Here is a 57,671-nt window from a genome sequence, read left to right on the forward strand (position 1 = left end):
CTAAGTTGTGCCAAGTGTTGTCGGCAATCATCTATCCGGTTGGTCAGACGCGGGCCATGTACGCTGCGCTGATAACGTTGCTGCAAAAGTGCCGAAGCCTGAATCTGCGCTTGCTGCCAGCGCGCTGGATCTTCGTACAGTTGCACGGCCTGTTCGGCGAAGGTATTTGCGTCCAGGGCAATGGCGCCCGGCCAAGGAGCATCGCCGTGCATGGCTTCGGCGCCGATCGGTGTCGTCACGCTTGGCGTGCCACAGAGCATGGCATCGACCAGTTTGCCCTTGATTCCCGCGCCAAAGCGCAATGGCGCAAGGCAGACCCGCGCTGCCGACATCACTTCAAGCGCATCTTCGGCCCAGTCCATGATGTGAAAGCCTTGGGCCGGGTTGTGCAGTGCGGTGGCTTTGGGCGGCGTATAGGCGCCATAGATATGCAGTTGCGCGCGAGGCAAGCGCGCGCGGATCAGCGGCCAGAGCGTGGTCTTCATCCAGAGCACGGCATCCCAGTTTGGCGCGTGACGGAAGTTGCCAATACTGAGGAAATGCGCGCGCTCTTCGAAACCTGGCGCGGCGGTGTCCGGAAGATCAATCATCAACGGACACCAATGCAGGATTTGCCGAGGCAGGCCGAATTCCTCCACCAGCAGGTCGATCTCGACTTCGGAAATCATCAGGTTCAAATCACACCGGTACAGCGCAGCGATTTCCCGTTTGGCCAGATCGGTGCTCGCCATCAGCTGGAATTCTTCGTGCAATGCCGGTGCGAACAGTTCGGTGAAATCAGTCTGCTCGTCGTCGCTTTTCAGCCGGTCTTTCAGACGCTGATGACGCGCATGCCGCAGGCTTTGCAGGTCGGAGGTTTCCAGGATGCGCAGGGCGCCCGGGCAGTGTTTCTCCACCCGCCAGCCAAACTGTTCTTCCATCATGAACTGATCGAACAGCACGATATCCGGCGCCAACTCGCTGATGAACGTGTCGAAACTGCTGTTGTTGAGCTCGATCGATACTTCGCGAACGCCCAGCGCCGTCAGATCAGCCTTGTGTTCACCCGGGCCGGCCGGGCTGCTGAACGTGATGTCCCATCCCTGATCGAGAAATGTCTCGAGGATCTGCATGACATGTCCGCTGGCCGCCGAAGAGCGGGGCTCGGGCCAGACGTAGCCGATGACCAGGACTTTGGTGGGAACTGAGTGGGACATCGCTGGATTCTCGGCGCTTAAAAAAGGCGCAATTAAACCACAGTGATGCGTGCTCATCGCCAGTTCAGGTTGATCACGATTGCTCGGGTTCCAGCCAATGCAGGTAGATGCGCAGGACTATTCCAGTATGGATTTGACCTTGTCGCGTAGCTGGTCAATCGAAAACGGTTTGCCGATGACATGCATGTCGCCGGGTACTTCGATAGTCTCGGCATAACCGCTGGCAAACAGGATGGGCAGAGCAGGGCGCAGCTGACGGGCCTTTTGAGAAAGTTCGCGGCCATCCATGCCAGGCAGGCCGTGGTCGGTCATCATCAAATCGATGGCTTTGCCAGTATTCGCAAGAATCTCGAGTGCCGCGTTCCCGTCATCAGCCTCCAATACCGTGTATTCCAGCTCTTCCAACACATCCACGATGAGCATGCGCACGATGTCGTCATCTTCTACGACAAGGATAGTGGAGGCATTGGCAGACATGGCAGGACTCTCAAAAATTGAAATCGGGGGATACCGGGCAAGCGAATTTTGCCGGACTCTTGCATGAGTAAGTGGCGCATAGCCACAAGTTCCCGAGCTGATACAAAAAAGAACAGGTCAGTGCGGTGCGGCAAGGATAACCGTTGGCGTCGTCCAATGCGCAGGCGTGTGTAGGAAAATGCCATCATTTGTGTGAGAAAAATGGATCCATGGCGGGGTTTTGGGGCAAACTCTCGGGTTTTCAACAGTTCGACAAGGCTGCCCCATGTCCTCTCCGTCCTCGGTTGATGAACAACGGTTCCGCAAACTTCTGAGTCGCAACGTCAGCCTGCCGCTGGGCGTTGGCGTGCTCAGCGCCGTGTTCTTCGTCTCGCTGATCACTTATTTGCTGTCGGTCATCCAATGGGTCGAGCACACCGACCGGGTGATCAATAACGCCAATGAAGCGGTGAAGCTCACCGTTGATCTGGAAACCGGCATGCGCGGCTATCTGCTCAGCGGTGACGAGCACTTTCTCGACCCGTACGAAGTTGCCAAGCCGCGTATCGAGGTCGCTCTCAATACGTTGCTGGAGCTGACCGCCGATAATCCGGTGCAGACCGATCGCCTGCGCCGTTTGCAAGCCTTGCAGGTGGAGTGGGCCAACTACGCGCAGTCGATGATCGATCTGCAGCGCAGCAGTGGCGACTATCGCGGTGCGGTCAAGGCCGGGCGGGGCAAGCGCCTGACCGATGAAATCCGCAAGCAATTCGAGGACGTCATCGAGACCGAGCAGGTGCTGCGCGCCACCCGCAATGAGGATGTGCGCCGCACGACGATCTGGAGCATCACCCTTTATCTGATTTTCATCGTCGGTATCAGTGGGTTGCTGGCCTACATCGGCCGCCGTGATCTGCTCAACCTGTCGACCAACTACAGCGCCAACCTCGCCGCCCAACTGGCCAGCGCCGAACGCCTCGAGAAACAGGCGTGGCTGCGCAACGGCCAGACGCAACTGGCCGAGCAGGTGTTGGGTCAACTGACGCTGAACCTGCTGGGGCGCAATATTCTGCAATTCTGCGCGCAATACCTCGGCACTGCCGTCGCCGCGCTTTATGTGCGTGAAGAACATGGCGGCCTCAAGCGCGTGGCGACTTATGGTTTCTCCCGCGAGCAGGAAGAGCTCAATCAAACGATCTACAGCGGCGAAGGCATCGTCGGCCAAGTGGCAGAACAGGCACGCCTGATCCGTCTCGACGCGGTCCCGGGCGACTATTTCAAAGTCAGCTCCGGTCTCGGCGCAGGTCTGCCGCACAGTGTGCTGGTGGTGCCGACCAGCGATGATGATCGGGTCAACGGTGTGATCGAACTGGGCTTCCTGCGTCCGCTGTCCGAGCGCGACATCGAACTGCTGGAACTGATTGCCGGCAACATCGGCACCTCGATCGAAGCGGCGCGTTACCGTCAGCGCTTGCAGGAAGTGCTCGCCGAAACCCAGCAGCTCAATGAAGAGCTGCAAGTGCAGCAGGAAGAGCTGAAGACTGCCAACGAAGAGCTGGAAGAACAGTCGCGGATTCTCAAGGAATCCCAGGCGCATCTGGAAACCCAGCAAGTCGAGCTGGAGCAGACCAACGAGCAGCTCGCCGAACAGCGCGATGCGATGGACAAGAAAAACACCGAGCTGAATCAGGCGCAGATCCAGCTTGAAGAGCGTGCCGAAGAGCTGCAACGCTCGAGCAAGTACAAATCCGAATTCCTCGCCAACATGTCCCACGAACTGCGCACGCCGCTCAACAGTTCGCTGATTCTGGCCAAGCTGCTGGCGGAGAACCCGCAGCAGAATCTGTCGGCGGAACAGGTCAAGTTTGCCGAATCGATCTATTCGGCCGGCAACGATCTGCTCAACCTGATCAACGACATCCTCGACATTTCCAAGGTCGAGGCCGGCAAGCTTGAAGTGATTGCCGAAAACACCCGCGTCGATCGTCTGGTCGACGGCTTGCGCTCGATGTTCGAACCCTTGGCGGCGGACAAGAAACTGGCCTTCAGCGTCGAGGTTCAGCCGGACGCACCGGGCTTGCTGTTCACTGACCGTCAGCGTCTGGAGCAGGTGATCAAGAATCTGCTGTCCAACGCGATCAAGTTCACTGAGCACGGCGCCGTCAGCCTGAGCATCACCGCGCAGCCGAACGATCACATCGCCTTCAGCGTCAAGGATTCCGGGATCGGTATCGCCGCGGATCAGCAGGAAAGTATCTTCGAGGCGTTCCGTCAGGCGGATGGCACCACCAATCGCAAGTACGGCGGCACCGGCCTTGGCCTGTCGATCTCGCGGGATCTGGCGACGTTGCTGGGCGGTTCGATCAGCGTCGACAGCGTGCCGGGGCAGGGCAGCACGTTTACGCTGGTGTTGCCGCGTCAGTATCACGAATTCGGTGAAACGCCGGCCGCGCCGCTGACCTTCCACCCGGCACCTGTGACGCCTGCGCCAGTTGCTGTTGCGGCTCCGCTCGCATCGGCGATTCCGGCAGTTATCCCGCGCTTTGCCGACGATCGCGACAAGGCACCGTTCGCCACCCGCTGCATTCTGGTGGTGGAGGACGAACCGAACTTCGCCCGTATCCTCTATGACCTGGCCCATGAGTTGGGCTACATGTGTCTGGTCGCCCACGGCGCTGACGAAGGTTACGACCTGGCGCGCGAATTCGTTCCGGATGCGATCCTGCTCGACATGCGCCTGCCGGATCATTCCGGTCTGACCGTGCTGCAACGCCTGAAAGAACGCGCCGAAACCCGGCACATTCCAGTGCACGTGATTTCCGTGGAAGACCGCGTCGAAGCGGCCATGCACATGGGCGCGATCGGCTACGCAGTGAAGCCGACCACCCGCGAAGAGCTCAAGGATGTGTTCGCCCGTCTCGAGGCCAAGCTGACGCAGAAGGTCAAACGCGTGTTGCTGGTCGAAGATGACGATCTGCAACGCGAAAGCATCGCGCGGCTGATTGGCGACGAAGACATCGAAATCACTGCCGTCGGCCTGGCCCAGGACGCCCTGGAATTGCTGCGCACGACCATCTACGACTGCATGGTCATCGACCTCAAGCTGCCGGACATGCTCGGCAACGATCTGCTCAAGCGCATGTCCACCGAGGACATCTGCTCGTTCCCGCCGGTCATCGTTTATACCGGACGCAACCTGACCCGCGACGAAGAGGCCGAACTGCGCAAGTATTCGCGCTCGATCATCATCAAGGGCGCACGCTCCCCGGAGCGATTGCTCGACGAGGTCACACTCTTTCTGCACAAAGTCGAATCGCAGCTGTCCCATGAACGGCAGAAGATGCTCAAGACCGCGCGCAGCCGCGACAAGGTCTTTGAAGGTCGCAAAGTGCTGCTGGTGGACGACGATGTGCGCAACATCTTCGCCCTGACCAGCGCACTGGAACACAAAGGCGCAGTCGTGGTGATCGGCCGTAATGGCCGCGAAGCGATTGAGAAACTTCATGAAGTCGAGGACATCGACTTGGTGCTGATGGACGTGATGATGCCGGAAATGGATGGCTTCGAAGCCACCATGGAAATCCGCAAGGATCCGCGCTGGCGCAAGCTGCCGATCATCGCGGTGACGGCCAAGGCCATGAAGGACGATCAGGAGCGCTGCCTGCAAGCGGGCGCCAACGACTACCTGGCCAAGCCCATCGACCTTGATCGTCTGTTCTCGCTGATACGTGTGTGGTTACCGAAAATGGAACGCATCTAGTGGAACGCAGCAGTTCAGCCGAGCGCAACAGCGAAATCGAATTACGCTTGTTGATCGAGGCGATTTACCTGAAATACAGCTACGACTTTCGCGACTACTCCGGCGCTTCGATCAAGCGCCGGGTGCAGCACGCGCTGAGTCAGTTCGAGTGCGCGACCATCTCGGCCCTGCAGGAAAAAGTCCTGCACGACCCGACCGCGTTCATGCAACTGCTGCAACTGCTGACGATCCCGGTCAGCGAGATGTTCCGCGATCCGTCGCACTTCCTGGCGATCCGCAACGAAGTGGTGCCGCTGCTGCGTACCTATCCGTCGCTGAAAATCTGGATTGCCGGCTGCAGCACGGGCGAGGAGGTCTATTCGATGGCGATTCTGCTGCGCGAGGAAGGCCTGCTCGACCGCACGATCATCTACGCCACCGACATCAACCCGCGCTCGCTGGAGAAGGCCAAGCAAGGGATTTTCTCCATGGAAAACGTCCGCGCCTACACTGCCAACTATCAGCAGGCCGGCGGTCAGCGTTCGTTTGCCGATTACTACACGGCAGCCTACGGCTACGCGATTTTCGACAAGAGCCTGTGCGAGAACGTGACATTCGCGGACCACAGCCTGGCCACCGACAGCGTGTTCTCCGAAACCCAGTTGATTTCCTGCCGCAACGTGCTGATCTATTTCAACAAGAAGTTGCAGGACCGGGCGTTCGGGCTGTTCCATGAATCGTTGTCGCATCGCGGCTTTCTGGTGCTGGGCAGCAAGGAAACCCTGGATTTTTCCAACTATTCGAACCAGTTCGAGGCGTTGGTCAAACAAGAACGGATCTACCGCAAATCATGAACGACACCCCGAGCCTGCCTCGCATCGAGGCCGTCGTGATCGGCGCCTCCGCAGGCGGTGTCGAGGCGTTGCTGACCCTGCTCGGGCCATTGCGCAAAGGCTATGTGCTGCCGATCATCATCGTTCTGCATCTGCCGGAAGAGCGCCGCAGTCATCTGGCCGAAGTGTTCTCCCGCCGTGTGGCGATGCCGGTCAAGGAAGCTGAAGACAAGCAGGACATTGAAGCCGGCACGGTGTATTTCGCCACGCCCGGTTATCACTTGTCGGTCGAAGCGGATCGCAGCCTGTCGCTGAGCCTGGAGGATCGCGTGCATCATTCGCGGCCGTCTATTGATTACCTGTTTGAATCCGCCGCTGACGTTTACGGCCCGACACTCGCCGCCTTACTGCTGACCGGCGCCAATCAGGATGGCGCTTACGGGCTGGCCTGCGTCAAGCAGTGCGGCGGTCTGACCATTGTTCAAGACCCCGATGATGCACAAGTCGCCACCATGCCCCAGGCTGCACTGAACGTTCTGCAGCCGGATCATGTCCTACCCATTCACGGCATCGGCCGTCTGCTAGTCGAGCTGGAACGAATCGCATGCTGAGTAATATCCAAGCCAAACTGTTGATCGTTGACGATCTGCCAGAAAACCTGCTGGCGCTGGAAGCGCTGATCAAGCGCGAGGATCGCACGGTCTACAAGGCTCTGTCGGCGGACGAGGCACTGTCGCTATTGCTGCAACACGAATTCGCCATGGCCATTCTCGACGTGCAGATGCCGGGCATGAACGGCTTCGAACTGGCCGAGTTGATGCGCGGCACCGAGAAGACCAAGAACATTCCGATCATTTTCGTCAGCGCCGCTGGCCGTGAACTCAACTACGCGTTCAAGGGCTATGAAAGCGGTGCGGTGGACTTCCTGCACAAGCCGCTGGACATTCATGCGGTGAAGAGCAAGGTCAACGTTTTCGTTGATCTGTATCGCCAGAGCAAGGCCATGAAACAGCAGGTCGAGGCGCTGGAGCAGGCCCGACGCGAGCAGGAAGCGCTGCTGCAACAGCTGCAAAGCACGCAGCTTGAGCTGGAACAAGCGGTGCGCATGCGCGATGACTTCATGTCCATCGTTGCCCACGAGGTGCGTACACCGCTCAATGGCCTGATCCTTGAAACCCAGCTGCGCAAGATGCACCTGGCCCGGGACAACGCCGCGGCGTTCACCCTCGACAAGATGCAGGCGATGGTCGACCGCGATGAGCGGCAGATCAAAAGTCTGATTCGCCTGATCGAAGACATGCTCGATGTCTCGCGAATCCGCACCGGCAAACTGTCGATCCGCCCGAGTCGTTTCGATCTGGTGCAACTGGTCAGCAATCTGCTGCAAAATTTTGCACCGCAAATGGAAGCGGCGGAAACCAGCGTTTCCTTTGAGGCGTCCGAGCCGGTCGAAGGTTGCTGGGACGAGTTCCGCATCGAGCAAGTGGTGTCCAATCTGCTGACCAACGCCTTGCGTTACGGCGGTCGCAGCCCGATTCAGGTGCGCGTCTATCGCGAAGCTGACGAGGCTCGGGTCGAGGTCCAGGATCACGGCATCGGCATCAGCGCCGAGAACCAGAAGCGAATTTTTCAGCAGTTCGAACGGGTGTCCGCCAAGACGGTGGTGGCCGGGCTCGGGCTGGGTCTGTTCATTTCCGAGCAGATCGTCGCCGCCCATGGCGGCTCCATCGTCGTCGAGAGTGAAATCAACGAAGGCGCCCTGTTTCGCGTTTGTCTGCCGATCCAGGAAAACGGCATATCCGACGCAACCTCTGAGTGACCACACGGTCGTATCAGCAGCTATTGACCGAACAAAGGCTTCCCATGAGCGTAGATGCGCAAGATGTAGTACTCGTCGTCGAAGACGAACCGGTTATCTTGATGGTCCTGACGGATTACCTGTCAGGGCAGGGCTATCGCGTGTTGCAAGCGGAAAATGGCGAGCAGGCTTTCGAGATCCTCGCCAGCAAACCTCACCTGGACATGCTGATTACCGATTTCCGCCTGCCGGGCGGGATCTCCGGCGTGCAGATTGCCGAGCCAGCGGTGAAATTGCGACCGGACCTCAAAGTGATTTTCATCAGCGGCTATCCGCAGGAAATCCGTGAAACCGGCAGCCCGATCACCAGCAAGGCACCGATCCTGGAAAAACCGTTCGATCTGGATGTGTTGCAGGAAAAGATTCAGGAATTGCTGGCCTGATATGTTGGAGCTGCCGAAGGCTGCGATCTTTTGATTTTGCTTTTTATAGATCAAGGTCAAAAGATCGCAGCCTTCGGCGGCTCCTGTAGATTCAGCTATTGATCATCTCGCGCACCTTGGCGGTGAGCAGATCAAAGGTGAAGGGCTTGGTGATCATCTGCATTCCCGAGTCGAGGAAGCCACCGCGCACCGCCGCGTGCTCGGCATAACCGGTGATGAACAACACTTTCAGACCTGGCCGGTATTGCCGACCAACCTCCGCCAGTTGACGACCGTTCATCCCCGGCAGGCCAACGTCGCTGATGAGCAAATCAATACGCTGCGTCGAATTTAGAATCGGCATGGCGCCGTCGGCATCACCGGCCTCCACGAACGCATAACCCAACTCACTGAGCACGGCGCTGACCAACACGCGCACAGCCGGATCGTCTTCGACGATGAGTACGGTTTCGCCATCCATCGCATACGGAGCCTGCTGCGAATCCGAGACGGGAATTTCCACTTCTTCACCACGGAAACGCGGCAGGTAGAGTTTTACCGTGGTGCCTTGATCGACTTCACTGTCGATCGACACATGCCCGCGCGACTGCTTGCTGAAGCCATAGATCATCGACAGTCCGAGGCCGGTGCCCTGGCCGATCGGCTTGGTCGTAAAGAACGGATCGAACGCGCGGCTGACCACACTCTGCGGCATGCCGCTACCGTTGTCAGTGACGCTGAGCATCACGTAATCGCCCGGCTCCAGATTGCTGTAAGCGGCGGTGAAGTCGCTATGCAGGACCTGATTGCTGGTTTCCACCACCAGTTTGCCACCCTCGGGCATCGCATCACGGGCATTGATGACCAGGTTGAGCAGGGCGCTCTCGAGTTGATTGGGATCGGCCTCGGCAACCCAGAGGTTGTCGTCCAGGCGCATTTCCAGATGAATGCTCTCATTGAGGCTGCGTTGCAGCAGCTCGCCCATCGACAGCACCAGCGTGTTCATCTGCACGGCTTTCGGGTCGAGCGATTGCCGGCGGGAGAACGCCAACAAGCGGTGAGTCAGGCCGGCGGCGCGGTTGGCGGAGGTCACGCCTAGATCGATCAGGCTGTCGAGGTCTTCGGTCCGGCCCCGGGCCAGACGTCGGCGCAGCAGTTCCAGGCTACCGATGATGCCGGTGAGCATATTGTTGAAGTCGTGAGCGATGCCGCCAGTAAGTTGGCCGACCGCTTCCATTTTCTGCGATTGGCGCAGCGCTTCTTCGTTGTGGCGAAGTTGTGCGGTGCGCTCTTCAACCTGTTGCTCGAGGGTTTCCAGAGTCGATTGCAGGCGTCGTTCGCTTTCACTCAGGTCGATCAGCCGATCGCGCGCTTCATATTGTCGTCGCCGCCCGCGCAGGGCGGCGGAGACCAGACTGACCAGCGTCGCGGGATGGAAGGGGCGCTCGAGAAAAGTCACGTTGCCGAGCAGGGTGCTGAGGCGCGACGGCGGCCCTTGTTCATCGCCGCCATGATGAGTCAGCAGTACGATGGGCATGTCCGACCACGCGGGCTGCTGGTCAAGGTAGGCGATAAGCCCTTCGAGTTCCGGTCCGCGCAACGCTTCAGCAGCAATCAGCAGCAACCCGGCACCGACCTCCAGTTCGGTGCACAGAGCGCCGAGATTCGGCGCCACCATGCCGCCGTAACCGGCTTCGTTGAGAATCATCAACGCGATCTGGCTGTCACGACCCATGGGCGCCAGAACCAGCACCCGCTCGGCCAACGGCGTGTTGACCGTCACAAGCTTTCATCCTCAAGCAATGGATTGCTCGCTCCCATGTAGGTCGGCACGCCACGCAGCACGCCCTGGAACGATTCCAGCGGTTGGCCGATGGTCATGCCACGCGAGGAGATCCGGTATTCACGGATGGTCGACTCGTGGTTGCCGGTACGTTTCTTGATAATCGAGATCGCCCGGCGGACTTTGCCGAGGGCTTCGAAGTAGCGCAACAGAATCACCGTGTCGGCCAGGTAAGTGATATCGACCGGCGCCTGCATATCGCCCACCAGACCGTGCTGGGCGACCGTCATGAAGGTGGCCGCGCCTTTGCGGTTAAGGTACAGCAGCAGCTCGTGCATGTGCAGCACCAGCGCGTTTTCTTCCGGCATCGCCGCTTGATAGCCGTTGATGCTGTCGATCACCACGGTTTTGATACCCAGCTCATCGACGCAACGGCGCACGCGATGGGACAACTCACCGGGAGACAATTCGGCGGCGTCTACTTGTTCGATCAGCAGATTACCGGTGGCCTGCAAGGCTTTGAGGTCGATGCCCAGATGACGCATGCGTTCGAACAGCAGGCCCAGCTCTTCATCGAAAATGAACAGCGCGGCTTTTTCGCCTCGGGCCACCGCTGCGGCGGCGAAGATCATCGAAATCATCGATTTGCCGGTACCGGCCGGGCCGAGAATCAGCGTGCTTGAGCCGGTCTCGATGCCGCCGCCGAGCAGGGCGTCCATTTGCGGGATGCCGCTGGACAGCTGCAGACGTGGGTAGTCACCGCGATGTTCCGCCGCTACCAGGCGTGGGAAAACATGGACGCCGTCGCCCATGATGGTGAAGTCATGGAAACCGCCACGGTATTTCTGCCCGCGATATTTGACCACTCGTACGCGACGACGCTCGGCGCCGTAGCTTGGCGTCAGCTCTTCAAGGCGAATCACGCCGTGGGCGACACTGTGCACGGTCTTGTCGAGGGATTCTGTAGTCAGGTCATCGAGCAGCAGGACGGTGGCGTCGTAGCGCACGAAGTAATGCTTGATCGCCAGAATCTGGCGACGATAGCGCAACGAGCTCTGCGCCAGCAGACGGATCTCCGAAAGGCTGTCGAGCACTACACGGGTCGGTTTGAAGCGTTCGACCACTTCGAAAATCTGCCTGGTCGCCTCGCCCAGTTCAAGGTCCGAGGAATACAGCAGGCTTTGCTGATGTTCGGCATTGAGCAGGCTTTCCGGCGGTGTCAGCTCGAAGATCTTGATGTTTTCGTTCAGCTCCCAGCCGTGGGAGAGCGCACCTTGACGCAGTTCTTTCTCGGTTTCCGAGAGAGTGATGTACAAGCAACGTTCCCCGGCCAGCGCACCGGCGCGGAGGAAATGCAAAGCCACGGTGGTTTTGCCGGTTCCGGGTTCCCCCTCGAGCAAAAACACATGGCCGCGGGACAGGCCACCGGCAAGGATGTCATCCAGACCAACAATGCCGACGGCGGCCTTTGCACTGATCAACTCGTTTGATGTAGTCAAAAAACGCCCTCTTATGACTAGGGTAATCCGGCGGCTGGCTAAGTGAGCCGCCTGAATAACTTGACCTCAGGGCATGTTCACGGTTCCGCTTTTTCTTTCGACAGGTGGTTGATTGCACCCGCTTGACCTTGATTAAAGACCCTGTTGCAGGGCCGGGTCGTCCGGATTGAGCTGCTCCAGTTGCGCCAGCAGAATCTGCACATTCTGCAACTGGCCGCTTTCCTTCCAATAGTTGATTAGCAGCACCCGCGCCTTGCGGTCGGCGGGGTGGCGCTGGACGATTTCCTGCAATTGTTTCTGCGCCGCTTCCAGTTCTTCCGCGCTGTGCAGAGTGGTGGCGAGGTCGTAGCGATAATCCTTGTTGTCCGGTTCCAGCTCGACCGCTTTGGACAGGCCGAGCAGGGCATATTCGCGCTGGCCGTGGTGCAGCAGCCACAGGCCGAGGGCATGTTGCAGATAGGCCGAATCGGGCTGCGCCTTGAGTTGGCGGGCGAGCAACTGGCGAGCGGCATCGCTCTGGCCCTGGCGGTCGAGCACATCGATCTGCATGACCAGCGCCGGCAGGTTGCCCGGTTCCAGACGCAAGGTATTGTCCAAAGCCTGTTGGGCCTGTTTGTATTCGGCGTTGTGAATATAGAGACGGGCCAGTTGCGCATAGTTGGCGGCGCTTTCCGGCTGCCTTTCCAGGGTCTGTTGCCAGCCGTCGATGGCCTGCTGTAGCGGTGCGAAATACAGGCCGAGCTCGTCCGGGGCCAGGCCGAGCAGGGCATTGATCGCGGCGAAACGGACAGCTTGTTCTTCATCATCGAGCAACGGTCCTAGCAGCAGACTGCGCTGCCCGCCGGGCACCAGACCGACGATGCTTTTGATCGCTGCGACGCGCACTTGCGGCGCTTCGTGATGCAAGTCGATGTCCGCCAGCTTCAACGCCTGCGGACTGGGGTAATTGGGCAGTTCGCCATGCAGCCAGACCCGGCGCTTGACCGAGATGTCCGGGCGGCCCAATTGCTGGTACAACTGGCGCGCCGCTCCGGGTTCACCGGTGCGCGCGGCGTTCAGCGCTTCGCTGTAGCCATGTTTGATAGCATCGGGGATGGTCGGAGTGCTGCTGCGCCAGGACAGCCAGACGACGCCGAGGATCAGTACGAGGCCTAAGCCGATCAGCAGGTTGCGGCGGGACTGAGTCATGCGGGTTTCCGAAAGCTTCGAACTTGAGCAGAGCGGCAAGCTTCGTTCAGCTTGGCGCGTGAGTCAAACCGTTGCCAGCGAATCGTCCTACAACACGTGTCGACTGTGAAATCCGTCAGGCTTTTGCTGCAATGTCTACGCTTGCAGAAGTCGTTTTAAAGAGAGTGCCCATGTCTGCGCTGTACACCTATTTCAAGGCTTTGATCCATCCCGGTCAGGCTGTTCTGCTGTTTGCCCTGCGGACCATCGCCGCCGGGCTGTTGACCCTTTATCTGGCGTTCATCTTCGATCTCGAACAGCCGAAGTGGTCAATCATGGCCGTGGTGATCGTCAGCCAGCCACTGGCAGGGATGGCACTGGCGCGCAGTTTCGGCCAGGTGATCGGCACCACCGTGGGTGCGGCGGTGGCGGTGCTGATCATGGCGATTTTCCCTCAGGCGCCGCTGCCGTTCATCACGACATTGGCGTTGTGGCTGGCGCTGTGCACGGCGGGCGGCACCTTGTTGCGCTACACCAGTTCCCAAGCGTTCGTGCTCAGTGGTTACACCGCTGTGGTCGTGGCCTTGCTGGCGATTCCGGATCAGGACGGCACCTTTCTGCTAGCGGTTACCCGTGTCACCGAAACCTTGTTGGCGGTGGCTTGTGTCTGCGTGGTCAGTTTGCTCACGGCACGGCCTGAAGCTGTCGCCAAGGGCTATTTCGCCAAAATCGATCAGGTCATCAAACTGGCCGCCAGCCACGCCGCCGAGGTGCTTCGCACGGAAGAAAGCGAAGCCGATTTCCAGCGCCGGCAGATGCAACTGCTCGGTGAGATCAGCGCGCTGGAAGGTTTGCGCCGTCATTTGTATTTCGATGCCCCACGTTTGCGCAGTGCCGACAACCTGGTATTGCTGCTCGGCAATCAACTGATGCTGCTGACCTCGCGACTGACCGCGCTGCGTCATCAGCGTGAATTGCTCATCGAACGCTGGGAGGGCGATCTGCCGCTGGAGGTCCAGCAGCTGCGTGCCGAGGAGTTGGCGTTGCTTGAGCAGCTGGCGCAACAGGGTCGCGCGCTGTCTGGCGCCGATCGGCAGCGTTTCGTTACCTTGCAGCAACAGTTCGAAGCATTGGCGTACAAGGCCGAGCAGCAGACCGACAACATGAGCGCGACCCTGCGTTCATTGGCTTGGGCGCTGCGTTGGGAGCAGGCGCGCCTGTTGCAGCAACTTGAGCAGATCCTCGAACTGAGCGACGCGATTCAGGAAGGGCGCCCGGCCAGTTGTCTCTATCGCGGCCAGAGCAGTCCGTTGCATCTGGATTTCACCCTGGCCTCGATGAATGCGATCCGCGCCTTTACCGCGCTGTTGGTCAGCGGGTTGATCTGGATCGAAACGGCCTGGGATGGCGCGCGCGGCGGGATGATTCTGGTGGGGATTCTCTGCTCGCTGATGGCGACTTTTCCGCGTCCGCTGATGGCTGCGCAAAGCTATGCGCGAGGCTTGGGTCTGGCGCTGGTGGTGTCGGCGTTCTACCAGTTCATGCTGGTGCCGGCGATCAGTGATTTCGAGCTGCTGGCCTTGCTGCTGGCGCCGCTGCTGTATGCCATTGCTGTGGGCATTTCCAGTCCGGCCACCGCCGGTATCGGCATGGGCCTTGGCCTGTCCAGTTTTCTCATGCTCGGACCGCAAAATACCGGCACTGGGCAGAACACGGCGATTCAATGGTTCGAATTCGCCGGCGCCTACGTCAGCGCAGCGATGCTGGCCCTGATCGTTTATGCGCTGATCTTCCCGTTCCGCCCGGGCTTGCGCATCCGCCGCCTGTACGGCGAAGCGCGGGAGCAGGTGTACCAGCTGAGCAAATTGCCTGCGACCGATGAACAACAATTCGCTTTCGAGAGTCGGATGACCGATCGCCTGACCAGCATGCTTGGTCTGCTGCCAGCGGCGAACGATCGTGCCATGCAGCGCTTGTATGAAATCAGCCTGGCATGCGTGGCCTTGGGCGTGGCCATGCATCAGCTGCGACAGCAGGCGCAGAACAACGCGCTACTTACCGATGCGTTTGGCCAACGCCTGGCGTCGGCGTTGCGCAAGACTGGTCGTTTGGTTGCCGGTCGCGACGATGTCCAGCTTGCGGCGCTGCTGGCCACGTTGCACCAGCTCGGAGACGAGCTGGACGAGCTGCACGCCGTCAGTCATGAACATCTATGGTCGGTGTTTCGCATGCGTGTGGCGCTGCTGATTGTGGTGTCGTTCCTCGAGCGGCACGGCGATTATTTGCAACCTCAAGGCCTGGAAGGAGAACCGCAACTTGCCCATTGATTTCGAAATTGGCGGGGTTTATCTGCCGCCGATTGCCCAGGCACTGTTACTGGCGATTCCGATCTTCATGTTGCTGGACTGGTGTCTGCGGCGCCTCGGCGTGCTGCGCCTGGTGTGGCATGAAGCACTGTTCGAAGGCGCACTGTATGCCTGTGTCTGCGCCACGCTGATTCTGTTGATGGGAGCCTGATGTCTTGAAAGCACTAGTTGCACGAATGATAACCGTGGCAGTGGTGATCCTGGCGATCGTCCTCGGCTGGTTCGCCTGGGAGTATTACACTCGCGCGCCGTGGACACGGGATGCTCGGGTGAGGGCGGATGTGGTGACGCTGTCGGCGGATGTTTCGGGGCGAATCGTCAAACTGGCAGTGCAGGACAACCAGCATGTCGACAAGGGCCAATTGTTGCTGGAGATCGATCCGGCGCGTTATCAACTGGCGGTCGAGCATGCCCGGCGTTCGGTGGAAGTGTCCAAGGCGTCGCTGGGGCAATCGCAAGCGGCAATCGTCGCCAGTGAGGCGTTGCTCAAACAACGTCAGAGCGAGGAGCGCCGCCGCCGTACGCTGAAGCAGGGCTTCGCCATTTCCGGTGAAGAATGGGAGAAGGCCAGTACCGACGTGGCGGTTGCCCAGGCGGATCTGTTGCGCAATCAGGCCAACCTCGGGCTGGCCGAAGCCAATGTGCAACTGGCAATTGCCGCGCTGACCCAAGCCGAACTGGACTTGCAGCGCACCCGCGTTGAATCGCCAGTGAGCGGTTACGTGACCAACTTGCTGACCCGCCAGGGTGACTATGCACAAGCCGGCGGGGCACTCCTGGCGCTGGTCGACAGCGATTCGTTCTATGTCAGTGGTTACTTCGAGGAAACCAAGCTGCCGCGAATCGAGGAGGGTGATCGGGTACGCATTCAATTGATGAGCGGTGAGCGTTTCGGCGGTACGGTAGAAAGCATCGCCTTCGCCATCGCCGACCGCGAAAACGCGCCGGGCAGTCGTCTGCTGGCGAACATCAACCCGAGTTACACCTGGGTGAAACTGGCGCAACGGGTGCCGGTGCGCATTGGCATTGATGGTGACTTTGCCGGCAAGCATCGCCTGCGCGCCGGTACAACCGCCACCGTCACCGTCCTGGAGGATCACCGCTGATCCCCTGTGGGAGCGAGCCTGCTCGCGAAGGCGGATTATCAGCCACCGCTGATATGTCTGACCTGACGCTTTCGCGAGCAGGCTCGCTCCCACAAGAAACCCAGTACTGCACAAAGGCATAAAAAAACCCCGCGACCGAATGATACGCGGGGCAAAAAATTTGGTTGGTTGCGGCCAACCAAAGGAGCTCTTTAACAACCTTTACTTGCTGGCGACTGTCTCCGGTTGCCAGCCACCGCCGAGGGCCTTGTAGATCGCGACGATGCCGCGATACAGCTCGACTTCGGCCTGGGCCTGAGTGTCTTCGGCGTTCAGGCGCTCACGCTGGGCGTCGAGCAGGACGAGGAAATCGGTGGTGCCTTCGCGATAACGGATTTCTGCCAGGTCAGCAGCCTTGCGACTCGATTCGCTCTGACGGATCAGTGAGATCAGGCGTTGCTGACGCTTGCCGTAATCGCTGAAGGCGTTTTCCGATTCTTCCAGCGCCAGCAGTACTTGTTGCTCGTAGTTGGCCAGCGCGCCTTCGGCGTCAGCATCGGCGCCGCGCAAACGGGCACGGACGCTGCCGAGGTCAAACGCCGCCCAGGTGATGCTCGGGCCGAGCGCCCAGGCGTTGGCCGCCGAAGAACCGATCTGCGAACCACGCCCGGCGGTCCAGCCGAGGAAGCCGCTGAGGCTGACCCGGGGGAACAGATCGGCCTTGGCCACGCCGATGCGCGCAGTGGCCGAAGCCAATTGCCGCTCGGCGCTAAGGATGTCCGGACGACGTTGCAGCAGTTCACCCGGATCACCGATCGGCAGCGCCTTGGCGATGGCCGGCAGATCTTTCGGGCTGAGGTCGACGGTCAGTTTGTCCGGGCGTTCGCCGAGCAGGGTAGCGATACGGTTTTTCTGCCGAACCTGCTCCGCCTGCAACTGCGGCACGGTGGCTTCGACGTTGGCCAGACGCGCATCGGCGCGCTCGACATCAAGCTGATCACCGACACCGGCGTCACGCAGGCTGATGGTGATCTTGCGCGACTCCTGCTGGTTGTTCAGGTTGGCCACGGCGATTTTTTCCCGCAGTTGGGCGCCGCGCAGTTGACCGTAGGCGTCGACCAGTTCGGCAATCATGGTGACTTGCAGCTGATACAGATCGGCTTCGGCGGCCTGCTGGTCGGCATCGCTGGCTTCCAGATTGCGCTGGATGCGGCCGAACAGGTCGAGCTCCCAGGCCATGTCCAGACCGAGGTCATAGCGCTCGCTATTGACCCGGTCGGTGGTCTGGCCGGGAATCTGGCCCTTGCCCAAGTCACTGCTGGCGCGGCTGGTGATGGTAGGCATCGCGTCGTTGCTGGCGTCGTCGCGGATCGCCCGGGCGGCTTTCCAGCGGGCGAACGCCACGCGCAGTTCACGGTTGCCTTGCAGCGACTGGCTCACCAACTGGTTCAGGGTCGGATCATCGAATTGCTGCCACCAGATGCCTTCGAATTTCGAACGGTCGAAGTTCTTTTGCCCGGCGGCGCCGTCGGTGGCGGTCGTGATGTTGGCCGCCTCCGTGGCTGGGGTCTTGTAGTCGGGGCCGACGGCGCAGGCGCTGAGGGCCAGCACCAGCAGACTCGGCAGGAAGACTTTCAGACTCATTGTTGCGCCTCCAGTGGCTTTTGAAGAGTGTGCGCCTTGGCTGCTTTGCGCTGCTCGCCGCGTTCGACAAAGTTACGGATCAGTACGTAGAACACTGGCGTCAGCAGCAGACCGAAGAAGGTCACCCCGAGCATCCCGGAGAACACCGCCACACCCATGGCGTGACGCATCTCGGCACCGGCACCGCTGGAGAACACCAGTGGCACCACGCCCATGATGAACGCGAACGAGGTCATCAGGATCGGCCGCAGACGCAGGCGGCAGGCTTCCAGCACCGCTGCGAGCGGGTCGAGGCCTTCTTCCTGTTTATCCTTGGCGAACTCGACGATCAGAATCGCGTTTTTACAGGCAAGTCCCACCAGTACGATCAATCCGATCTGGGTGAAGATGTTGTTGTCACCGCCGGAGATGATCACACCGGTAATGGCCGACAGCAGGGTCATCGGTACGATCAGGATCACCGCCAGTGGCAGGCTCCAGCTTTCGTATTGTGCGGCGAGCACCAGGAACGCCAGCAGCACGCAGAGCGGGAACACGAACAGCGCGGTGTTGCCGGACAGAATCTGCTGGTAGGTCAGGTCGGTCCATTCGTAGGTCATGCCGTTCGGAAGTTCTTCCTTGAGCAGTTTCTCGATGGCTTTTTCTGCCTGGCCAGAGCTATAGCCCGGGGCTGCGGCACCGTTGATTTCAGCGGTGATGAAGCCGTTGTAGTGCATCACGCGATCCGGTCCCGAGGTGTCGCTGACCTTGATGAAGGTCGCCAGCGGAATCATTTCGCCTTTGTTGTTGCGTACTTTCAGCTGACCAATCTGATCGGATTCAAGGCGGAACTGCTGTTCGGCCTGAACGTTGACCTGATAGGTGCGCCCGAAGCGGTTGAAGTCGTTGGCATACAGCGAACCCAGGTAGATCTGCAGGGTGTCGAAGATGTCGCTGACGGCCACGCCGTGGGTCTTGGCTTTTTCACGGTCGATGGCGGCATCGACCTGCGGCACGTTCACCGTGTAGCTGGTGAACAGGCCGGCCAGTTCCGGGACGTTGTGGCTCTTGTTGATGATGTTCATGGTTTCTTTGTACAGCTCGTCGTAGCCGAGGTTGCCCCGGTCTTCGATCTGCAGGCGGAAACCGCCAATGGTGCCCAGGCCTTGTACCGGCGGTGGCGGGAAGATCGCCATGTACGCTTCCTGAATGTTCGCGTACTGGCCGTTCAAGGCGCCGGCAATCGCACCGGCGGACATGCTCGGGTCTTTACGCTCGTCGAACGGTTTCAGCGTCACGAAGACGATGCCGGCGTTCGGGCTGTTGGTGAAACCGTTGATCGACAGGCCCGGGAACGCTACGGCGCTTTCCACGCCCGGCTGTTTCAGCGCGAGGTCGGACATGCGCTTGATCACGTCTTCGGTGCGATCCAGGCTCGCGGCATCCGGCAATTGCGCGAAGGCCACCAGGTATTGCTTGTCCTGGCCGGGTACGAAACCGGTCGGCGTGCTGGAGAAACCGAAGAAGGTCAGCACCATCAGGCCTGCATACACGAGCAGGGCAATGCCGCTGCTGCGGATAACCCGGCGCACGGTGCCGACGTAGCCATGACTGGCACGGTCGAAGAAACGGTTGAAGGGACGGAACAGCCAGCCACCGAAGATTCTGTCGAGCACTTTCGAGAAGCGGTCTTTCGGCGCGTCGTGACTCTTCAGCAACACAGCAGCCAGCGCTGGCGACAAGGTCAGCGAGTTGAACGCCGAGATCACTGTAGAGATCGCGATGGTCAGTGCGAACTGTTTGTAGAACTGCCCGGTGAGGCCGGAAATGAATGCCGCCGGAATGAACACGGCACACAGCACCAGTGCCGTGGCCACGATCGGCCCGGTCACTTCACGCATGGCGCGCTTGGTCGCTTCGACCGGCGTCAGTCCGAGTTCGATGTTCCGTTCGACGTTCTCCACCACGACGATGGCGTCGTCCACCACGATACCGATGGCCAGCACCAGGCCGAACAGCGACAGGGCGTTGAGCGAGAAGCCGAACAGGTGCATGACCGCAAACGTACCGATCAACGATACCGGCACCGCCACCAACGGGATGATCGAGGCGCGCCAGGTCTGCAGGAACAGAATCACCACCAGCACCACAAGGATCAGCGCTTCGAACAGGGTGTGAACCACCGCTTCGATCGAGCCACGGACGAAGATCGTCGGGTCATACACGATGCTGTAATCCATGCCCTGCGGGAAGCCTTTCTTCAGCTCTTCCATCTTGCCGCGCACTTCGTTGGAAATGTCGATGGCGTTGGAACCGGGACGCTGGAAGATCGGGATTGCCACCGCCGGCTGATTGTTCAGCAGCGAGCGCAAGGCGTATTGGCTGGAACCCAGTTCAATGCGCGCAATGTCCTTCAGGCGAGTGATCTCACCGTCGTCGCCTGCACGAATGACGATGTTCTCGAACTCTTCCTCGGAAACCAGACGGCCTTGAGTGTTGACCGACAGCTGGAAGCTTTGCGCGGTCGGGGCAGGGGGCGCGCCCAGTTGACCGGCGGCGACCTGACGGTTCTGCTCGCGAATCGCGGTCACCACATCGGTCGCGGTCAGATTGCGCGAAGCGGTCTTGTTCGGATCAAGCCAGACGCGCAGCGAGTAGTCGCCCATACCAAACAACTGCACGTCACCGACACCACCCAGGCGAGCCAGCTCATCCTTGATGTTGAGGATTGCGTAGTTGGACAGGTAGAGCATGTCGTAGCGCTTGTCCGGTGAGGTCAAGTGCACAACCATGGTCAGGTCTGGCGAAGCCTTGTCGACGGTGATACCGATACGCGTCACTTCCTCGGGAAGCTTCGGCTCGGTCCGGGTCACCCGGTTCTGCACCTGCACCTGCGCGTTGTCCAGGTCAGTGCCCAGGGCGAAGGTAATGGTCAGGGTGATCTTGCCGTCAGCGGTCGATTGCGAGGACATGTACAGCATGTTCTCGACGCCGGTGATGGCTTGCTCCAGCGGAGCGGCCACGGTTTCACCGATGACTTTGGGGTTAGCGCCCGGGAAGTTGGCGCGCACGACCACGGTCGGCGGCACGACTTCCGGGTATTCGCTGATCGGCAACTGGAACAGCGAGATCGCACCGGCGATCAGGATCAACAGCGACAGCACCGCTGCGAAGATCGGCCGGGAAATGAAGAATTGGGAAAAATTCATCGGAGTTGTCGTCCCTTAACCGCGTGGGGTCGTAGCGGCCAGCTTCGCAGCCGGACCCGATGCGCCCTTGGCAGGGGCAACTTTGGGCAGGTTGCTGGCTTCCAGCGCTTGACGTTGTTGAGCGAGGGCGGCGAGGGTCTGCTCGCTGGCCATCGGAATCACTTCAGGGGTGACCGGTGAGCCAGGACGAACCCGTTGCAGACCCTTGACGATGATCGTGTCGTCCTTGTTCAGACCGTTGCGGACGATGCGCAGGCCTTCAATCTTCGGACCGAGTTCGACGGCGCGGTAGGCGGTCTTGTTGTCGCCATCCATCACCAGCACGAACTTCTTGCCCAGGTCAGTGCCCACGGCTTCGTCATTGATCAGCATGGCGTTGTAGGTGCCGCTGCCGACCAGCTTCAAGCGAGCGTAGAGGCCAGGGGTGTAGGTGCCGTCAGCGTTGTCGAAGACTGCGCGACCACGGATGGTGCCGGTTTTCGGATTGACCTGGTTGTCGACGAAGTTCATCTGGCCGAGGTGCGGGTTGCCGTCTTCGTTGGACAGGCCCATGTACACCGGTGTGGTGGCGCCGCGCTGACCGTTGCGGGCCAGTTGGGTGTATTTGAGGAACACGCGTTCGTCGGCGTCGAAGTAGGCGTAGACCTTGTCGGTGGAGACGACGCTGGTCAGCGCGGTGGTGTCGGCGGTCACCAGGTTGCCGGCAGTGATTTCGGCGCGGCTGACGCGGCCGCTGATCGGTGCGGTCACGCGGGTGAAGCTCAGATTCAGTTTGGCCAGGTCCAGTTGTGCCTGCAGGGCACCAACGGCGGCGCGGGCTTCTTGGGCGGCGCTGGTGCGCGAGTCGGCCAGTTCAGCGGAAATGGCGTTGCTGGTACGCAGGCGTTCGCCGCGAGCGGCTTCGTTTTCGCTGCGAGTGGCGGTGGCGCGGGCTTGAGCAACCAGAGCTTCGAGGCGGCGTACCTCGGCCTGGAACGGACGCGGGTCGATCTGGAACAGCAGGTCACCTTTTTTGACCAGCGCGCCTTCGGTGAACGCGACCTGATCGATCTGGCCCGAAACCCGTGGGCGGATTTCAACGGTTTCCGGCGCTTCGAGGCGCCCGGTAAATTCGTCCCACTCGTTGACCGGTTGTTCCAGCACCTTGGCCACGCTGACTTTGGCAGCGGGCGGGGCACCGGCAGTCTCCGGAGTTTTGCCGCAGGCGCTCATCACCAGTACGGCCAGCATGGCCAACGGGAAGCGCAAATGTTTGAGTGATTGTTCCATGGATGCAATCCGCCGAAGTATTGAAGATGGGCGGATGATGCTCGGCGCAGGTGTGATGGCACGAATCGAATGAAGCAAAGGTAACTATCATTCGGAATGATATAAGCGCCGAGGCAGCCCTCTAGCATGCACCTTTCGTTAGGGGGCTAACAATGTGTTTTCTTGCAAATCTGTCTTGCGTGACGAGCAATGATTGAGCAAGGCCTTTGTGAGAGGGGAGTCATATATATTAAGAAACGGCCATGAAGGCCGTTTCGATCCGCTATTGCGGCTATTGATCAGTTGAAGCCTTTGCGGTTGGCACCGAAGCGATTGGGGCCAGGCTGGCTGTCTTGCGCCAGAAACACGATGTTGACGATGGGCAGCAGAATCCACCAGCCGCTGCGGTCAGTGTCGTGCATGCGCCGTACGCCAACAGCGAGGCTCGGCAACAGCATTGCCAGGTTGTACAGGCTCTGCAAGGCGCCACCGGTCTTGAGCATGGCGTCGAAAACGCTCATGACAATAGCGATGCCCATGTTGATCAGAAAAAACATCCAGTATTCACGGCGCGTGGCGCGTCCGGTGAACACGGCATATTTCTTCAGTGCCTCTACGTATGGGTTGCCGCTCGCCATGATGGGGCCACTGGCAATGGAATGCAGTGGCGCTTGAGGTGCGCCGCATTGGGGGCATGCCAGTGCCAGAGTACTTATTTCCTTGGCGCAACCACGGCAGAAAACCAGGCTCATGTTTTTTTCCCTAAAAAATGGTCAGTCGAAAGACGGGACAGATACATCCCGGTGTTTTCGTTGGTGCAGATGTCGTCGCCAACGAGAGCAGAGACTGAATGCCCGACTCTCCACTGGCGGGGCGGCGGTAATCTAATCGTTACCATAAGGTTTGTCATCGGCTCTCGGCTTTCGATTTGTGGGTCTGCGGCTAAACCCAAACCCGATCGTCACCAAATCCACTTGGGGCCAGAGGCATACGAACGCATTTCGCTCTAACATGAGCTGATATTCATGCCGTCAGCTTCTGCCACCCCCGGAACTTTCATATATGCGAGACCTGCCCCCGACCGCGACCCTGCGGGCTTTCGAAGTGGCCACTCGGCACCCGACGTTCACGGCTGCCGCTCAAGAACTGCACGTGACCCAAAGCGCCGTCAGTCATCAGCTCCGGCACCTTGAAGAACTTTGGGGATTGCAATTGTTCGAGCGCGGCAAGGCGTTACGCCTTACAACAGCGGGGGCGACGCTGGCGCCGATCGTGCGCGAATTTTTCATGAGCCTTGAAGCAACGCTGGAGGATCTGCGCGAGCAAAAGGACAGGGTTCGCCTGACCGTCAGCACCACCTATTCGTTCGCGTTGAAGTGGCTGCTGCCACGCTTGCCGAACCTGTCGCGCCTGCACCCGGAGCTGTTGGTGTCGCTGGATACCACGGACACGATCATCCATTTCGCCAGCGGCGAAGCTGATGTCGCCATTCGTTTGGGCAAGGGCAATTATCCCGGTCTGTATTCGGAGTTCCTGTTTGGGGAGCAAGTGTTTCCCGTGGCCAGCCCCGAGATGCTGCAGCGTGTCGGCAGGCCGGGCAGTCCCGCCGATTTGCTGCAGTTGCCGTTGCTGATTCGCGACGGCGCCGAGTTGGCGCCGAAATGGGAGGTGTGGTTTGAGTCCGTCGGGCTGGCATTTTCGCCGCTGCGCGAAAGCGTAAGGTTTGGCGACACCAACATGACTGTCGAAGCTGCATTGCTCGGCCAGGGTGTGGCGCTGGTGCGCAGCGGGCATGTCGAAAATGAAATCGGCGACGGCCGCTTGCTGAGGCTGTTCGATGTGCCGTTCACATCGCCGCTTGCCTATTATTTCGTCTGTCCCAAAGGCATCGAAGCCCAGCCGCATATCCTCAAATTTCGCGAGTGGTTGCTCAGTGAGGCGTTGAAAGTGCAGGGCGCGCAGCACTGAGTCATGAGGTATTGCTCATGACTGGATGAAGAGACTTCTCTGTAATGTGGGCTGCGGCGATGACTAAAATGCCGCATGCCAATCCATCTCGTACTCCTCGTTCTGTTCGCCGCGCTCCTGCACGCCAGCTGGAACGCGCTGCTGCGCGGCGGTGCCGATCGGCTCTGGTCGATGACAATAATGTGCGTGGCCATCGCCATCGTCTGCCTCATTGCCACCTTTTTTATGGCCGCGCCTGCACCTGAGAGCTGGGGGTATGCGCTGCTCTCGGCACTGCTGCATGTCGGCTACAACCTGTTCCTGGTACGCAGCTATCGGGTCGGCGATCTAGGGCAGATCTATCCGATTTCCCGCGGCTCGTCACCGGCGCTGATCACCCTTGGCGCCGCGCTGTTTGCCGGCGAAACCATTACTCCCGCTGAGCTGCTCGGCATCGGTCTGGTATCCGGCGGAATCATTTCCCTGGCCTTTCGCGGGCGCAGCCTGTCGGTGCCGAGCCTGCCGTATGCGCTGGGCACCGGTTGTTTCATCGCCGCCTACAGCGTCGTCGATGGCATTGGCGCCAGGCTTTCCGGAGCGCCGCTCGCGTACACGGTGTGGATGAGCGCCCTGTGGGGCGTGCTGATGCCGCTGGTGTATATCGGCCTGCGCGATGCTCGCAGTCTGTTTTCCGTACGGCCCGGAATGCTCGCCGCAGTGGGCGGCGGACTGGTCTCGTTGCTGGCCTACGCAATCGTTATCTACGCCATGAACGAAGCGCCGCTGGGCGCGGTGTCGGCCTTGCGCGAAACCAGCGTGTTGTTTGCCGCATTGCTCGGCTATTTGTTCCTCGGTGAAAAGCTCACCATCCGCAGGGTGCTGGCGTGCGTGGTCATCGCCAGCGGCGCCATCATCATCGGCTGACATAGGCCAACTGCTCAGGAGAACGTCGCATGGATAAAGTCTCGCAGGCCCCGCTGATTCTGATCACCGGCGGCAGTCGCGGAGTCGGCGCCGCCACCGCCAGACTCGCCGCCGCGCAAGGCTACGACGTTGCCATCAGCTACGTTGCCAACGAGTCCGCCGCTCTTGAGGTGGTGGCGGATATCGAAGCGTTGGGGCGCAAGGGCCTCGCGCTGCGTGCTGACAGTGCTGACCCCGAGCAGGTTGCTGAACTGTTCTCGGCCCTCGATCGCTCATTTGGACGGATCGATGTTCTGGTCAATAACGCTGGCGTTCTGGCAAAACAGTCACGCATGGAGGACCTGAGCTTTGAACGCATGCAGCGCATCTTCGCGGTCAATGCTCTGGGACCGATCCTGTGCGCGCAGCAAGCGGTGAAGCGCATGGCTTATCGGCACGGCGGCACAGGTGGGGCAGTGATCAACGTTTCTTCTGCCTCGGCGCGCCTGGGCAGCCCGAATGAATACGTTGACTACGCAGCATCGAAAGGCGCGCTGGAAACTTTCACCATCGGCTTTGCCAAAGAAGTCGCGCGCGAGGGTATTCGGGTCAACTGCATTCGCCCGGGGCACATCTATACCGACATGCACGCCAGCGGCGGCGAGCCGGGGCGGGTGGATCGCGTGAAGGACACTATCCCCATGGGGCGGGGCGGTCAGCCGGAAGAGGTGGCGCGGGCCATTTTGTGGCTGGCCAGCGCGGAGGCCTCCTTTGTCACGGGTACTTTTCTGGATGTGTCTGGCGGCAAGTGATTCGGGTCGGGAAAGAGGCTAAAGGGCTTTCAGGGTCCAGATTCAGAGGGGGCGCCTGATTTTCCTGTTCTTGGCCAGTCAGGTCATGGGGTCGGTCGTTCAGCCGCAGGCAAGTGCAAATGCGCTTCCATGGCGTCATGAAGGAGTCTGACGACCTCGATCACGTCGTCATTTGCCACGCGATAGAACACGATATGGCGCGGGCTCTTGACCGTTCCATGAGTGGGTTTCGCCTGCTGGCGCGAATAGATGAGGTGATAGTTGCGGAGGCCTGGTGCAAGCTCATCGCGGTCATGGCTGCCAATGAGATAAGGCTTGTCGGCCAGCGCTTGCAGCGCTGCAAGGATCAGCGCTTGGTAGCGCTGGCGGGCCTGGTCGCCGAACTGGGTATGGGAGAGTCTGAGTATGTCGACAATGTCGGCGCGCGCGGGGTTGGAAATCCGATATCGCGGCATCCTCAGTGTTTCTCGCGCGCGGGGAGGGTAGCCTCTTGGCTCAAGCCTTCAAGGTAATGTTCCAGATCCCCTTCGTTCACCTGAGTAAAACGCCCACGCTCAAGATCCATGATGCCGATCGAGGTCGCCTGACGCAGTGCCTCGATTTTGGCGGTATCTTCGGCGACGCGCTGCTCCAACAGCCGCAAGCCTTCGCGCATTACCTCACTGGCATTCTGATACCGGCCTGACTGGACAAGGTCATGAATAACCTGTTCCTGGTGTGGAGTGAGCACTACGTTTCGGGTCGCCATAATTATCTCCAGTGCTGGCCAAACCGGTAATTACGAACATTGGCATATTATGCCAATTTGCCCGTCCGGATATTGAATCGGGATCTGATTCCGACGGGGTGCGTTCTACCGTACTTCCGATAAAGCACCCTAGCCGACGATACCTAAAGACTATCCGGATCGCCAAAAAACATCTGAATCCGCGACCTCAACCACCGCTCTCCCGGGTCGTTATCCTGCGAGCCACGCCATGCCATGTGCAATTCGAAGGTCCGCGTCGGCAGCGGTGGATCTTCAGCCCGCAAACCGCCAGCCGCCGTCAGTGCCTCAGCCGTGTAATCCGGCACGGTCGCGACGATATCGGTGCCCGCCAGCAGCGTGCCGAGTCCGTTGAACTGTGGCACCGCCAGCACCACGTGCCGTTTGCGTCCGAGTTTTTCCAGTTCTTCATCGACGAAACCACTGAGGTCGCCAGCGAACGACACCAGTGCGTGCGGTCGGGCGCAGTAGTCGTCGAGGCTCAACGGCCCCGGCACGGTGTCGGCGCGCAGCAGCTTCGGTGCGCTGCGGCGCAGGACCTTGCGCTTGGCGTTGGCTGGCAGGTCGGTGGTGTAGCTGACGCCGATCGAAATCTCGCCGGAGGCGAGCAGGCCAGGCATCAAGATGTAGTTGACCCGCCGCACCACGAGGACGATGCCTGGTGCTTCGGCGCGCAGGCGCTTGAGCAGCATGGGCAGCAGGGCGAATTCGACGTCGTCGGATAATCCAATGCGGAACACCGACGTGCTGGTCGCCGGATCGAAATCGGCGGCACGACTGACGGCGGTCGAGATCGAATCAAGGGCGGGCGAGAGCAGGGCGAAGATTTCCACCGCGCGGGCGGACGGCTCCATGCTGCGGCCGGTGCGGACAAACAAGGGATCGTCAAACAGGCTGCGCAGGCGCGACAAGGCCGCACTGATAGCCGGTTGGCCGAGGAACAATTTTTCCGCGGCCCGAGTCACACTGCGTTCGTGCATCAATGTTTCGAACACGATCAGCAGGTTCAGGTCGACACGACGCAGGTCATTACGATTCATCTGGAGTCCTGGCAGAGTCATCAAACTTGACGAGGGCGACCATATGAGAACAATGGCCGGCATGAATCTTACGGGGAAAGGCTGGTACTCTGCACCGGAAAATTCAGCTTTACTGCGACGGTGGCAGGCCTTTTTTCATGGAATTTGCCAATGCCGCCCTTGATGCGGAATCAATGACAGGCATGTCGACTATTAATAGCCACTGATGGTCTTGGGTCGAAAGCCCAGATAGAGTTCATGGCATTAGAGGTTACTTTGACGAGGTTTGCGATGTCCCGCACGATCCGTTTTCACAAGTTTGGTCCGGCCGAGGTGCTCAAATGCGAAGAGCATGCGGCTGCTCAGCCAGGTCCTGGCGAAGTGCAGGTGCGTGTCGAGGCAATCGGCATCAGTTGGTACGACACCCTGTGGCGCCAGAATCTGGCGTCATCCCAGGCACGTCTGCCTTCGGGCCTCGGTCATGAAATGGCTGGCGTGGTCACTGCGGTGGGCGCTGATGTCGACGACCTGTCCGTCGGCGACAAAGTGGCCAGCTTTCCAGCGGAAAGCCCGAACGACTATCCGGTTTACGGCGAGTCGATCGTTCTGCCGCGCACCGCGCTGACCCGTTATCCGGATGTGCTCAGCCCGATCGAAGCGAGTGTGCATTACACGCCGCTGCTGATCGCCTACTTCGCTTATGCCGATCTGGCGCGGGTCAAACCTGGTCAATTTGCGCTGGTGACTGACGCCAGCCACTGCGCCGGGCCGTCGTTTGTGCAATTGGGCAAAGCGCTGGGTGTGCGAGTGATCGCCGCGACCAAATCGGCGGAGGAGCGGGAGTACCTGCTGTCCCTCGGTGCGGAGAAGGTCATCGTCACCGAAGAGGAAGATCTGTTGATGCGCATCAACAAGATCACCGACAACCGCGGCGTCGATGTGGTGTTCGATGGTCTTGGTGGCCCGCAGATGTCGTTGCTTGGCGATGTGCTGGCGCCACGCGGCAGTCTGGTGCTGTACGGGCTGCAAGGTGGTAACCAGACCCCGTTCCCGGCGTGTGCGGCGTTTCAGAAGAACATCCAGTTCTTCGTGCACTGCATCGGCAACTTCACCGGCAAGCCGGAGCTGGGCATTGTCCAGGACCACGTCGCTCTGCAGCGTGCTTTGCGTGACATCAACCAGTTGACCGCTGACCGCGTGCTCCTGCCGCTCAAGACGCGTGTATTCCCGTTCAACGAGTTCGTCGAAGCGCATCGCTACATGGACGAATGCCCATGCCGCGAGCGAGTGGCCCTGCAAGTGGAAACCGCGTAAATCCGCTCATCAGAGTCCGTGGCCGCCACGGACTCTTTTCTGTTTAGATCCTCCGCTGTCAGTAAACCCTTCCCGATATCGAAGCATCGGCCCTTCAGCAACTGAACTGGTTTTTGCCTTCGATCTGTATCTTCTAATCACACTATAAGCACTGATAATTGAATGATTACTTTCATCTCAAGGAATGAGCTATGGCTGTGCATTCAATTTGTCCAAGGCAATATCAAATGGCTGGCTCGGCTGGCTTCGTCAATTTCTGTTTAATTGCTGTAGGGCGTTTCGGAAGTTGCTTCTCCTTTTCTTGTAATGATTTGTCGTGGGACGTTGTGGGAAGTTTCCTCAGATCATTTGCGAATGGCGAAAGCCCAATGAATACGGGTGGTTGAGCGTGACGATTGGCATCTGGATGGCTTTATTCAGGTGAAGTGTTTCAAATAACTACAACTTTGTAAGTGTTAGCATTTCAGCGTCTATTACTTATTGATCCAATTGCCGCGCGCCCATTGTCATGTCTGCGCGGCATGAAACTTTTGATACCGGGTAAATACCGATGAGCACGATCCATGATCAGGCAATGAACTATGTCTATCAGCAAGTATTGCAGCGTCTGCTGAGTTTCTTTTCCCGAGCCGAGCGCACGGCATTGCAGTTGCTGATACAGCGCCTGGTGGTGGCCGCTGGCGGCATGGAAAACATTGGGCAATTCAAGGTGCTGGTGCCTCAGTCCGGCCTGCGTGACGGCTGCTACACCCTGGCCTTGCTCCGGGCTGCGCAGTTGACCATTGCCGGACGTGCTCCGGCGACCTTCCAGTTGCGCGTGGCGTCCCTGCGCTGGAGTGGCGACAGCCCGCTCGCCCTGCAAAACCTGCATCGCAGCTACAGCGCACTGTTTCTTTATGACGATCCGCGGGTCGAGGTGCTGATGGTCGATAACCGCGAAGTGCTGCCGTTCGACCATCGCACGCCTGTGAGCAACGAAGGGCGTGAGGCCAGTCGCGTCAATCTGCTGCTGGTCGGGCACTGTCGCACCTGGCTGGAAACGCCTGAATTATGGGATGACGCCTATCTGGCGACGGCCGAGTACTACAGCCAGATCGCCCGCTGGAACAATGGTGTCGACGCCATGATCAGCACTGAAACCAAAGGCAGTCAGCAGCATTTCCTCGAAGGCCTGAACCGTGCAATGCAGCGAGTGGCAATAGCCGGTCCAGAACTGGTCAATGCCGGATTCGAAGCGCTTTTTCCGCTGCTCGACGGGCTCGGTGATGATTTTTACCGCGAGCTGCGCGCAGATGATGACCGGATAGCGTGGCGCCCGGAAGGTGAGTTCGAAGCCTGCCGGCGCACCAGTTTTATCGACATCAACGACATGATGGTCGGCAAAATCGAGGATCGCTGGCCGCTGCTGGGCGAATTTCTCGGTTATGAACCTGACGACCTGGCGCTGTACCAGGGCGAAGCGGTATTCGCTGACCCTCTGATCTCGGCGCACGTGCGAGGTTTGTACGCACGCTTCATCGAGGGGCGCGACTATGAGGCGGGTATCGACGATTATGTTCGTCAGACGCTGGCCGACATGCGGCGAAAACAGGTCGCCGAATCTGTCTGCGAGCACTTGCTGGCCAGCTATGACAATGCCGGCGGGCCAGAGCAGCTGCGGGCGCTTGCCGAGGATTACCTCATCAATGGTTTCGGATTGAGCGAAACGCAGCTGGTGTGCCTGCTGTTTGCACCATTCATCGACAACGGCAAAGGTCTCGAGCGGTTCCTGCGCAACTGTCATCCCGGCATGTTGGTCGCCATGCCTGACCTGCACCGCGCCATGCAAGGCTTGCACGCGCCGGAGCAGGTTTTGAAGTGGATAACGGAAGTGAGCGGGTTGCCAGTCAGGTTGGTGATCCGCCTCTATGCAACGGGCCCTGTGCAGATTCATGCGCCCGCGCAATTGGCCTCGGAGAGTTCGGGTTCGGATGAGGCGCGTTCGGCTGCGCCGTTCGAGCGGTCGACGGAACGCTGACGGTGAGCCGGAGCCTGAGTTGTGAACCGATATCTACGGAAATGAGGGTGTGAAAAGCGCGCGGGACAACGACTTTGTTTATCAGGCAGTTTATCGATATCTGACCACGCTGATTGATGACGCCGGAGGTGGTACGGCGGTACGCATGCCTTCCTTGCGACAACTGGCGGATCGACTGAATGTCTCCATTTCAACGGTGCAGTACGCCTATTCGCTTCTGGAGAAGGAAGGTCGAGTCTATTCGATAGCCAAGTCAGGGTATTACGCGCAAGCGCTGTTCAGCATGGATGCGCCCGGCAACGGCAATGATCTGCTGGAGACCGTGTACGTCAACGCCAGACGTCCCGGAATGTGTGTGTTGAGCGCCGACGAACCGGCCTCGCTGCAACCGCTGGACAGTCCGTTGTTGACGCTGGAACGTGAGCTTCTGCGCCAATATCCGCGTCAGCTACAGACATTCGTGCAACCTTGCGGAGAGCTGGAGTTGCGGGTTGCCCTGGCAGCGCGGTACACGAGTTCGACAGAGCATTTCTGGCATGCCGATGACATCTATATCGGTGCTGATCTGCGCGGGGTCCTGGAAATTCTGATTTCGGTGCTTGAATTGCGTCAGGCCAGCGTGATTGTCGAATCACCGTGCGACTGGGTGATATTGCGTCTGCTCGAGTCGTGCGGGGTGCGCGTGATCGAATGGCCATTGCTGGCCGAAGGCGTGCTTGATCTGTCGGTGCTGCAAGCGCTGCTGGAGAACGAGCCAGTACGTCTGGTTCTGTTGTCGTCAGTGTTGAGCATGCCCCACGGCAAGGGTTTCACCCATGAGCGTCAGCAGGCCGCTGCGCAGCTGCTCAATCAACATGGCGTCTGGGTACTGGAAAACGACTGCTACAGCGAGCTTGACGAGCGCAATGATTCGCAGCGTTTGCGCAGTTGGCTTGATCCTGAGCGTCTGCTGGTGTTTTCCACTTTCGAGAAATTCATCGGCGCTGAAGCGCCATTCGGCTTTGTCCTGTCGCGTCACTGGCGTGAGGCGCTGCAACGCCATTTTCTGCTGCGCGCATTTCGCTTGTCGCCGATCCGCCAAAAGGCGATTGCCCGGTTGTTGAATGGCGGGCGGCTTGATCAGCATTTATCTGTGCTGCGGCGAATGCTGGGTGAGCGGCGAGCCGTGTTGATCCAGGTTCTGCACGAACGTTTGGGCGATACGCTGCAGATAGTCGAGCCGCAGGGCGGGGCGACGGTGTGGGTGCGTTCGTTACGGCCGGTCGATATGGCGAATGTGTTCCGTCGCCTGCTCAAGCAACAGATCATCGTGGCCCCCGGCGAGCTGTTCAGCCTGCAAGGTCTGCATGCGGATCATCTGCGGATAAGCGCGTTGCACCACGGCGAGCGGGATCTGCCGAGTGTCATCGGCTTGCTCGGTGATGCCTTGCGCCTGTCGCCCGGTCAATAACGTTAAAAAACATCGGGCGAGTTTCGGATACATCCCGTCGCACAGTGGTCAAACTGCCAGTAAACTGCGCTGCATTTCCTGAACCACTCCGATTTCAGAGGTTTTTGCATGACACTCAGTCCTTTTGCGGGCAAACCGGCACCGGCAGAACTGTTGGTCGATATCCCGCGACTGGTTACGGCCTATTACACCGGCCAGCCTGATGCATCGATTTCTACCCAGCGAGTGGCGTTCGGCACCTCCGGCCACCGCGGCAGTTCGTTCGATTTGAGTTTCAACGAATGGCATGTTCTGGCCATCAGCCAGGCGATCTGCCTGTATCGCGAAGCCCAGGGCATCACCGGCCCGCTGTTCGTCGGCATCGACACCCATGCATTGTCGACCCCGGCCGGCGCCAGCGCGCTGGAAGTCCTCGCCGCCAACGGCGTCACCGTGATGATCGCCGAAGGCGATGAGTACACGCCGACCCCGGCAGTTTCTCACGCCATTCTCTGCTACAACCGCGGCCGTACCTCTGGCCTGGCGGACGGTATCGTCATCACGCCGTCGCACAACCCGCCACAGAGCGGTGGCTACAAATACAACCCAACCAACGGTGGCCCGGCCGATACCCACATCACCAAGTGGATCGAAGCCAAGGCCAACGAGCTGCTGGCGAACAAACTGGCCGGGGTCAAACGCATCAGCTACGAGCAAGCGCTCAAGGCCAGCACGACCCATCGTCACGATTACTTGAACACCTATGTCGCCGACCTGATCAACGTCATCGACTTCGATGCCATCCGCGACGCCAAGCTGCGTCTGGGTGTCGATCCGTTGGGCGGAGCAGGGGTGCGCTACTGGTCGGCCATCGCCGAACACTACCGTCTCGACCTGGAAGTGGTGAATAAACAGGTCGATTCAACGTTCCGTTTCATGACCGTCGATTGGGACGGCCAAATCCGTATGGACCCATCGTCCAGCCACGCGATGCAGGGCCTGATTGGCCTGAAAGAGCGTTTCGACGTGGCATTCGCCTGCGATCCGGACCACGACCGCCACGGTATCGTCACGCCGTCCGGTGGTTTGCTCGCGCCGAACAACTATCTGGCGGTATCCATCGACTACCTGTTCCAGAACCGTCCGCAATGGCGCGCTGATGCCGCTGTCGGCAAAACCGTGGTCAGCAGCGGTTTGATCGACCGCGTGGCCAAGCGCCTGGGCCGTCGCCTGTACGAAGTGCCGGTCGGTTTCAAATGGTTCGCCGACGGTCTGTTCGATGGCTCGCTGGGTTTTGGCGGTGAAGAGAGTGCTGGCGCCTCGTTCCTGCGCAAGGACGGCGGTGTATGGAGCACTGACAAGGACGGCTTGATTCCAGCCTTGCTCGCCGCCGAAATGACCGCGCGCACCGGGCGCGATCCAAGCCAGGCCTACCGCGCGCTGACCGACGAACTGGGCGAACCGTTCTCGGTACGCGTCGACGCCAAGGCCAACCCTGAGCAGAAGGCACTGCTGAGCAAGCTGGCGCCGGAACAGGTCACCTCGACCGAGCTGGCGGGCGAAAAGATTCAGAGCATCCTCAGCCATGCACCGGGCAACGATCAGGCCATCGGCGGTCTGAAAGTCATGACCGAGAACGGCTGGTTCGCCGCGCGTCCGTCGGGCACTGAGGACATCTACAAGATCTACGCCGAAAGCTTCCTCGGCGATGACCACCTCAAGCAACTGGTGGCCGAAGCGCAAACGTTGGTGGATGGCGCTATTTCCACTAAGTGATGCGCACATGAAAAAGGGCAACCGTAATGGTTGCCCTTTTTTATTGCCTTCAGATCAAGCCAGGTCGACCAGTACGATCTCGCTGTCCTCGATCGCCGTGACCGTCAGCACTTGCTCATGGGCCACCGCCACACCGTCACGCGCTTGGGCACGCAAGCCATTGACTTCGATCACGCCGGTGGCCGGAACCAGATAGGCGCGACGCCCTTCGTCGAGCCGATATTCGGCGGTTTCACCGGCCTTGATGTTCGCCGCCACCAGACGTGCATTGGCACGAATGTGCAGGCTCTCATCGTCGCCGTCCTTGCCGCTGGCCAGCGTCACAAAACCTTCGCGCTCGCCTTTAGGAAACGGCTTGGCGCCCCACGACGGCGGCGCACCGGTTTCGGTCGGCAGAATCCAGATCTGGAAGATCTTGGTTTCCTTGTCTTCCAGGTTGTATTCGCTGTGAGCGATGCCGGTGCCAGCGCTCATCACTTGTACGTCGCCAGCTTCGGTGCGGCCCTTGTTGCCGAGGTTGTCCTGGTGCGTGATGGCACCTTCGCGCACGTAGGTGATGATTTCCATGTCGCGGTGCGGATGCTGCGGGAAACCGGTACCTGCGGCGATGATGTCGTCGTTCCACACGCGCAAGTTGCCCCAGCTCATCCGCTGCGGATCGTAGTATTCGGCAAAGGAAAAGTGGTGATGCGCGTCCAGCCAGCCATGATGGGCGCCGCCCAGCGAGCTGAAGGGTCTGAGTTCAAGCATGATCGTCTCCTAATAAGGGTCGTCAGGGGGCGGGCCCCGTGGTTGATGACGGCAATCATCTATCAGGCAATCATCGATAAAAAGCGCAAAAACTGCCGCATCATGATCAGGTTATTTGATGGGAATGCGCCTCGACATCGTCTCATCCGACTTTCAATTCGTCGCCTAAACCGATGACCTGTAAGCATTTCGCTAGAACTGGACGGCAAATCCAGACACCATAGCCGCCACAGCCTCACACCCTGGAGTCCGTCAGCGTGGCGCAACACATTCCCGATCTTCCCCCTGAACTTCGTCCACTGGCCGAGATGCCCTGGTTCAAACGTCTGGCCGCGCGATTTTTTGGTCACGGGTTGACCAAGCTGCGCGCCCAGCACCGGGCGTCGTGGCTGCACGGGCAAGCCGACGGATTTCGCAGTGGCCACACCGCTGGCGTCGAATACGGTTTCAAGGAGGGCAAGCTTGAGGGTTTGGAGGAAGGCCGCCAGGTGCTGCTGATTCGCGACAGCCGCAACACTGAGCATCGGCCGCCCAGCGTCGATAACCACCTGTTCGATGACTGGCGCCTGCCGCTGACGGCGGAACTGAAGAAGCGCATCAAGGCTGACGTTGCCCGTTTGCTTCCGGCCCACGCCCAGCCCAGCGCTGCGCAGTGGAAGATGATCTTCAGCGATACGCCGTCCACCTCGGTGGTGGCCGGTGCTGGCGCCGGCAAATCGACCACGCTGGTGCTGCGCATTCTGTTGCTCAGCCATTATCTGGGTTTTGAGCTGGATTCGATGACTGTGGTGACCTTCACCCGCGAATCGCGCAAGGACTTCATCAACAAACTCATCGAAATCTTCATGCTGTGGGGGCAGCCGCTGAACCTCAAGCAGGCCCGCAAGCTGGTCAGAACCTTCCACTCACGCATCCTGCCGATGGTCCGCAGCCTGTCGGGTTTCGAGCGTTTGCAGGCCTTCGAGAACCTCAGCGATCGCCCGCAAAGCGGCGCAGAGGAGGTTGACAGCAATCCGTTTGACCTGCGTATCAACGACGCGCAGCGCCAGCAACTTAATGCTTGTTATCACCGGCTGTTCAACGAGGATGAGCGTTTCCGCCAGTTGATCCAGCCGCTGTCCCGTGCCGGGTTACAGTTGAAGGAACTGGAACGCGATCACCCCGATGTGCAGAAACGCATGGCGGTCACCGAACTGGCGGCCAAGCGCGATGAAGAGCTCTGCGATGTGATTGAGGATCTGTGGTTTCGCGCAGGGGCGTGGCCGATCAAAGGCATCGAACCGAATCGGCAGGCCTTCGAAATCAATGGTTCGAAGTTCCACGCTCACGGCTATATTCCCAGCCTCGATGCCTGGGTGGTGCTCGGCTTTGATCCCAGGGAAAACGCCCAGCTGACCCGACCCAACGCCAAGCTGAGTGTCCGTGCAGAGTGGGCGGTCAAGCGCACCCTGTTTCAAGCTTTCTGCCGTAAGCCATTGATATGGCTTGATAGTTACGAGTCATCCAGGCGCGTTCTTGCGACGTTGGCCGGAGATGCCAGCGCCGGTCCCGGCTTCGATTACAAGGTCAAAGGCGAGCTGGTATCGGCGCCATTGCTGGATTGTTTTATCGCCGCAGCAGGCTTTATCGAAAACCTCGGCCTGGATGTACCGGACGCGGTCAGTCGGATGAGCTTCGCCAAGGACGATCCTGATCGTTTTTTCTTTGAAGCCCTGAGCCTGTTCTGGCGCGCATTTGAAGATCACCTGCTGGACCAGAAACCGCCAGTGATGACCTACAACCGCATGTTCGCGCTGTTCAGCGAGCACTCGCCGGAAAACCTCAAGCTGCTCAGCGATGAGTTGCTGCGGCCTATGGCGCATTTGATGATCGATGAGTTCCAGGACGTATCGCCGCAGATCGTTTCGTGGATTCGCGCCAGCCTCAATGAAATCCGCAGCCGTGGCCAGGCCATGCACGTTGGGCGAGGGGCGCAGCGTTCGTCGCTATTGTGTGTTGGCGATGACTGGCAGTCGATTTACGGTTGGCGCGGCAGCTCGCCGAGTTACTTCATGGAGTTCAATAAGGAATTTCCTTCACCGAGCACCACAAGAGTGATGCTCAGTGACAACTATCGCAGCCATCAGCACATCATCGACGCCGCCGAACACATTGTCCGTGCAGCGCCGGCAATCGCAGGCAAGAAGGCCAAGGCCAGTGGTGAGCCCAAGCCGCTTCACCCGGTCAACGTGCTTGAGCGGGACGATGAAGCATTGGGTCAGCGCCTGGCCGAGCATTACCGGCGCGGCGATTCAATCTTGATGCTTTATCGAAAAAGCAGCGATAAGTTATTGATAGAGCAGCATATTCAGCCTGTACTTAATGTAGATTCGAGCTTGCCCTATGATGCGCGGCGGCTGAAACAGCTGACCTATCACAGCGCCAAAGGCTTGCAGGCTGATGCAGTATTTCTGCTGGGTGATTGCCAGCATCTGACCAGTTCTCCGTACAAGAACCAGGTCTATCGCATGGCGGGATTGGGCAAAAGCGGCGACAGCGAGCCTTATGACACTGCGCAAAAGGACGAAATCCTGCGCCTTGCCTACGTCGGTATCACACGCGCCGTCAGCCATTGCTATTGGTACGTCGAACCGCAGGACAGCCAGGCGGTAAACATGCCGAGGGCGTCGGATCGAGTCGCCAAGGGCAAACCCTTCTTCGTCGACCATCGACGCGAAAAGGAAAAGACCAGCGCCTGACCCATAAAAAGCCCGCATCGCTGCGGGCTTTTTGTTTCAAATCAGGTGGTTATGCGTAGTTCTTGAGAGATTCCGGAGGAGTGAAGGCTTCCAGTTCATCCTCGATGGCTTCGATCATGCGCTCGACGTCCGCCGCGTTCATCACCGTTGCGCAGGGAATGCCGGCGATGGCGATCATGGTTTCGCCGCTGGCACGGTCGAACAGACGGGCGATCATGCTGCCCGGCGCATCCATCGTCGCCTCGAAACCCATGGGATGAAAATGCCAGCGCATCAGCTGGCAAGCGTTTGGAAAGGTGACTTTGCTGAACCCTTTATTCATGGTGTTGCCCGCCTGCTTCATCGAGCGCTTCCTTTTGCTCATGTTAGGTGGGAAGAGCCTTCATTGGCTCAACCAGTGCTTGAGCTTTAAAAGTAGCATCCGTGTGTGAAAAAACTGTGAGTTTTTTCAGTCCGTTTAGCGATTGATTCGCATTTTTTGATGTAAGTCACTGGCTCATCGATTATCGCCAAAACGCCACCATGGATTTTTCATTGAAGCGGCAGAGGAAGTTGGGCAAGCTCGGTTCTTTTTCGCCGAGCCTCTTATGCACGCCGATGACGACGGCCCAGAACAGACCCAGGCCACGGCCGCCACGGTCATGCGCTATCACCTGAGCTGGAAACACCGGGATCTGGACAGCGTCATGGCGCTTTATCACGCCGAGATCCAGTACAACGATTTCTTTCAGAACCGGGTGCTCGGTCTGGATGAGTTACGCGAATACGTGCGCGTGAGCATGCCGCGAGAATCCGACGAACTGCTCGAACATTGCGACCGAATCCGGGTGGATGGCAACACCGCGTTCATTCAATACGAGGTGACCTTGCGCGGCGGCGACGGCCTGGTGTCGTTTCGCTCCAGCGAAGCGATCACGGTCAAGGACGGCTTGATCTGGCGCGTCAACGAGTATGCCTCGCTGGTGCGTAGTCAAGCCGACGGTAGCTCCGCGCCAAGCCGTCCGGCGGTCAGCAGGCTAGGTCTGTCACCGCGGCAACTGAGTTTCATGGCCGAAGACCTGCAGCAGTATTTCGAAAAGCAGCAGCCCTATCTGGACCCTGAGCTTGACCTGCAACGGGTGGCGAAGGAGTGCGGGTACAGCCGCAATCAGATTTCCTATCTGCTCAATCAGGTGCTCGGGCAAAGCTTTTATCGCTACGTCAATCAGGCGCGCCTGCAGCATTTGCTGCGTGCGCTGGACAGCGCCACGCCGCCGTTGCGTGTCGACGAGCTGGCGTTTGCCGCCGGCTTCAATTCGCTGTCAGCGTTCTACAAATGCTTTCGCGAACACACCGGCCAGTCGCCCAAGGCCTATGCCAAACAAATTTCTCTGCGGGCACGCGCGCAAGACATCCACTGAAGGCAGCCACTAGGATCGACGCCATCGAAAGTTTTCAGTGGCGGAGTCTGGCATGTCGGCGTGGCGCACGATCAGTTTGTGGATGGATCAGCTCGATGAGCCGCTATTGGCGCGGCCCGCGTTGGAGCGTGACCTGGATGTCGACGTGGCCATCATCGGCGCCGGTTACAGCGGACTGTGGACGGCGTACTACCTGAAAAAACAGGCGCCCGGCCTGGATATCGCCATCGTCGAGGCGCAAACCGCCGGGTTCGGTGCGTCCGGACGCAATGGCGGCTGGCTGATGGGTAATTTGCTGGGCGAGGATCGTTTGCTCGCAGGCTTATCGCCGCAGCAGCGCAGGGCGTCGTTCGATCTGCTGCACAGCATCCCCGATGAAGTGGAGATCGTCCTCGAACGCGAAGGCATCGACTGCGATTACCGTAAGGGCGGGGTGCTTTATTGTGCGGCGCGCTACCCAGAGCAGGAAACCGTTCTGCGCGATTACCTGAGCAAGCTGCACGCCCAAGGCCTTACCGATAACGACTATCGCTGGCTCAGCCCCGAGCAACTGGCCCAGCAGATCCGCGTGGCCAAGCCCTACGGCGGCATCTTCGCCCCCCATGTCGCGACCATTCACCCGGCGAAGCTGGTCCGTGGTCTGGCGCGGACCATGCAGAACATGGGCGTGAAAATCTACGAAAACAGCCCGGTCACCCACTGGCAACCTGGCAGTCTGCGTACCGCCAAGGCCAGCGTGCGCAGCCGTTGGATCGTCCCGGCGGTGGAAGGTTATTCGGTGACCTTGCCGCCACTTGGCCGTTATCAATTGCCGGTGCAAAGCCTGATTGTCGCCACCGAGCCGCTGTCCGCTGCGACCTGGGACGAAATCGGCCTCAATCGCGGCCAGGCCTTCAGTGAATTCAGCCGCCAGGTCACCTACGGCCAGCGCAGTGCCGACAATCGTCTGATCTTCGGCGCCCGTGGCGGTTATCAGTTCGCCGGCAAGCTGCGCCATGACTTCAACCTCACCCGCGATGAAGTCGAGTTGCGCCGCTATCTGTTCGGCGAACTGTTCCCGCAGCTGAAAAATGTGCAGATCACCCACGCCTGGGGCGGCAACCTTGGCATGTCGCGGCATTTCAAGCCGCACATGCTTTGCGACCGCGCCAACGGCATCGCGTTGTCTGGCGGTTATGGCGGCGAGGGCGTCGGTGCCAGCAATCTCGGCGGCCGGACGCTGGCCGATCTGATTCTTGAGCGCGACAGCGAGCTGACCCAACAACCGTGGGTCCTGCCCGACGGCGGCATTCATGCGCTGCGTGCCTGGGAACCGGAGCCATGCCGCTGGCTCGGCTACAACGCGATCATCAAAAGTTTCGTGCACGAAGACCAGACCCTGGCCAATCCCGCGACCGCGCCCTGGCGGCGCAAGCTCGCCAGCCGGGTTGCCGGGTTCATGGAAGGTTTCATGCACTGAACGCCGTTTCCCTCAATAAACAGGTCACGCCATGAGCATCACCCAATTCAAGAACACCGCCACGCTTGAGCTCGAAGAATCCAACCCGGTCGCCGTGCCCCTCGGCGAACCCGTCGCAATTGCCTCGACCACCAGTGTCGAGCGCGACGACGGTGTCGAAACCGGCGTCTGGGAATGCACCCCGGGCCGCTGGCGGCGGCAGATCACCGCGCAGGAGTTCTGCCATTTCATTTCCGGGCGCTGCACCTTCACCCCCGACGGTGGCGGCGAAACCCTGCACATACAAGGCGGCGACGCACTGATGTTGCCAGCCAACACGCTCGGGATCTGGGATATCCAGGAAACCGTGCGCAAGAGCTACGTGCTGATTTTCTGATTGTTTGATCCTTTGATTGCCTGCCAACAAAAAAAGCCCATACAGGAATCGCCCCATGATCCAGAAAACCCTCGCATTGGCGCCGCTGCTGCTGGCAGCTTCCGTCAGTCATGCAGCCGAGACGGTCAAGGTCTACAACTGGTCCGACTACATTGCCCCGGACACTACAAAGAATTTCCAGAAAGACACGGGCATCGGCGTCACTTATGACGTCTACGACAGCAACGAAACCCTCGACGGCAAGTTGATGACCGGCAAATCCGGTTACGACGTGGTTTTTCCGTCGAACCACTTCATGGCGCGGCAGGTTCAGGGTGGGGCGCTGAAGAAACTCGACAAGAGTCAGTTGCCGAACTGGAAGAACCTCAATCCAGCGCTGCTTAAGGCCCTGCAGACCAACGACCCGAACAACGAACACGGTTTCCCATATCTGTGGGGCAGCACCGGGATCGGCTACAACATTGCCAAGGTCAAAGCGGTGCTGGGCGACAACGCGCCGGTGGATTCCTGGGATCTGATCTTCAAACCCGAATACATGGAAAAACTGCAGAAGTGCGGCGTGGCGATCCTCGACAACGGCCCGGAACTGCTCCCGGCGGCGCTCAACTATCTGGGCTTGCCGCACCACAGCAAAAATCCCGAAGACTACAAAAAAGCCGAAGCGCTGTTGATGAAAGTGCGGCCCTACGTCAGCTACTTCCATTCCTCCAAATACACAAGTGACCTGGCCAACGGCGACATCTGCGTAGCGGTGGGCTTTTCCGGCGACATCCTGCAAGCGGAGAACCGCGCCAAGGAAGCCAAGAACGGCGTCGAGATCGGTTATGCGATTCCCAAGGAAGGCGCGGCGATCTGGTTCGACATGGTCGCCATGCCCGTCGACGCACCGGACGAGAAGGCCGGCTATGCTTTCATGAACTACCTGCTGCGCCCCGATGTCATGGCCGGCATCACCAATTACGTGCATTACGCCAATGGCAACGAACAAGCCGACAAACTGATCGACCCGGCGATCAAGAACGACACCAAGGTTTACCCGAGCGCGGAAATGATGGGCAAGCTGTTTGCGCTGGAGGCGATGCCGTTGAATATCGACCGGATCCGGACACGGGTTTGGAACAAGATTCGCACCGGTAGCTGAGTTTTTTCAGGCCAACATACAAGACCCCCTGTGGGAGCGAGCCTGCTCGCGAAGCGGTTTGTCATTCGACACTTATGTTGACTGGCTTGGCGCCTTCGCGAGCAGGCTCGCTCTCACATTCGTTATTCAATGAATCAGGATAGTTGATATCAAAGCACTGGCACCGCTGACTGAAGTGTGACTTGCCCAACAAATTCAAACTTAGCGATATTTAATATTTAAATAGAAAATCGTCAGACAATTTCCACCCTCGCCGCAACTAAAAACAATCTTTTCTCCCCGCACGCTTTGTTTACGGCAGTTTTCCGATACCACCAAATTGGATCGCAAAAAAACTCTTTACGACAGATTTCCAATTGTGTCAGGTTCGTTACGCCTTCATTGGGCGAGTGATAGGACGATCTCGCCAAAGATCGTCCTGTCGGACAAAAACTGTTCCATTGCTAAACAAGGAAGTGTGTTTATGTCGAAAGTTAAAACCAATGCTGTTGATTCCGCCGAACAGGCTTTCCAGCTGGCCGCGTTCAGCTCGGCGTACAACCAGATCAATAGCTTCAGCCATCAGTACGACCGCGGCGGCAACCTCACGGTCAATGGCAAACCCTCGTACACCGTCGACCAGGCGGCTACGCAATTGCTGCGTGACGGCGCTGCCTACCAGGACAAGGACGGCAGCGGCAAGATCGAACTGACCTACACGTTCCTGACCTCGGCCTCAAACAGCACGATGAACAAGCACGGCATCAGCGGGTTCAGTCAGTTCAGCGCGCAGCAGCAGGCGCAGGCCAAGCTCGCCATGCAGTCCTGGGCCGACGTGGCCAATGTCACCTTCACCGAGAAAGCCTCGGGCGGCGACGGGCACATGACCTTCGGTAACTACAGCGGTGGCCAGGATGGCGCTGCGGCGTTTGCCTATCTGCCGGGGACCGGCGCTGGTTATGACGGTACTTCGTGGTACCTGATCAACAGCGGTTACACGCAGAACAAGAACCCGGATCTGAACAACTACGGTCGTCAGACCCTGACCCACGAAATCGGCCATACCCTTGGCCTTGCGCACCCCGGTGACTACAACGCCGGCAATGGCAACCCGACCTACAACGATGCGACTTATGGCCAGGACACGCGTGGCTACAGCGTCATGAGTTACTGGAGCGAGAGCAACACCAACCAGAACTTCAGCAAGGCCGGCGTCGAAGCCTACTCGTCCGGCCCGCTGATGGACGACATCGCCGCGATCCAGAAGCTCTACGGCGCCAACACCACCACCCGCACCGGCGACACCACCTACGGCTTCAACTCCAATACCGGTCGCGACTTCCTCAGCGCTTCGTCGTCGAGCGACAAAGTGGTGTTCTCGGTCTGGGATGCCGGCGGCAAGGACACCCTGGATTTCTCCGGTTTCACCCAAAACCAGAAGATCAACCTCAACAGCGCTTCGTTCTCCGACGTTGGCGGCATGGTCGGCAACGTGTCGATCGCCAAGGGTGCGGTCATCGAGAACGCGATTGGTGGTTCGGGCAGCGATCTATTGATCGGCAACAGCGTGGCCAACGAACTGAAGGGCGGTGCCGGCAACGACATCCTGTACGGCGCTGGTGGTGCTGACAAACTGTGGGGTGGTTCTGGTTCGGACACTTTCGTGTTCGCCGCCAGCTCGGACTCCAAGCCGGGTGCGATCGATCAGATTCTCGATTTCGTCAGCGGTCTGGACAAAATCGACCTGACCGGCATCACCAACGGCGCGGGCCTGCACTTCGTCAACAGCTTCACCGGTTCTGCCGGTGATGCCGTGCTGACCTCGTCGGGCGGTAACAGCCTGTTGTCGGTGGATTTCTCCGGGCATGGCGTGGCTGATTTCATCGTCAGCACCGTGGGCCAGGCAGCGACCAGCGACATCGTCGCGTAATGTGAAAGGAAAGCGGCGCCTCGTGCGTCGCTTTCTTCGCTTGCATCGGCCTGATCGCCGAGCAAGGCTACGAGCGGAAGTGAAGTTTCCTATGACTCGATACGTTTTAACTGACACGACGATGGCATGGCTGATGGCAGTCACGCTGATGATGACCGGAGCGACAAGCATGGCAAGCAGCCTCAGACTCGAAGAACCCTCGGCATTCGCCGGGCGCTGGCAGGCCACTTTGACCGGTCACAGCGACACACCCGAAACGCGGTCGCTGCAAGACAAGCCCTCGAACACTTGCCTGGTCGAGCTTGCGCCGAACCAGACCTTGGGCGAGGGCACTGAATGTCTGGCCGCGTGGTTGGGCGAAGCGCCAATCGGCTGGTTTCCAGAGCCCGATGGCATTTCCATCACCGGCAAGGAAGGTTCGAGGATCGCCTTCTTCAGTCGCCAGCGTGATGGCATTTATACAAAGGCCTTGAGCGCCGAACTGCTTATTACGTTAGAGCGCGCGGCGCAGTAGGCGATGGTTGGCGGGTGAAGGAAAGTTGATATAAGCCAGTGGTCGTGCGTTATAAGCGCGACATCGGGTCAAGTTGTTATGAAATTGTAAGCGCTACTTGCAAGTCATCTTTGGCAGGCAGGCGGAATATCAATGGAATGCTCGTCCGGTATGACGAGGCAAGAATTCAGGAAGAATCAATGAAGATGGCGAAGTCTCCTGCCACCGCTCCGTTAATCAAGGCATTGGGCGACTATAAAAGCATTCTGATCAGCGTCGGTTGTTTCACCGCGCTGATCAACGTGTTGATGCTGGTGCCGTCGATCTACATGCTGCAAGTTTATGATCGGGTGCTGTCGTCACAGAACGAAACCACCCTGGCAATGCTGTCGTTGATGGTGGTCGGTTTCTTCGCCTTTATCGGCCTGCTGGAAGTGATCCGCAGCTTTATCGTCATCCGCATCGGCAGCCAGCTGGAGCGTCGCTTCAATCTGCGCGTCTATCAGGCCGCGTTCGAGCGCAACCTGTTCAAGGGCGAAGGCAACGCCGGGCAGTCGCTTGGCGACCTGACCCACATTCGCCAGTTCGTCACCGGCCCGGCGTTGTTCGCCTTCTTCGACGCACCGTGGTTCCCGGTCTATCTGTTTGTCATCTACTTGTTCAATGTCTGGCTCGGCGTGCTGGCCACGGCGGGCGCGCTGTTGTTGATCGCACTGGCCTGCCTCAACGAATACATGACCAAAAAACCGCTGGGCGAAGCCGCCGGTTTTTCCCAGCAGTCCAGCCAGTTGGCCACCAGCCACTTGCACAACGCCGAAACCATTCAGGCGATGGGCATGCTCGGCTCGCTGCGCAAGCGCTGGTTCGGGGTGCATTCGCGCTTCCTCGGCTTGCAGAACCAGGCCAGCGACACCGGCGCGGTGATCAGTTCACTGAGCAAGACCCTGCGCCTGTGCCTGCAATCGTTGGTGCTGGGCCTGGGCGCGTTGCTGGTGATCAAGGGCGACATGACGGCGGGGATGATGATCGCCGGTTCGATCCTGATGGGCCGCGTGCTGAGCCCGATTGATCAACTGATCGCCGTTTGGAAGCAGTGGAGCGGGGCGAAGCTGGCTTACCGCCGTCTCGATGCGCTGTTGCAGGCGTTTCCGCCTAGCGACGAGGCGATGGCACTGCCGGCACCGAAAGGCCAGATCACCTTCGAACAAGTCAGCGCCGGCCCGCCCGGGCAGCGTGCAGCCACTTTGCACATGGTCAATTTCAATCTGAGTGCTGGTGAAGTGCTGGGCGTGCTCGGCGCTTCCGGTTCCGGCAAATCGACGCTGGCTCGAGTGCTGGTCGGCGTGTGGCCGGTGCTCGGCGGCACCGTGCGCCTCGACGGCGCTGATATTCATCGCTGGAACCGCGATCAGCTCGGGCCTTACATCGGTTATCTGCCGCAAGACATCGAGCTGTTCAGCGGTTCCATCGCCGAGAACATTGCGCGATTCAGCGAAGCCGATCCGCAAAAAGTCGTAGCTGCCGCGCAACAGGCCGGCGTTCACGAAATGATCCTGCGCTTGCCGCAAGGCTACGACACGCAACTGGGCGAGGACGGCAGCGGCTTGTCCGGTGGCCAGAAGCAACGCGTGGCCCTGGCCCGTGCGCTGTACGGCACGCCAAGTCTGGTGGTGCTCGATGAACCCAATTCCAACCTCGACACCGTCGGCGAAGCGGCATTGGCCAGCGCCATTGCGCAACTCAAGGCGCAAGGCACGACGGTGATTCTGGTGACGCACCGTTCTTCGGTGCTGGCTCAGGCTGACAAATTGCTCGTGCTCAACGATGGCCGCTTGCAGGCGTTCGGCCCGAGTCAGGATGTGCTCAAGGCACTTTCCGGCCAGCACGAACAGCAACGCGAAAAAGCCGCACAAGCACCGGGCGGGCTCAGCATGAGCCGGCAGTATCAGCCCACGACAAGGAATTCGGGTGTATGAGCAGCGCCAGCATGAACACTGAAAACGAAGCGAACATGGAACACGCCTACCTCACCGAGCGCCCGGAACGCGATGCGAAATTCTTCGCGCGCCTGGGCTGGATTCTGGCCATCGTCGGCGCTGGCAGCTTCTTCACTTGGGCCGCACTGGCGCCGCTGGATCAGGGCATTCCAGTGCAGGGCACCGTGGTGGTGTCGGGCAAACGCAAGGCTGTGCAGTCGATGAGCAGCGGCGTGGTCAGCCGGATTCTGGTGCGCGAAGGCCAGATCGTGAAGCAGGGCCAGCCGTTGTTCCGCCTTGATCAGACGCAAGTGGCTGCCGACGTGCAATCGCTGCAGGCGCAGTACCGCATGGCTTGGGCCAGCCTCGCGCGCTGGCAGGCCGAGCGCGACAACCTCAAACAAGTGACCTTTCCGCCTGAATTGAGCAACGACCCGGACCCGCGCCTGGCGCTGGTGCTGGAAGGCCAGCGGCAACTGTTCAGCAGCCGCCGCGAAGCGTTCTCCCGGGAGCAAGCGGCACTGCGCGCCAACATCGAAGGCGCCACCGCACAACTGGCCGGTATGCGCCGCGCGCGCAGCGACCTCAATGCCCAGGCCAGCTCACTGCAGCAACAGTTGAGCAATCTGCAACCGCTGGCCGACAACGGCTATATCCCGCGCAACCGCTTGATGGACTACCAGCGGCAACTGTCGCAAGTGCAGCAACAACTGGCAGAAAACACCGGCGAAAGCGGCCGCGTGGAGCAGGGCATCCTTGAATCGCGCCTGAAGTTGCAGCAGCACGGCGAGGAATACCAGAAGGAAGTGCGCACGCAACTGGCCGATGCGCAGCTGAAAAGCGTGACGCTGTCCGAGCAGCTGACCTCCGCCGGTTTCGACCTGCAACACAGCGAGATCCTCGCCACCGCCGATGGCGTGGCAGTCAACCTCGGTGTGCACACCGAAGGCGCCGTGGTGCGTCAGGGCGAAACCCTGCTGGAGATCGTTCCCCAAGGCACCACCCTGGAAGTGGAAGGGCACTTGCCGATCAACCTGATCGACAAGGTCGGCACGCATTTGCCGGTGGACATTCTGTTTACCGCGTTCAACCAGAGCAAAACCCCGCGCGTGCCCGGCGAAGTCAGCCTGATCTCCGCCGACCAGATGGTCGATGAGAAAACCGGCGTGCCGTATTACGTGTTGCGCAGCAGCGTCAGTGATCAGGCGATGGAAAAGCTCAACGGTCTGGTGATCAAGCCCGGCATGCCGGCGGAAATGTTCGTGCGCACCGGTGAGCGTTCACTCCTCAACTACCTGTTCAAACCGCTGCTTGATCGCGCCGGTTCTGCGTTGACCGAGGAATAAGGATGTTCGGCTGTATGAAAAAGCTTTGCATGCTGGGGGCCGCAATGACGCTGCTCGCGAGTCACTCGGCAGTCGCGGCCATGGGGCCATTTGAGATTTACGAACAGGCATTGCGCAATGATCCGGTGTTCCTGGGGGCGATCAAGGAGCGCGATGCCGGCCTGGAAAACCGCGTGATTGGCCGCGCCGGGCTGCTGCCTCGGATCGGCTACACCTACAACAAGGGCCGCAACTCGTCCAAGGCGACGTCTCTGGATGATCGTGCGCGCAATCGAACTGATGAGCGCAACTACAACAGTTACGGCTCGGCGCTCACGGTGCAGCAACCGCTGCTCGATTACGAGGCTTATGCGGCGTATCGCAAAGGTGTGGCGCAGTCGTTGTTCGCCGACGAAGCCTTTCGCGGCAAGAGTCAGGAACTGTTGGTGCGAGTGCTGGATAACTACACCAAAGCCTTGTTCGCCCAGGACCAGATCGACATCGCCCAGGCGAAGAAGAAGGCCTACGAACAGCAGTTCCAGCAGAACGAACACATGTTCAAGCAGGGCGAGGGCACGCGCACCGATATTCTCGAAGCCGAGTCGCGCTATGAACTGGCGACTGCCGAGGAGATCGAGGCGCGCAACGAGCAGGATGCCGCTTTGCGCGAGCTGGGCGCGCTGGTGGGCGTGCCGGCGGTGGACATCGGCGATCTGGCGCCGCTTGGTCAGCAATTTCAGACCTTCACCCTGCAACCGGCCAACTTCGACACCTGGCATGAACTGGCGATCAGCAACAACCCGAACCTCGCTTCGCAGCGGCAGGCCGTGGAAGTGGCGCGCTACGAAGTCGAGCGCAACCGCGCCGGGCATCTGCCGAAAGTCAGTGCTTATGCCTCGATGCGCGACAACGAGTCCGAAAGCGGCAACACCTATAACCAGCGCTACGAAACCAACACCATCGGCCTGGAAGTCAGCGTGCCGCTGTACGCCGGCGGCGGGGTATCGGCCTCCACACGGCAGGCCAGCCGCACCATGGAACAGGCCGAATACGAACTGGATGGCAAAACCCGCGAAACCTTGATCGAACTGCGCCGCCAGTTCAGCGCCTGCCTGTCCGGAGTGAGCAAATTGCGCGCTTATCAGAAGGCCCTGAAGTCGGCCGAGGCGCTGGTGGTCTCGACCCGACAAAGCATTCTGGGCGGCGAACGCACCAATCTCGATGCGTTGAATGCCGAGCAGCAACTGTTCACCACCCGCCGCGACCTGGCCCAGGCACGCTACGACTACCTGATGGCCTGGACCAAATTGCATTACTACGCCGGGACGCTGAATGAGCAGGATCTGGCGCGGGTGGACGAAGCATTTGTGGTCGCGCAACAGCCCTCACCCTAACCCTCTCCCAGAGGGAGAGGGGACTGACCGAGTGGCCTGCGATAGCTGCATCGACCTGAACCACCGAGCTGGACGCAGGTTTGACATCAACAAAAATCGTCTCCCTCTCCCACAGGGACAGGGGACTGACCGAGTGGCCTGCGATAGCTGCATCGACCTGAACCACCAAGCTGGACGCAGGTTTTGACATCAACACAAATCGGCTCCCTCTCCTCGGGGAGAGGGCTGGGGTGAGGGGAACAGGCGACACCGCAATTCAGCCCTGAACAAAACAACAAAAACGAGAGTGATGACCATGGACGTACGCATAAAGCCGATATCGCTCGGCACGCTGTTGCTGGTGACTTCGGCAACGCAGGCCCAATACCTGGAATCAGGCCAGCCCGGCGATCCATCCAGTTGGCGCAGCGCCGAGTTCTTGCGTGACTGGGGTCTGCAACGCATGCAGGCCGATCAGGCCTACGCAGCCGGCATCACCGGCAAGGGCGTGAAAATCGGCGCGCTCGATTCCGGTTTCGATGCCGCCCACCCGGAATTCTCCGCCGACCGTTATCACCCGGTAACGGCCAGCGGCAGCTACGTCGATGGCTCAGCGTTCAACGTCGACGGCACGCTCAACCCGAACAACGATTCCCACGGCACCCACGTGGTCGGCACCATGGGCGCCGCCCGTGACGGCAGCGGCATGCACGGGGTGGCGTACAACGCGCAGATCTACGTCGGCAACACCAACAAGAACGACAGTTTCCTCTTCGGTCCAAGCCCTGATCCGCGTTATTTCAAAGCGGTCTACGACAGCCTTGCCGACGCCGGCGTGCGGGCGATCAATAACAGTTGGGGCAGTCAGCCGGCGGATGTCAGCTATCGCACCCTGGCGGATCTGCACGCCGCCTACGCGCAGCACTGGAACAAGGGCACCTGGCTCGACGCCGCTGCCGACGTTTCGCGGCGCGGTGTGATCAACGTCTTCAGCGCTGGCAACAGCGGCTATCCGAATGCCAGCGTACGTTCGGCGCTGCCGTACTTTCAGCCGGATCTGGAAGGCCACTGGCTGGCGGTGTCCGGGCTCGATCAGAGCAATCAGCAGAAGTACAACCAGTGCGGCATCGCCAAATACTGGTGCATCACCACACCGGGGGCGAAGATCGACAGCACCATCCCCGGCGGCGGTTATGCGATCAAGTCCGGTACCTCGATGGCGGCACCGCATGCGACTGGCGCCTTGGCGCTGGTGATGGAGCGTTATCCGTACATGACCAACCAGCAGGCGCTCGAGGTGCTGCTGACCACCGCTACGCAACTCGATGGCTCGGTCACAGACGCACCGAACGAGCGGGTCGGCTGGGGCGTCGCCAACCTCAACCGGGCAATGCGCGGGCCGGGGCAATTGCTCGGTGCGTTCGACGCGAATCTGGGGGCAGGGCAGCGCGACGTCTGGAGCAACGACATCTCCGACAACGCGCTGCTCCAGCGCCAGCGCGAAGACCTCGCCGAGCACAGCGCCTGGCAGCAAACCCTGCAGGACAAAGGCTGGCAGAACGGTGTGCCGGCCGGCGCCAGTCAGCAGGACCAGACCGATTACGCCGTCGGCATGCTGCGTGATGCGGCAGCGGCAAACCGTGTGTATGAGGGCAGCCTGGTCAAGTCTGGAGCCGGGCAATTGCTGCTCAGCGGCGCAAATACCTATCGCGGCCCGACCACCGTCAACGGCGGTCTGCTGACCGTGAACGGTTCGCTGACCTCAGCGGTCACCGTCAACAACAGCGGCACCCTTGGCGGCTCCGGACGCATCGGTGCGTTGACCGCCAACAGCGGCGGCCGGGTTGCACCGGGCAATTCCATCGGCACCTTGAACGTCGCTGGTGATGTGACACTCGCCCCGGGCTCGACCTACGCCGTTGAGCTGTCACCCACCAGCAGTGACCGCATCGTCGCCGGCGGCACGGCAACCGTCAGCGGCGCCAGCGTCAGCCTGGCGCTGGAAAACAGTCCGACCTTGCTCAGCAGCGCCGAAGCGCAAAGCCTGCTCGGCCGCCAGTACAACATCCTGCAAGCGGCAGGCGGCGTGCAGGGACAGTTCGCTGCGGTGGTGCCGAACTACCTGTTCATCGGCGGCGCCCTCGACTACGCCGCAAGCGGCATTCAGCTGAATATCCAGCGCAACGCCACCAGTTTCGCCAGCGTTGGGCAAACGCCGAACCAGCGCTCGGTGGCGGCGGCAGTCGAAGGTCTGGGCGCCGGCAATTCGGTTTACGAAAGTGTGCTTCGTGCACCGAATCAAGCCTCGGCGCAGCAAGCCTTCCAGCAACTGAGCGGCGAGATTTATCCAGCGCTGGGGACAATGCTGATCAACGACAGCCGCCAGTTGCGTGATGCGCTCGGCGAGCGGCTGCACGATGAAACGGCGACCCGCAGCAACGGCTGGATCAAAGCCCTCGGCGCCTGGGGCAGCACCGATTCGGGTCACGACACGGCCGGCTACAACACTTCGATCGGCGGTCTGCTGGCCGGTGTCGACGGCGCGCTGGACGAGCAGACCCGCATCGGTCTGGTCACCGGCTACAGCGACAGCTCCTTGAGCATGGGCTCGGGCACGCATTCCTCGGCGAAAGTCGACAGCTACCACCTCGGTGCTTACGCCGGGCACGATCTCGGCGCCTGGCGCTTGAGCAGCGGTGCGGCGTACAGCTGGCATCGCGGCGACGTGAAGCGCGATCTGCAATACGACGAGGTCAGCGCCAAGCAGAAAGCCAAAGTCGACGCGACCACCACCCAAGTCTTCGCCGAGGCGGCGTATCGCTTGCAGCTGCAACCGTTGGCGCTGGAACCGTTCGCCAACCTGACCTACCTGCATCTCGACACCGAGGGCTTTACCGAGAAGGGCGATGCCGCTGCGCTGAAAAGCGCTGGCGATCAGCGCGATGCGGTGTTGAGCACTTTGGGCGTGCGGGCGAGCAAAACCTTCCACCTTTCCAGCCAGCAAGCGCTGGACGTCAGCGCGCGTCTCGGCTGGCAGCACAGCCTCAGCGATATCGAATCAGAGCAGCATTTGCGTTTTGCCAGCGGCGGCACGCCGTACTCAGTGGAGAGCTCGGCGCTGGTGCGTGATGCCGCACTGGTCGGCGTGCAGGCCAGTCTGGCGTTGAGCAAGGACGTGCGGGTCAACCTCGATTACAACGGCCAACTGGCCAGCCGCGAGAAGCTGCATGGCGTAGGGCTGAGCCTGAACTGGCAGTTCTGATTGCATGTGTTTGAGCCCCTGTGGCGAGGGGATTTATCCCCGACTGCGCAGCAGTCGCAAAACCTGTGTTGATCGTTCCCACGCGCAGCAAAGGAATGCAGCCCGGGACGCTCTGCGTCCCATTGGAACGCGGAGCGTCCCTAGAGGCATTCCCACGCAGAGCGTGGGAACGATCAACGGCAGCACAGGCAACCGGATTTTTCGCAACATCACTAAGGAAGGTCGTGGATGGATAACAACAATACCCCCGCGCAATCGGGTGGCCGCTTTGCCCTGAAAACCCTGACAGTCGCCATGCTCTGTGCCAGTGCGATGGCGCAGGCAGCGCCTTACGTGGAGAACGGCCGCAGCGGCGATCCGTCGAGCTGGCGCAGCAATGAATTCAAGGCTGACTGGGGCCTGGGCGCGATCGGCGCGGATTACGCCTACGCCGCCGGCTACACCGGCAAAGGCGTGAAACTGGGCATCTTCGATCAGCCGGTCTACGCCGCGCATCCGGAGTTCTCTGGCAGTAACAAAGTCGTCACCCTGGTCACCAGCGGTATCCGCGAATACACCGACCCGTATATTCCGGTGAAAGCCGGCGACGCGTTCCGCTATGACGGTTCGCCCTCGGTCGGCTCCGACGGCAAGCTCGGCGCCCATGGCACCCACGTCGGCGGTATCGCGGCGGGCAGTCGCGACGGCGGGGTGATGCATGGCGTCGCATTCGGGGCGCAGATCATCAGCGCCGACAACGGCGACCCGGGGCCTGAAGACGGCATCGTGCGTGGCAACGACGGCGCGGTGTACAAGGCCGGTTGGGATGCGCTGATCGCCAGCGGAGCGCGGATCATCAATAACAGCTGGGGCATCGGCATCACCGACCGCTTCGACCTCGGCGGCCGCGATCCGGCGTATCCGCACTTCACCGTCAACGACGCGCAGTTGCAGTTCAACGAAATCCGCACCTTGCTCGGCACCAAACCCGGCGGCGCCTACGACGGCGCGATTGCCGCCGCACGCAGCGGCATCGTCACTATTTTTGCCGCCGGCAACGACTACAACCTGAACAACCCGGATGCCATTGCCGGCCTCGGTTATTTCGTTCCGGACATCGCGCCGAACTGGATCACCGTCGCCGCGTTGCAGCAGAACCCGGACACCGCCAGCGCCAATCCGTACGTGATCAGCACGTTCTCCTCGCGTTGCGGCTACACCGCCAGTTACTGCGTGTCGGCGCCGGGCACCAAGATCTACAGCTCGATCATCGAAGGCACCAACGCCGACAACTTGACCACCGGCTACAAAAACTACAACGGCACCTCGATGGCCGCGCCACATGTGGCCGGTTCCATCGCGGTGTTGATGGAGCGCTTCCCGTATATGTCCGGCGATCAGGTCGCTAGCGTGTTGCGCACCACTGCGACCGACCTCGGCGCACCGGGCATCGACGCCTTGTACGGCTGGGGCATGATCAACCTGCGCAAGGCCATCGATGGGCCGGCGATGTTCGTCACCGAGCAGGACATTCCCGAGGAGTTCCGCGTGCAGGGCGCTTACGGCTCCGGCCAGTTTGTCGCCGATCTGCCGGGCATCGGCGCGATCATCGATCAAGGCAAACCGACCGAGCGGGTGTGCAGCGACATCACGTGCGGCCTCGACACCTGGCGCAACGACATCGGCGGCCACGGCGGTCTGACCAAGCAAGGCATCGGCACCTTGGTGCTGACCGGCAACAACACTTACAGCGGCCCGACCCTGGTCAATCAGGGCCGTCTGGCCATCAACGGTTCGCTGCAATCGGCGGTCACCGTCAACAACGGCGGCATCCTCGGCGGCAATGGCCGCCTCGGCGCGCTGGCGGTGAACAGCGGCGGTACGGTGGCGCCGGGCAACTCCATCGGCACCCTGAACGTCGCCGGTGACGTGACTTTCGCGCCGGGTTCGACCTACGCCGTAGAGCTGTCGCCAACCAGTAGCGACCAGATCGTCGCGAGCGGCAAAGCCGTCATCGACGGCGCCACGGTGAGCCTGTCGCTGGAAAACAGCCCGACCTTGCTCAGCACCGGCGAAGCGCAAAGCCTGCTCGGCACCCGCTACAACATTCTGCAAGCGGCGGGTGGCATTGAAGGGCGTTTCGGTCAGGTCTTGCCGAATTACGCCTTCCTCGGCGGCACTCTGGATTACTCGGCGGGCGGCATTCAGCTGGCGGTGGGGCGCAATGAGGCATCGTTCGCCAGCGTCGGTCTGACGCCGAACCAGCGCGCCGTTGGTGCGGCTGCCGAGCGTTTGGGTTCGGGCAATGCGCTGTTCGAAACCCTGTTGCTGTCGCCCAACGCGGCGTCGGCGCAGCAGGCCTTTCAACAGCTGTCCGGCGAGATTCACCCGGCCATTGGCACGCTGCTGATCAACGACAGCCGCTACCTGCGCGAAGCCGTCGGCGAGCGCCTGCGTGAGCGTGATCTGTTCAACGCCGATGCGCCGACTGATGAACGCAGCAACGTCTGGGTCAAGGTGCTGGGGTCGTGGGGTGAAAGCGATGGCGGACACGACAATGCCGATTCCAACAGTTCCATCGGCGGGCTGCTGGCTGGCGTCGACGGTCTGATTGCTGAAGATACCCGTCTCGGTTTCGTCACTGGTTACAGCGACAGCTCGTTGAGCATGGGCAGCGGCACGCATTCGTCGGCCTCGGTCGACAGCTACCACTTGGGTGCGTATCTGGGCCATGAAATCGACGCGTTGCGCCTGACGGTCGGCGGCGCCTACAGCTGGCATCGCATTGATGTGAAGCGTGATCTGCAGTTCGGCGACGTCAGCGGCAAACAGAAAACCAAACGTGACGCGACCACCGCGCAAGTGTTCACCGAGGCCGCTTACGATCTGGGCCTGCAACCGATGAACCTGGAGCCGTTCGCCAATCTGTCCTACGTGCACCTCAACACTGACAGCTTCACCGAGAAGGGTGACGCTGCGGCGCTGAAGGGTGGTGAAGACAACCGCGACGTGGTGCTGTCGACCCTCGGCGTGCGCGCCAAGCGCAGTTTTGCCGTGTCGGACAAGCATCAGCTGGAACTGGGCGCCAGCCTCGGCTGGCAGCACAACCTGAGCAGCGTCGATGCCGACAGCCATCTGGCCTTCGCCAACGGCAATAGCGCGTTCACCGTGCAGAGCGTGTCGATGGATCGTGACGCTGCCGTGGTCGGCGTGCGTGCCGGGCTGGCGCTCAATCGCGACGTGCGGGTCAACCTCGACTACAACGGCCTGATCGGCTCGAACGAGAAAGATCACGGCGTCGGTCTGACCCTCGACTGGCAGTTCTGAGGCGTAACCGGCAGCGCTTCTCGGGCTGCCGGTTTTTCAAGAAAAGGGAGCGCTGCTCATGGGATTGTTCGAGTACAAAAATCCAAATGTGCAGAAGATCCAAATGTGGGAGCGAGCCTGCTCGCTCCCACAGGTACGGCGTACACATGATCGTTCCCACGCTCTGCGTGGGAACGCAGCCGGGGACGCTCTGCGTCCCACAAGATCGCAGCCTTCGGCAGTTCCTACAGAGGCTGTGCACGATGTAATGAATGCTCCGGAGCCCCGCGCTCTGGCTGTGAGCTATCTCTGACAATTCCAACAACAAGAGAGGCAATGGCAATGGGTGTATACGACTACAAGAACTTCGGCACAGCCGATTCCGCGGCGCTGTTCAGCGATGCCATGGCGATCACGCTGTATTCCTATCACAACCTCGATAATGGCTTCGCCGCCGGTTACCAGCACAACGGCTTCGGCCTCGGCCTGCCGGCGACGCTGGTTACCGCGCTGATTGGCGGCACCGATTCGCAAGGGGTGATCCCCGGTATCCCGTGGAATCCCGATTCGGAAAAACTCGCCCTTGAGGCCGTGCAAAAGGCCGGCTGGACGCCGATCAGCGCCGCGCAATTGGGCTACGACGGCAAGACCGATGCACGCGGGACGTTCTTCGGCGAGAAGGCCGGCTACACCAGCGCGCAAGTGGAAATCCTCGGCAAGTACGACGCTCTGGGTCACCTCACCGAACTGGGGATCGCCTTTCGCGGCACCAGCGGCCCGCGCGAAATCCTCATCGGTGATTCGATTGGCGACGTGATCAACGATCTGCTCGCGGCGTTCGGCCCGGCCGATTACGCAAAAAACTACGTCGGCGAAGCCTTCGGCAATCTGCTCAACGATGTCGTCGCATTTGCCCGGGCCAACGGCCTCAGCGGCAAGGACGTGCTGGTCAGCGGTCATAGCCTGGGCGGCCTGGCGGTGAACAGCATGGCTGACTTGAGCGCTGGCAAGTGGGGCGGTTTCTTCGCCGACTCCAACTACATCGCCTACGCCTCGCCGACTCAGAGCAGCACCGACAAGGTGCTGAATATCGGCTACGAAAACGACCCGGTGTTTCGCGCCCTCGACGGCTCGACTTTCAGCAGCGCTTCAGTGGGCGTGCACGACGCGCCGCATGCCTCGACCACCGACAACATCGTCAGCTTCAACGACCACTACGCCTCGAACGCCTGGAACGTGCTGCCGTATTCGATCCTGAATATCCCGACGTGGATTTCGCACCTGCCCACTGGCTACGGCGACGGCATGACCCGCGTGCTGGAATCGAAGTTCTACGACCTGACCAGCCGCGACTCGACGATCATCGTCGCCAACCTGTCCGAGCCGACGCGGGCCAACACGTGGGTGCAGGACCTCAACCGCAACGCCGAAACTCACAAGGGCAGCACGTTTATTATTGGCAGTGACGGCAACGACCTGATCCAGGGCGGCAGCGGCAATGACTATTTGGAAGGCCGCGCCGGCAATGACAGCTTCCGTGACAGCGGCGGCTACAACTTCATTCTGGGCGGGCAGGGCAGCAACACCCTCGACTTGCAGCAGACGGTGAAGAACTTCGATTTCGCCAACGACAGCGCTGGCCACCTGTACATCCGCGATGCCAACGGCGGGATCAGCATCACCCGTGATATTGGCAGCATCGTCAGCAAAGAGCCGGGGTTTCTCTGGGGCGTGTTCAAGGATGACGTGCTGCACAGCGTCACGGCCACGGGATTGA

At 60.1% G+C, this 57,671-nt stretch carries 42 protein-coding genes (2 of these 42 only partly in view); 28 read left to right on the plus strand and 14 right to left on the minus strand.

Annotated elements, in window-relative coordinates; translation table 11 throughout:
- Window positions 1-1,196, minus strand: partial view of a glycosyltransferase gene (locus D8U61_RS24135; RefSeq protein ID WP_130927795.1) — the 5' portion only. The gene continues 109 nt to the left of window position 1, outside the view; only the first 1,196 of its 1,305 coding nucleotides appear in the window; it begins with the start codon at window positions 1,194-1,196; its stop codon lies beyond the left edge, outside the window.
- 117 nt (window positions 1,197-1,313) lie between these two features.
- Window positions 1,314-1,673, minus strand: a complete 360-nt coding sequence (locus D8U61_RS24140) for a response regulator (RefSeq protein ID WP_130927796.1) — start codon at window positions 1,671-1,673, stop codon at window positions 1,314-1,316.
- 265 nt (window positions 1,674-1,938) lie between these two features.
- On the opposite strand from D8U61_RS24140, the gene D8U61_RS24145 reads away from it, so the two are divergent.
- The 5 genes from D8U61_RS24145 to D8U61_RS24165 are packed head-to-tail and all read left to right on the plus strand — an operon-like array spanning window position 1,939 to window position 8,465.
- A complete protein-coding gene (locus D8U61_RS24145; protein WP_122692507.1) occupies window positions 1,939-5,412 on the plus strand; it encodes a response regulator in 3,474 nt (1,157 codons plus the stop codon).
- On the plus strand, window positions 5,412-6,245 hold the full coding sequence (locus D8U61_RS24150; RefSeq protein ID WP_016774863.1) for a protein-glutamate O-methyltransferase CheR: 834 nt from the start codon (window positions 5,412-5,414) through the stop codon (window positions 6,243-6,245). The genes D8U61_RS24145 and D8U61_RS24150 overlap by 1 nt, the downstream gene beginning before the upstream one ends.
- Window positions 6,242-6,835 carry a chemotaxis protein CheB gene (locus D8U61_RS24155; protein WP_125926544.1) on the plus strand — a complete coding sequence of 198 codons (594 nt, stop codon included), beginning with the start codon at window positions 6,242-6,244 and terminating at the stop codon, window positions 6,833-6,835. Before D8U61_RS24150 ends, D8U61_RS24155 begins: the two co-directional genes overlap by 4 nt.
- Window positions 6,829-8,043: a hybrid sensor histidine kinase/response regulator gene (locus tag D8U61_RS24160; protein ID WP_016774861.1), complete on the plus strand. Its 1,215-nt coding sequence runs from the start codon at window positions 6,829-6,831 to the stop codon at window positions 8,041-8,043. The genes D8U61_RS24155 and D8U61_RS24160 overlap by 7 nt, the downstream gene beginning before the upstream one ends.
- 44 nt (window positions 8,044-8,087) lie before the next feature.
- Window positions 8,088-8,465, plus strand: coding sequence for a response regulator (locus D8U61_RS24165; RefSeq protein ID WP_016774860.1), 378 nt, complete (start codon window positions 8,088-8,090; stop codon window positions 8,463-8,465).
- Between the two features lie 91 nt (window positions 8,466-8,556).
- Here D8U61_RS24165 and D8U61_RS24170 read toward each other — a convergent pair whose 3' ends face one another.
- The 3 genes from D8U61_RS24170 to D8U61_RS24180 form a co-directional block, all read right to left on the minus strand.
- A complete protein-coding gene (locus tag D8U61_RS24170; RefSeq protein ID WP_016774859.1) occupies window positions 8,557-10,227 on the minus strand; it encodes an ATP-binding protein in 1,671 nt (556 codons plus the stop codon).
- On the minus strand, window positions 10,224-11,726 hold the full coding sequence (locus tag D8U61_RS24175; RefSeq protein WP_024013082.1) for an ATPase domain-containing protein: 1,503 nt from the start codon (window positions 11,724-11,726) through the stop codon (window positions 10,224-10,226). The genes D8U61_RS24170 and D8U61_RS24175 overlap by 4 nt, the downstream gene beginning before the upstream one ends.
- A gap of 132 nt (window positions 11,727-11,858) precedes the next feature.
- On the minus strand, window positions 11,859-12,914 hold the full coding sequence (locus D8U61_RS24180) for a tetratricopeptide repeat protein (protein WP_130889124.1): 1,056 nt from the start codon (window positions 12,912-12,914) through the stop codon (window positions 11,859-11,861).
- A gap of 170 nt (window positions 12,915-13,084) precedes the next feature.
- Here D8U61_RS24180 and D8U61_RS24185 point away from each other — a divergent pair, with 170 nt between their 5' ends.
- The 3 genes from D8U61_RS24185 to D8U61_RS24195 are packed head-to-tail and all read left to right on the plus strand — an operon-like array spanning window position 13,085 to window position 16,365.
- Window positions 13,085-15,220: an FUSC family protein gene (locus D8U61_RS24185; protein WP_130927797.1), complete on the plus strand. Its 2,136-nt coding sequence runs from the start codon at window positions 13,085-13,087 to the stop codon at window positions 15,218-15,220.
- Complete coding sequence (locus tag D8U61_RS24190) at window positions 15,210-15,410, plus strand: DUF1656 domain-containing protein (RefSeq protein WP_016774855.1); 201 nt, start codon at window positions 15,210-15,212, stop codon at window positions 15,408-15,410. The genes D8U61_RS24185 and D8U61_RS24190 overlap by 11 nt, the downstream gene beginning before the upstream one ends.
- Before the next feature lie 4 nt (window positions 15,411-15,414).
- Window positions 15,415-16,365: an HlyD family secretion protein gene (locus D8U61_RS24195; RefSeq protein ID WP_130927798.1), complete on the plus strand. Its 951-nt coding sequence runs from the start codon at window positions 15,415-15,417 to the stop codon at window positions 16,363-16,365.
- A 201-nt stretch (window positions 16,366-16,566) separates the two neighbouring features.
- Here the strand turns inward: D8U61_RS24195 and D8U61_RS24200 are convergent, their stop codons facing one another.
- The 4 genes from D8U61_RS24200 to D8U61_RS24215 all read right to left on the minus strand — a co-directional run bounded on the left by D8U61_RS24200 (window position 16,567) and on the right by D8U61_RS24215 (window position 23,176).
- Window positions 16,567-17,988 (minus strand): TolC family protein, encoded by a 1,422-nt coding sequence (locus tag D8U61_RS24200; RefSeq protein ID WP_016774854.1) that lies wholly within the window; start codon window positions 17,986-17,988, stop codon window positions 16,567-16,569.
- Complete coding sequence (locus tag D8U61_RS24205; protein ID WP_024013078.1) at window positions 17,985-21,176, minus strand: efflux RND transporter permease subunit; 3,192 nt, start codon at window positions 21,174-21,176, stop codon at window positions 17,985-17,987. Before D8U61_RS24205 ends, D8U61_RS24200 begins: the two co-directional genes overlap by 4 nt.
- Window positions 21,177-21,191: 15 nt before the next feature.
- Complete coding sequence (gene mexE / locus D8U61_RS24210; RefSeq protein ID WP_130927799.1) at window positions 21,192-22,445, minus strand: multidrug efflux RND transporter periplasmic adaptor subunit MexE; 1,254 nt, start codon at window positions 22,443-22,445, stop codon at window positions 21,192-21,194.
- A 278-nt stretch (window positions 22,446-22,723) separates the two neighbouring features.
- Window positions 22,724-23,176, minus strand: a complete 453-nt coding sequence (locus D8U61_RS24215) for a DUF805 domain-containing protein (protein WP_110600443.1) — start codon at window positions 23,174-23,176, stop codon at window positions 22,724-22,726.
- Window positions 23,177-23,486: 310 nt separating this feature from the next.
- On the opposite strand from D8U61_RS24215, the gene gcvA reads away from it, so the two are divergent.
- The 3 genes from gcvA to D8U61_RS24230 all read left to right on the plus strand — a co-directional run bounded on the left by gcvA (window position 23,487) and on the right by D8U61_RS24230 (window position 26,086).
- Window positions 23,487-24,392: a transcriptional regulator GcvA gene (gcvA, locus tag D8U61_RS24220; protein WP_130927800.1), complete on the plus strand. Its 906-nt coding sequence runs from the start codon at window positions 23,487-23,489 to the stop codon at window positions 24,390-24,392.
- Window positions 24,393-24,467: 75 nt separating this feature from the next.
- Window positions 24,468-25,295 carry a DMT family transporter gene (locus D8U61_RS24225; RefSeq protein ID WP_130927801.1) on the plus strand — a complete coding sequence of 276 codons (828 nt, stop codon included), beginning with the start codon at window positions 24,468-24,470 and terminating at the stop codon, window positions 25,293-25,295.
- A gap of 29 nt (window positions 25,296-25,324) precedes the next feature.
- Window positions 25,325-26,086, plus strand: a complete 762-nt coding sequence (locus D8U61_RS24230) for an SDR family oxidoreductase (protein WP_130927802.1) — start codon at window positions 25,325-25,327, stop codon at window positions 26,084-26,086.
- A gap of 83 nt (window positions 26,087-26,169) precedes the next feature.
- Here the strand turns inward: D8U61_RS24230 and D8U61_RS24235 are convergent, their stop codons facing one another.
- From D8U61_RS24235 to D8U61_RS24245, 3 genes are all read right to left on the minus strand, one after another.
- Window positions 26,170-26,541, minus strand: a complete 372-nt coding sequence (locus tag D8U61_RS24235; RefSeq protein WP_130927803.1) for a type II toxin-antitoxin system RelE/ParE family toxin — start codon at window positions 26,539-26,541, stop codon at window positions 26,170-26,172.
- Between the two features lie 2 nt (window positions 26,542-26,543).
- Complete coding sequence (locus D8U61_RS24240) at window positions 26,544-26,834, minus strand: type II toxin-antitoxin system ParD family antitoxin (protein WP_076562760.1); 291 nt, start codon at window positions 26,832-26,834, stop codon at window positions 26,544-26,546.
- Window positions 26,835-26,977: 143 nt separating this feature from the next.
- Window positions 26,978-27,892: a LysR family transcriptional regulator gene (locus D8U61_RS24245; protein ID WP_016774850.1), complete on the minus strand. Its 915-nt coding sequence runs from the start codon at window positions 27,890-27,892 to the stop codon at window positions 26,978-26,980.
- A gap of 270 nt (window positions 27,893-28,162) precedes the next feature.
- On the opposite strand from D8U61_RS24245, the gene D8U61_RS24250 reads away from it, so the two are divergent.
- The 4 genes from D8U61_RS24250 (at window position 28,163) to pgm (ending at window position 34,407) form a co-directional block, all read left to right on the plus strand.
- Window positions 28,163-29,185 (plus strand): zinc-dependent alcohol dehydrogenase family protein, encoded by a 1,023-nt coding sequence (locus tag D8U61_RS24250; protein ID WP_041480274.1) that lies wholly within the window; start codon window positions 28,163-28,165, stop codon window positions 29,183-29,185.
- Window positions 29,186-29,735: 550 nt separating this feature from the next.
- On the plus strand, window positions 29,736-31,202 hold the full coding sequence (locus D8U61_RS24255; RefSeq protein WP_125926554.1) for a hypothetical protein: 1,467 nt from the start codon (window positions 29,736-29,738) through the stop codon (window positions 31,200-31,202).
- A 49-nt stretch (window positions 31,203-31,251) separates the two neighbouring features.
- Entirely contained in the window at window positions 31,252-32,652 is a 1,401-nt protein-coding gene (locus D8U61_RS24260; protein WP_130927804.1) for a PLP-dependent aminotransferase family protein, read from the plus strand.
- A gap of 108 nt (window positions 32,653-32,760) precedes the next feature.
- Window positions 32,761-34,407, plus strand: a complete 1,647-nt coding sequence (pgm, locus tag D8U61_RS24265) for a phosphoglucomutase (alpha-D-glucose-1,6-bisphosphate-dependent) (protein ID WP_016774846.1) — start codon at window positions 32,761-32,763, stop codon at window positions 34,405-34,407.
- 54 nt (window positions 34,408-34,461) lie between these two features.
- On the opposite strand, the gene D8U61_RS24270 is transcribed toward pgm, so the two are convergent.
- Window positions 34,462-35,157, minus strand: coding sequence for a pirin family protein (locus tag D8U61_RS24270; RefSeq protein ID WP_016774845.1), 696 nt, complete (start codon window positions 35,155-35,157; stop codon window positions 34,462-34,464).
- A gap of 257 nt (window positions 35,158-35,414) precedes the next feature.
- Between D8U61_RS24270 and D8U61_RS24275 the strand changes: the two genes are divergently transcribed.
- Window positions 35,415-37,895, plus strand: a complete 2,481-nt coding sequence (locus tag D8U61_RS24275; RefSeq protein ID WP_130927805.1) for a UvrD-helicase domain-containing protein — start codon at window positions 35,415-35,417, stop codon at window positions 37,893-37,895.
- Window positions 37,896-37,944: 49 nt separating this feature from the next.
- Here the strand turns inward: D8U61_RS24275 and D8U61_RS24280 are convergent, their stop codons facing one another.
- Window positions 37,945-38,217: a DUF1652 domain-containing protein gene (locus D8U61_RS24280; protein ID WP_038862172.1), complete on the minus strand. Its 273-nt coding sequence runs from the start codon at window positions 38,215-38,217 to the stop codon at window positions 37,945-37,947.
- Window positions 38,218-38,482: 265 nt separating this feature from the next.
- On the opposite strand from D8U61_RS24280, the gene D8U61_RS24285 reads away from it, so the two are divergent.
- The 12 genes from D8U61_RS24285 to D8U61_RS24340 all read left to right on the plus strand — a co-directional run.
- A complete protein-coding gene (locus D8U61_RS24285; protein WP_130927806.1) occupies window positions 38,483-39,295 on the plus strand; it encodes a nuclear transport factor 2 family protein in 813 nt (270 codons plus the stop codon).
- Window positions 39,296-39,347: 52 nt separating this feature from the next.
- Window positions 39,348-40,754 (plus strand): FAD-dependent oxidoreductase, encoded by a 1,407-nt coding sequence (locus D8U61_RS24290; protein WP_130927807.1) that lies wholly within the window; start codon window positions 39,348-39,350, stop codon window positions 40,752-40,754.
- A gap of 31 nt (window positions 40,755-40,785) precedes the next feature.
- Complete coding sequence (locus tag D8U61_RS24295) at window positions 40,786-41,130, plus strand: cupin domain-containing protein (protein WP_024013066.1); 345 nt, start codon at window positions 40,786-40,788, stop codon at window positions 41,128-41,130.
- A 55-nt stretch (window positions 41,131-41,185) separates the two neighbouring features.
- On the plus strand, window positions 41,186-42,271 hold the full coding sequence (locus D8U61_RS24300) for a polyamine ABC transporter substrate-binding protein (RefSeq protein WP_130927808.1): 1,086 nt from the start codon (window positions 41,186-41,188) through the stop codon (window positions 42,269-42,271).
- Window positions 42,272-42,734: 463 nt separating this feature from the next.
- On the plus strand, window positions 42,735-44,180 hold the full coding sequence (locus tag D8U61_RS24305) for a serralysin family metalloprotease (RefSeq protein WP_130927809.1): 1,446 nt from the start codon (window positions 42,735-42,737) through the stop codon (window positions 44,178-44,180).
- Between the two features lie 91 nt (window positions 44,181-44,271).
- Complete coding sequence (locus D8U61_RS24310) at window positions 44,272-44,694, plus strand: AprI/Inh family metalloprotease inhibitor (protein WP_153188966.1); 423 nt, start codon at window positions 44,272-44,274, stop codon at window positions 44,692-44,694.
- Between the two features lie 179 nt (window positions 44,695-44,873).
- Window positions 44,874-46,649, plus strand: a complete 1,776-nt coding sequence (locus D8U61_RS24315; protein WP_130927810.1) for a type I secretion system permease/ATPase — start codon at window positions 44,874-44,876, stop codon at window positions 46,647-46,649.
- A complete protein-coding gene (locus D8U61_RS24320; RefSeq protein WP_122698212.1) occupies window positions 46,646-47,995 on the plus strand; it encodes an HlyD family type I secretion periplasmic adaptor subunit in 1,350 nt (449 codons plus the stop codon). Before D8U61_RS24315 ends, D8U61_RS24320 begins: the two co-directional genes overlap by 4 nt.
- 2 nt (window positions 47,996-47,997) lie before the next feature.
- Window positions 47,998-49,368 carry a TolC family outer membrane protein gene (locus tag D8U61_RS24325; protein WP_024013060.1) on the plus strand — a complete coding sequence of 457 codons (1,371 nt, stop codon included), beginning with the start codon at window positions 47,998-48,000 and terminating at the stop codon, window positions 49,366-49,368.
- Window positions 49,369-49,663: 295 nt separating this feature from the next.
- Window positions 49,664-52,609 carry an autotransporter serine protease gene (locus tag D8U61_RS24330; RefSeq protein WP_130927811.1) on the plus strand — a complete coding sequence of 982 codons (2,946 nt, stop codon included), beginning with the start codon at window positions 49,664-49,666 and terminating at the stop codon, window positions 52,607-52,609.
- 228 nt (window positions 52,610-52,837) lie between these two features.
- On the plus strand, window positions 52,838-55,915 hold the full coding sequence (locus D8U61_RS24335) for an autotransporter serine protease (RefSeq protein ID WP_130927812.1): 3,078 nt from the start codon (window positions 52,838-52,840) through the stop codon (window positions 55,913-55,915).
- Between the two features lie 321 nt (window positions 55,916-56,236).
- On the plus strand, window positions 56,237-57,671 hold the 5' portion of the coding sequence (locus tag D8U61_RS24340; RefSeq protein WP_130927818.1) for a polyurethanase. It continues 419 nt past the right edge of the window; the window shows 1,435 of its 1,854 coding nt (coding positions 1-1,435); its start codon is at window positions 56,237-56,239; its stop codon lies off the right edge, out of view.

The organism is Pseudomonas sp. Sample_14 (assembly GCF_004307515.1).
Taxonomy (GTDB): domain Bacteria; phylum Pseudomonadota; class Gammaproteobacteria; order Pseudomonadales; family Pseudomonadaceae; genus Aquipseudomonas; species Aquipseudomonas atacamensis.

Coding starts and splice junctions, on each gene's coding strand:
- D8U61_RS24140 (WP_130927796.1), bottom strand. CDS start 1,673: ATGTCTGCCAATGCCTCCACTATCCTTGTCGTAGAAGATGACGACATC.
- D8U61_RS24145 (WP_122692507.1), top strand. CDS start 1,939: ATGTCCTCTCCGTCCTCGGTTGATGAACAACGGTTCCGCAAACTTCTG.
- D8U61_RS24155 (WP_125926544.1), top strand. CDS start 6,242: ATGAACGACACCCCGAGCCTGCCTCGCATCGAGGCCGTCGTGATCGGC.
- D8U61_RS24160 (WP_016774861.1), top strand. CDS start 6,829: ATGCTGAGTAATATCCAAGCCAAACTGTTGATCGTTGACGATCTGCCA.
- D8U61_RS24165 (WP_016774860.1), top strand. CDS start 8,088: ATGAGCGTAGATGCGCAAGATGTAGTACTCGTCGTCGAAGACGAACCG.
- D8U61_RS24180 (WP_130889124.1), bottom strand. CDS start 12,914: ATGACTCAGTCCCGCCGCAACCTGCTGATCGGCTTAGGCCTCGTACTG.
- D8U61_RS24185 (WP_130927797.1), top strand. CDS start 13,085: ATGTCTGCGCTGTACACCTATTTCAAGGCTTTGATCCATCCCGGTCAG.
- D8U61_RS24200 (WP_016774854.1), bottom strand. CDS start 17,988: ATGAGTCTGAAAGTCTTCCTGCCGAGTCTGCTGGTGCTGGCCCTCAGC.
- D8U61_RS24205 (WP_024013078.1), bottom strand. CDS start 21,176: ATGAATTTTTCCCAATTCTTCATTTCCCGGCCGATCTTCGCAGCGGTG.
- mexE (WP_130927799.1), bottom strand. CDS start 22,445: ATGGAACAATCACTCAAACATTTGCGCTTCCCGTTGGCCATGCTGGCC.
- D8U61_RS24215 (WP_110600443.1), bottom strand. CDS start 23,176: ATGAGCCTGGTTTTCTGCCGTGGTTGCGCCAAGGAAATAAGTACTCTG.
- gcvA (WP_130927800.1), top strand. CDS start 23,487: ATGCGAGACCTGCCCCCGACCGCGACCCTGCGGGCTTTCGAAGTGGCC.
- D8U61_RS24225 (WP_130927801.1), top strand. CDS start 24,468: ATGCCAATCCATCTCGTACTCCTCGTTCTGTTCGCCGCGCTCCTGCAC.
- D8U61_RS24230 (WP_130927802.1), top strand. CDS start 25,325: ATGGATAAAGTCTCGCAGGCCCCGCTGATTCTGATCACCGGCGGCAGT.
- D8U61_RS24235 (WP_130927803.1), bottom strand. CDS start 26,541: ATGCCGCGATATCGGATTTCCAACCCCGCGCGCGCCGACATTGTCGAC.
- D8U61_RS24240 (WP_076562760.1), bottom strand. CDS start 26,834: ATGGCGACCCGAAACGTAGTGCTCACTCCACACCAGGAACAGGTTATT.
- D8U61_RS24245 (WP_016774850.1), bottom strand. CDS start 27,892: ATGAATCGTAATGACCTGCGTCGTGTCGACCTGAACCTGCTGATCGTG.
- D8U61_RS24250 (WP_041480274.1), top strand. CDS start 28,163: ATGTCCCGCACGATCCGTTTTCACAAGTTTGGTCCGGCCGAGGTGCTC.
- D8U61_RS24255 (WP_125926554.1), top strand. CDS start 29,736: ATGAGCACGATCCATGATCAGGCAATGAACTATGTCTATCAGCAAGTA.
- pgm (WP_016774846.1), top strand. CDS start 32,761: ATGACACTCAGTCCTTTTGCGGGCAAACCGGCACCGGCAGAACTGTTG.
- D8U61_RS24270 (WP_016774845.1), bottom strand. CDS start 35,157: ATGCTTGAACTCAGACCCTTCAGCTCGCTGGGCGGCGCCCATCATGGC.
- D8U61_RS24280 (WP_038862172.1), bottom strand. CDS start 38,217: ATGAATAAAGGGTTCAGCAAAGTCACCTTTCCAAACGCTTGCCAGCTG.
- D8U61_RS24285 (WP_130927806.1), top strand. CDS start 38,483: ATGCACGCCGATGACGACGGCCCAGAACAGACCCAGGCCACGGCCGCC.
- D8U61_RS24290 (WP_130927807.1), top strand. CDS start 39,348: ATGTCGGCGTGGCGCACGATCAGTTTGTGGATGGATCAGCTCGATGAG.
- D8U61_RS24295 (WP_024013066.1), top strand. CDS start 40,786: ATGAGCATCACCCAATTCAAGAACACCGCCACGCTTGAGCTCGAAGAA.
- D8U61_RS24300 (WP_130927808.1), top strand. CDS start 41,186: ATGATCCAGAAAACCCTCGCATTGGCGCCGCTGCTGCTGGCAGCTTCC.
- D8U61_RS24305 (WP_130927809.1), top strand. CDS start 42,735: ATGTCGAAAGTTAAAACCAATGCTGTTGATTCCGCCGAACAGGCTTTC.
- D8U61_RS24310 (WP_153188966.1), top strand. CDS start 44,272: ATGACTCGATACGTTTTAACTGACACGACGATGGCATGGCTGATGGCA.
- D8U61_RS24315 (WP_130927810.1), top strand. CDS start 44,874: ATGAAGATGGCGAAGTCTCCTGCCACCGCTCCGTTAATCAAGGCATTG.
- D8U61_RS24320 (WP_122698212.1), top strand. CDS start 46,646: ATGAGCAGCGCCAGCATGAACACTGAAAACGAAGCGAACATGGAACAC.
- D8U61_RS24325 (WP_024013060.1), top strand. CDS start 47,998: ATGTTCGGCTGTATGAAAAAGCTTTGCATGCTGGGGGCCGCAATGACG.
- D8U61_RS24330 (WP_130927811.1), top strand. CDS start 49,664: ATGGACGTACGCATAAAGCCGATATCGCTCGGCACGCTGTTGCTGGTG.
- D8U61_RS24335 (WP_130927812.1), top strand. CDS start 52,838: ATGGATAACAACAATACCCCCGCGCAATCGGGTGGCCGCTTTGCCCTG.